Genomic DNA, 47,072 nt, shown 5'->3' with positions numbered 1-47,072 from the left:
GGTCGAACGGATAGGCGTTGCCCCAGAAGACCGTCAGCACACCGCCATGCCGGGCCCAGTCGGCATGGACCGGGCGGCCGTCCACCTGCCAGCCTGCGCCCCGCGTCACCGCAATCGGCCCCTCGCCCAGATCGACGGAATAGCGGCCCGCCCCCCTAACGGTGACGCGCGCCGAGATCTCTTCGCCCCGATGGCCCAAAGCCACCTGCCAACTCAGAGGCGCCCAGAGCGCGAACCCCTCATGGTCCGGTGCCTCGTCCAGACCCAGCGCCAAGCAGGCCGCCAGCGCCCGCGTCCGGATGCAGGCGACCGGATGGGTCGAGAGAGCTTCGGCCTCGCGGTCGATCAGCCCGGTATCCACCTCCCCGCGGCCGAACCCGTCGTGACGTGTCAGGCGCCGCAGGAAGGCGAGGTTGGTGACGGTCCCGGCGACCTGCGTGCCCGCCAGCGCCCGCTCCAGCGCGCCCAGCGCCGCACCGCGCGTCGGCCCGTGGGTGACGATCTTCGCGATCATGGGATCGTAATGCGGGCTGATCGCGTCACCCTCGCGCACCCCGGTCTCGATCCGGGCGCGGTCGGGAAAGCGCAGCCGCGCCAGCCGTCCCGTCGCGGGCAGGAACCCCGCCGCCGGATCCTCGGCATAGAGCCGTGCCTCGAAGCTGTGGCCCGTGATCGACAGATCCGCCTGATCCACCCACAGCGCCTCTCCCGAGGCGACCCGCAGCATCCACTCCACCAGATCCACGCCCGTGATCTCTTCGGTGACGGGGTGCTCGACCTGCAGCCGGGTGTTCATCTCCATGAAGTAGAACCGGTCCGGGCGCAGCCCGTCCGAGGCATCCACGATGAACTCGACCGTGCCCGCCCCGCGGTAGCCGATGGCCTCGGCGGCGCGCACGGCGGCCTGCCCCATCGCCTCGCGCATCTCGGGCGTCATGCCGGGGGCGGGCGCTTCCTCGATGACCTTCTGGTGGCGCCGTTGCAGAGAGCAGTCACGCTCGAACAGATGCACGGCGCGCGTCCCGTCGCCGAAGACCTGCACTTCGATATGGCGTGGGGTGGCGACGAACTTCTCGATCAGCACCCGGTCGTCGCCGAAGGCGGCCTTGGCCTCCGCTCGGGCCGAGGCCAGCGCCTCGGCAAAATCGGCCTCCGCATCGACGCGGCGCATCCCCTTGCCGCCGCCACCCGCGACGGCCTTGATCAGGACCGGCCAGCCGATCTTGGCCGCCTCCTGCGCCAGCCGGACATCGGCCTGATCGACGCCGTGATAGCCCGGCACAACGGGGACGCCCGCCTCTTCCATCAGCTTCTTGGCGGCGTCCTTCAGGCCCATCGCCCGGATCGCCTCGGCCGAGGGCCCAACGAAGATCAGCCCCGCCGCCTCGACGGCCTCCACGAAATCGGGGTTCTCGGACAGGAAGCCATAGCCCGGATGCACCGCATCCGCCTTGGTCGCGCGCATCGCTTCGATGATGGCGTCGCCGCGCAGATAGCTCTCGGCCGGGGAGGCGCCGCCCAGCGAGACCGCCTCGTCCGCCATGGCGACATGACGCGCCTCGCGGTCGATCTCGGAATGGACGGCCACCGTGCGGACGCCCAGCCTGCGGCAGGTGTCGATGACCCGGCAGGCGATCTCCCCCCGGTTCGCGATCAGAAGCTTGCGGATCATGACCCCTCCATGTCGGTGCCGATCGTGACGTCGGCACCGAACGCGTCTTTCGTCAGCGGCGGCAGATCGGTCAGGACCGTACCTTCCGGCGCGATGGGGCGGCCGGTGAGGCAGGCCCTCACTCGAATGCCATTTTCATCGAGCGCCAGCACGCGGCCGCCCTGTCCGGCGACACGGATAGGGTCGCCCGGCGCAGGCGCATCCGGAAGGGCTGCCCAATCGACATGGTGTGAGCCCGTGCGGCTGATCTCACGGCCGGCAAGCCTAAAGCGGATGACCGTCCCGCGTCCGTCGACCGGATACGCATCCAGAACCTGACCCTTCACCCGACCACCTCCACCACGCGGAACCGCTCGCAGAGCAGCCACATGCCTGGATCGAAGCCGCCGTTGCGCCCGAAATAGGTCTCGTGCCCCCGGCGCCACTCCTCGAACGTTCCCTCGCCCTCGGCCAGGGCAAAGTCCTCGGGCACATCGCGAAAGCGCCGTTCGGTCACCTTGACCGTCTCGGTCACGCAGGCGGGCGTCCAGTCCCAAAGGCAGGCGATATCCCGGCGTCCGACGACGGGCCGGTCGGGATCGCCTTCGGGATAGTCCGACAGGCGGCCGCAAGTCGCGGTCTTCGCACCCGAGACGACCAGCGCGGTCAACTCGGCGCACAGGTCCGGGCCGTCACCGAAGCGATAGGCCTGCGCGCCCGGATAGGTCGCCTTGAGGGCCTCCAGCGACGTCATCGACGCGCCCCCGGCAGGCATCGGTCGCCACCCGCTCGAAGCGCATGTTCCCCCGGATGACCGTCTCTGACGGCTTGCATGTGCGGGGACCCGGTTCGGCCTGGCGGCGTGCGATGACGGCGGCGTTCATCGTGACGACGAATTCGTGTGCTAGTCCCGACAGGCCCGCCGTCACCTCCATGCGCGACGTGCCCGACAGGGCCAGGGCGAGCGTCACCACCGCCACGATGACGATCCGGCGCACCAGCCTGCGCAACAGGCGGCGCACCAGCGCGCGAAGCCATGGTGGGCGCGCATCCGCGCGACGTTCCCGGATCATGCCGACGCGCTAGGTCGCCAACAGGGCGAAAGAATGGCGCGACGGATCGGAGGCCGATGGTGCACCGCGCGTCTGCACAGGGGGTGCACAGGGGGTGCACAGGGGGTGCATCAGCATTTTTGCACATATTACATCCGAAACACGCCGAAGCGTGTCTCCTCGATAGGGGCGTTCAGCGCCGCGCGCAGCGACAGAGCCAGCACCTCACGCGACTTCCGGGGGTCGATGATGCCGTCGTCCCAAAGCCGCGCGGAGGCGTAGAGGGGATGCGATTGGCGGGCGAACATCTCTTCGGTCGGGCGCTTGAACTCGGCCTCCTCCTCGGCGGACCATTCGCCGCCAGCGCGTTGAATCTGCTCACGTTTCACGGTGGCCAGCACGCCTGCCGCCTGCGCGCCGCCCATCACCGAGATGCGCGAATTGGGCCAGGTCCACAGGAACCGCGGCTGGTAGGCCCGGCCCGCCATGCCGTAATTCCCGGCCCCGAAACTGCCGCCGACCAGCATGGTGATCTTCGGCACTGAGGTGCTCGCCACGGCGGTCACCATCTTGGCGCCATGCCGCGCAATGCCCTCGTTCTCGTATTTGCGACCAACCATGAACCCTGTGATATTCTGAAGGAAGATCAGAGGGATGCGTCGCTGGCTGCACAGTTCGACGAAGTGCGCGCCCTTCTGCGCGGACTCGCTGAAGAGCACCCCGTTATTGGCGACGATGCCGACCTGCATCCCTTCGATCTCGGCGAACCCGGTCACCAGCGTCTCACCGAAGCGGGCCTTGAACTCGTCGAACCGAGAGCCATCGACAAGACGGGCGATGACCTCCCGGATGTCATAGGGGGTCGACAGGCTTGCGGGCACAACGTCCAGCAACTCGGACGGATCGTAGGCGGGCGGCTCGAAATCGGACACCCCGCCCATAACCCTCGGGCCGACTTCAACATTTCGGACGGCGTCCCGCGCGAGAGCGAGCGCGTGGGCATCGTCCTCGGCGAGGTAATCCGCGACCCCCGACAGGCGGGTATGCACGTCGCCGCCGCCCAGATCCTCGGCCGTCACCTCCTCTCCGGTGGCGGCCTTCACGAGGGGCGGGCCGGCCAGGAAGATCGTCCCCTGTTCGCGCACGATGATCGAGACGTCGGACATGGCGGGCACGTAGGCACCGCCGGCGGTACAGGAACCCATCACAACGGCGATCTGGGCAATACCCTTCGCCGACATCCGGGCTTGGTTGTAGAAGATCCGTCCGAAGTGATCGCGGTCGGGAAAGACCTCGTCCTGATTGGGCAGGTTCGCGCCCCCGCTGTCGACGAGGTAAATGCAGGGAAGGCGGTTCTCCTCTGCGATCTCCTGGGCCCGAAGGTGTTTCTTGACGGTCATCGGGTAGTAGGTGCCACCCTTCACGGTGGCATCGTTGCAGACGACCATGACCTGGCGCCCATGGACCAGCCCGATCCCCGCGATGGCGCCTGCCGCCGGGGCCGCACCGTCATACATGCCATGCGCCGCGAAGAGCCCGACCTCCAGAAGCGGCGAGCCTGGATCAAGCAATCCCGCCACGCGGTCGCGAGGCAGCATCTTTCCGCGTGACAGATGACGCTCCTTCGCCCGCTCGCCGCCGCCCGCTTGGGCAAGGGCCGCGGCCTCGGCCACCTCGGCCAACGCGGCCTCGTGCGCCGCACGGTTGGCACGCGCCTCCTCGGAATTGGGGACGAGGGCGGAAGTGAGTTTCATCTGTGCATCCCGGTGCGGCAATCGCGCACATCTAATCAGCACCGCGCCGGGGAAGCGAGGGGTAAGGCGCCATCCCGGCAATGCGACAGGCCAGCACCTGCCCCGACGGCTGAAACGGATCCGCGCGCCCGTAGAAAGCCGACGAAGGTGCCCCGCGGCGGCCCTAGTCGAGCGAGGCCTCGGCTTTCTCCACCATGCGCAGATACATGCGCGCGCTGCTCCACCGCGCCATGGCGTCGAACGCCTTGCAACTCGTCCCCGGCGCAAGCGAAAGCGCATCGTCGAATATTGCAAAAGTCGGAGGGCACGTCGACGTCTCTGGCGCTCGAATCATCCCGACGTTCCTGCCGACCGAACGGCCCCGGAAGCCGCCCGCCTGCTCGGCGGCCGCGGCGATGCGCTCATCCGTCAAGTCGGCGGCGATTGCCGCACGCTCCGCTTCGAGCATCGTGGACAGCGCACCGAGACAGGCGGCAGGATCATCGGAGACGGCGCAATCGTCGAACTGACGGGCCGCGCATTGGGTCTCGACCCCCGAGGCCCAGCCGGTCCAGTCGTCGAGAAATCCCTCTGGGCACTCACCCGCGATCACGCAGGGCGCCGCGTAAGCGATCAGTTTCGAGCGGGCTTCGAGTTCCGGGCCGATGCAGGCTTCGAAGCGCGAGAGATCCTGCGCGACTGCGGGACTGGACAGCGTCGCGGCGGCAAGCGCGCAGGCAACACCGAAAGCGCGATCAAAAAGCACGTCAGAGGTCCCCGTCCAAGCCTTCGCGCATCCCGCGCAATTCTAAGGTGCGGCGGGCGGTATGGGTCAGATGGCAGATCGTGCCGATGGTCGTGCGGATCGTCCCGTCCTGATACTGTGCGTATTTCGCCATGCAATCCGCATCGCGGAAGGCGATCCAGGCGCGCTGTGCATCTCGGATCGCATCGGACCGGTCTATGCCGCCGCCGAACCGCGCATCCGCCTCCTCCAGTTCCGCCCGCAAAGCCTGATATTCGGCGTTCAGAAGCCGGTCCCACTCGTCGGTTTCCGCGTTGGTGCATTTCGCCATGCCGACGGTCGAATAGCCCCCGTCGGTCTGTTCCATGCAAGTTTCGGCGGCGGCGCCGACGCAATCGGGCGTTCGGTCGTCGTTGCGATGGACGGAGAGACAGATCTCGACCGGGCTGGGGTCGAAGACAATCTCCTGCGCGGCGGACGGAGCGGCCATCAACGCAAGAGGGATGATAAGCGCCCTCATCCCTTGCCCTTCAGCACGCGGACGACGCGGCGCCGCACCCGGCGCGCGCGGTCGATATGGGGCGGCTCGGCAGCGGATTTGTCCCAGGCCACACCGGTCCGGTGGGCATTGTCGCTGAAATGGCCGTATTCGAGATCGGCCCCCAGAGGCAGGTCGGGCGCCTTGCGCCAGTTCCCGCGCCGCACCTCGGGCAGCGCCTCCTCAGGGGTCTGCATCAGCACGGCCTTGTCCTTGCGGCGGCTCGCGCGGCGTTCCTGCGCCTTTCGCAACGGCACGAGTTTGCGGGCGGCCTTGTCGTTCTGACCGTAGGCGGGCCGATGGTCGCGCGCGTAGGACAGCGCCTTCTTCTGCTGCGGCGTCAGACCCTTGCGCTTGGGGGGCCGGCTCATTGACGCAGCTCCTTCTTCACCTCGGACAGTTCCCGGTCCAGGAAATACGACACGAGGCTGCGAATGACCACGAGCAACCCGAGGAAGACCAGATCCGCCATGGCGAGGCTGAGGGCCGTGTGGATGATATCCGAGACGATCAGCAATTCGAGCCCGGCGAGGATGTAGCGGCCCAGTTCGACCCGCTCGGTGTTCACGCCGCGGACGCGGGTCTGGGTGTCGCGGCTGAGTTCGGCGCGGGCGAAGCCCCAGACGAACCGGGCGGCGCCGATCATCAGGATCGCGCAGGCCAGCACGTCGGTGATCGCGGCGATCCACTCGAAGGCGAGGGTGACGTAGTGCAGCTCCTCATGCAGAAGCGGCGTTTCGCGAACGTAGTCTAGGAAAGCGGTTGGCGGGTCTTCGTTCATGTTTCCCCGTTCGGCGAAAAGCCGAGACAGGCAGGTCCAGCATCGGCCGCCGTGATCACCGCCGCGCGGATCACCCCATCGCCCCCATCAGCTCCCGCCCGACCAGCATGCGCCGGATCTCGGACGTCCCCGCGCCGATCTCCATCAGCTTGGCGTCTCGGAAGAGGCGGCTGACGGGGGTGTCGTTCATGAAACCGGCGCCGCCCATGGCCTGCACGGCCTGATGGGCCTGCACCATCGCCTGTTCGGACGCATAGAGGCAGCAGGCGGCGGCGTCCTGGCGCGTGACCTCCCCTCGGTCGCAGGCCTTCGCAGCCTCGTAGACATAAGCCCGGGCAGAGTTCATCGCCGTGTACATGTCTGCGATCTTGCCCTGCATGAGCTGGAACGAACCGATGGGCTTGCCGAACTGCCTGCGCTCGGCCAGGTAGGGCATGATCTCGTCGAGACAGGCGGCCATGATGCCCAGCCCGATGCCCGCCAGAACGACGCGTTCGTAGTCGAGGCCCGACATCAGAACCTGAACGCCACGCCCTTCTTCGCCGAGGACATTCTCGAACGGGACCTCCACATCCTCGAAGATCAGTTCTGCCGTATTCGAGCCGCGCATGCCCAGCTTGTCGAAATGGGGCGACGTGCTGAAGCCCTTCATCGCCTTCTCGACCAGGAAGGCGGTGATGCCCCTGGATCCGGCCTCGGGGTCGGTCTTGGCGTAGACCACCAGAGTGGAGGCGTCGGGGCCATTGGTGATCCAGTACTTCGTGCCGTTCAGGACATAGCGGTCGTTGCGCTTGTCGGCGCGCAGCTTCATCCCCACGACGTCGGACCCGGCGCCCGCCTCGGACATGGCGAGCGCGCCGACGGCGGCGCCCGAGATCAGGTCGGGCAGATAGCGTGCCTTCTGGTCGGCGTCGCCGTTCAGGGCGATCTGGTTGACGCAGAGGTTGGAATGGGCGCCGTAGCTGAGGCTGACCGAGGCGCTGGCGCGGGCGATCTCCTCGATGGCGACGGTATGGGCGAGGTATCCCATCCCGGCGCCTCCATCCTCCTCGGGGACGGTTATGCCCAGAAGGCCCAGCTCGCCCATCTCCGACCAGAGGTCGTTGGGGAACGCGTTCGAGCCGTCGATCTCGGACGCCATCGGCTTGACGCGGTCCTGCGCCCAGCGATGAACCATCTCGCGCAGGGCCTCGACATCCTCGCCCAGATCGAAGCGCATCGTATGCGTGAACATCGTCCCCTCCCTCGATTTTCGGTCAACGGGTTAGCCGTCCGGCCCCGCGCCGTCCAGCGGCGGGTCGGGAAAACCGGACTTGCCCGGCGCCTGTCCCCCCGCACAAAGTGACGCAGGGTCCAGCGTACGAGGATCGGGGAAATGGACGGAACCATGCAGGCCGGCGCTTCGGAGCGGGGCGAGCCGGAGCTGACCACGGGTCAGGGCCGCTACGTGATGGCCTTCTACAAGGGCGAGGGTGAGCGGGCCGACAAGATCACCCGCCTGCTGGAGCGGCTGTCGCTGTCGAAGAAGCCGCTCTCGACAGAGCCGACCTATACACATTGCGAACTCGTCGCCGCCTCGGCGCCGGTCGAGGATGGGGGCCGAGCCTGGGCGATCTCCGCTTCGGACCGAGACGGGGCGGTGCGCAAGAAGGTCATCACCTTCAAGGCGGGTCATTGGGATTTCGTTCCCCTGCCCCACGCCCCTGCCGATGCCTGGCAGCGGGCGGAGGCACATCTGGGCAAGGCACCCGACCGGCACGCCATGTGGAAGAGCCTGTTCAAGCCGCTGCGCCGCAAGGCGAAGGACAGCTGGTTCAGCGCCGAGTTGTGCGCCCATGCGCTGGACCTGCAACTGGCCAAGGCCCCGTCGCCGACGGAGCTGTACGGCCTGCTGGTCAACATGGCGCGCGCGCCCCGCTTCCTGCGGGGATCCTACTACATGGCGTTTTACAAGGGCCGCGGCGAGTGGAAGGACACCGTGACCCGCCTGATGACGGTCGCGCAATTCGCCGTCATCCGGAAGGCGTCGCGCTCTCACTATACCCACTGCGAACTCGTCGCCGCCGCGGGCATCCCGGACGATGGCGAGGTGGCCTGGTCGGTCTCGTCCTCCGGGCGGGACAAGGGCGTGCGCGTCAAACCCATCGCCTTCAAGAAGGAGAACTGGGATTTCGTGCCCCTGCCCTTCGCCGATTACGATGCCTGGGACCTCGCGGTGGAACATGCGGGCAAGCCATACGACTACAAGGCGATGTGGCTGAGCCACCTCTTCGCTTTCAACCGGGAGGACCCGGAGAAGTGGTTCTGCTCGGAGATCTGTGCCCACGCCCTGCGGATCGAGATGCCGAATGCGCTGTCTCCGGGTGGTCTGTTCCGACGGATCGAGCGGATGCGCGAGGACGACGACGACGACACGGACCGTCGGGGGTGGTAGTCGAAAAAACGGGATGGCGAAACGCCATCCCGTAGTGCGGGTCAGGAAGGATCCGGAGAAGACAGGCAGACCGGATCCAGGGACACCCAAGACGTTGGCATCGGATCGGCCCGGTTCCAGTCGCGGAGTGTCCGCATTTTCGTGAGGTCCGCTTTCAGGCCAGATGGCGCGCCGCTTCGTCGGCGACGATCCGGCCGATGCGGGCGCAATCCTCCGCATCGAAAGTCAGGGGAACGCGCATGTCCAGAAGCCGCGACAGGATCGCATCGGTGCGCGGCAGGGTCTGCGCCTCGACATAGCCCCAATGGGCATGGGCCGAGGTGAAGCCCTGCGGCCTGTCGGCACCGAACCATTTCCACTCGACCCCGCGCGCGGCGCAACCGTCGACGAAGCCGGGCAGGGTCTCGGCATGGGCGGCAAGCACCTGGATCGAAGAGCCGACGAAGGCCTCCTGCTGGGGCCGCTCGATCATCTTGAGGCCGGGCGTGGCACGGAAAGCCTCTTCGAGGATGCGATAGCGATCGTTCCACCGCTTGGCCTGCAACGGAAGGTCCGCGATCTGGGGGCGCAGGATGGCGGCGCGGAGCTCGTCCATGCGGCCGGAGACATTGGGCATCTGCGCCGTGTGGCGTGCGAACACCTCCTCGGATGGGGCGGCGCCGTGACGGCCATAGAGCATGTAGCTGCCCGACATTAGGACCATCCGCGCCGCAAGGTCGGGATCGTCGGTGACGATCAGCCCCCCTTCGCCGGAATTGACGTGCTTGTAGGTCTGAGTGCTGAAGCAGCCGACGGCACCCCAGCGGCCCGAGGGATGGCCGTTCCAGCTTGCCCCCATCGTGTGGGCGCAATCCTCGATCACCGTCACTCCATGGGTGTCGCAGACCGCCATCAACCTTTCCATGTCGGCGAGATGGCCGCGCATGTGGCTGAGCATCAGCAGTCGGGCCTGCGGCGCCTTTGCGGCCAGATCCTCCAGGTCGATGGTCAGATCCTCGCCCACTTCGACCAGCAGGGGGCGCGCACCCGTGGCGGCGATAGCACCGGGCACGGGGGCCAGCGTCCAGGCGTTGGTCAGGACCGGCTCGCCCGGCTGCACATCCAGCGCCCGGAGCGCGCAGCCCATCGCGTAGCCACCGGAGGCCACGGCGATGGCATGGGCGGCCCCGATCTGCGCGGCGAATTCCGCCTCCAGCGCGGCGACATGGCTCGGGTCGGCCCCGTAGCGGTGCAGGATACCCGAGCGCATGACCTCGGTCGCGGCGGCGATGCCCGCCTCGGGGATGGGTTCCTGCCGGGTGAACGACTTCTCGAAGCGTTCCATGCGCTCAGCTAGGCGCGCGCGCGTCCGGATTTGCAAGCGCGCAAGCGACCCATCGTGTCAGTGAACCGGCCCCACGACCGGGTCGATGAGAGTGCGCCCGCCGTCGATGGTCAGGATCTGGCCGGTCATGAAGCTGGACGCATCCGAGGCGAGATACTGGACCGTTTCCGCCAGTTCGGCCGGAGCCGCGATGCGACCCATGGGCGTGGCATCGACGATTTCGCCCCGCAACTGGTCGTCTTCCTTGAGACGGGTCTTCAGCGCGTTGGACATGACCGATCCGACCGAGACGCCATTGACCCGGATGCCCCGAGGGGCGAGATGGACGGCCAGGCTGCGCGTCGCCTGATCCAACGCCGCCGCGCTGATCGAGAAGCCCAAAAGGTCCGGCTGCGTCCGCCTTGCGGCGATGGACCCGATATTGACGATGGCGCCCGCCGGGCCGTCATCGTCGGAATCCTCGGCCTGCTGCAGCATCCTGTTGGCAATCGCCTGGGACAGGCGCAGCGGCGTCATCAGGTTCTGCTCCAGCAGCGTCTGGACGCTTTCATCGCCGGGATCGAGGGGATCGGTCGGGATCACCTGACGCGACGCGTTGATCAGGATGTCCACACGATCGAAGGCGTCGATGGTGGCCGACAAGAGGTTCGCCACGGTCAGACGTTCCCGCAAATCGCCCGCGAAGTAGCGCAGGGACGGATTGTCCTCGTCCTCTGCCTCACCCAGTTCGGCCTCCAGCTTAGCCTCGTCCCGGTCGGCGAACATGACGTTCGCGCCCTGGTCGATGAAATGCCGTCCGATGGCCAGCCCGACGCCGTTGGCGGCCCCCGTGACGATGGCCGTCTTGCCCGCGATCGAGAGGGTCATGCGCGTCTCCTGGGTCGTGCCGCCTCGATCACCTTGTATCCCCGGGCGTCGGCGCGGACCATCGTTTCCGCGAAGGCATCCGAAAGCGCCGCCTCGTAGGGCAGGTGCCGATTTGCCACGAGGAACAGGCGCCCCTTCGGCGCGAGCACCCGCGCCGCCGTCGCGATGAAGGCCCGGCCCAGACCCGGATCAGCACGTCGCCCCTCGTGAAAAGGCGGATTGGTGATCACCGCATCATATGGCCCGCCCTTCCAGGTCGTGGCATCCGCCCAGTGCGGCCGCCCGCGCGGGTCGGACACGTTGACTTCAGCACAATCCAGCGCGTCGCGATCCGCTTCGACCATGTCCAGCGCGGTCACGCCCGGAGACGCGGCCAGCACCTTGGCCGACAGGTACCCCCAACCCGCGCCCAGGTCGCACACGCGTCCCGAAAGCGGCGGCAGCGTCTCGGCCAGAAGCGCGGAGCCCGGATCGACGCCGTCAGCCGAGAAGATGCCGGGCCGGGTCTGCCAGCCATCGGCGTCGAGCGACGGCGTGTGCCAATCGTCAAGGACACCGGGCGAAGCGAAGGAAAAGACCTTGCCGTGGGCCTTGGAGAACACCTCTCCGACCTCGGCGACCTTTCGACAGTCGCGCAGCAGCGTCTCGATCCCATCCGTCTTGTCGCCGTCCACGATCACGGGGGCACCCTTCGGGATCGCCGCACAGGCCCGCGCCACCAGATCCCACGCCAGAACGCGAGCGCGAGGCGCGAAGACGATGGCGGCCGCACATGCCATGTCCGGCATGTCCGCCCCGGCCTCGTAACCCGACTCCTTAAAGGCATCGTGGACGGGACGGATCGGCTGATAGGCGTAACAAGCGGACGGGTCCGGAAGTGAAACGTCATGGGGTGGGCGCATCAGCAGGATACGCCCTTCCGGCAGGGCGACGGCACCGACATCGAGCGCCGCGAGAAGGCGGCGGGTCAGAGGATCACTCCTCCTTCTCCATCGTGCATTGCAACGGATGCTGGTTGCGGCGCGCGAAATCCATCACCTGCGCGACCTTGGTCTCGGCGATCTCGTGACTGTAGACGCCGACCACGGCCACACCCTTCTTGTGAACGGTCAGCATGATCTCGACCGCCTGGGAGTGACTGACCCCGAAGAACCGTTCCAGCACGTGGACGACGAATTCCATCGGCGTGTAGTCGTCGTTCAGCAAAAGTACCTTGTAGAGCGGCGGTTTTGCCGTCTTGGGCTTGGTCTTGGTCACGACGGTCGTGTCGCCGTCACCTTCGTCGGGCGTGTCTGCCATAGATGTCAGGTCGCGCGCGAGCAGGGCCATGGATACCATCCGAACGGGTCAGTCTGGGCAATTGGTCAGGCCCCTTGATATAGGCAGGGGCACCCGTCTGAAAAGAGCCTCAAATGTCCCGACTCGATGCAATCGGTTTCGATGCCGACGACACGCTCTGGCACAACGAGACCTTCTTCCAGATGACGCAGGCGCATTTCGCCGAGCTTCTGGCCGACCATGCGGAGCGGGATCACCTGATGGATCGCCTGCTGGAAGCCGAGCGGCGCAACCTCGGGATCTACGGCTTCGGGATCAAGGGATTCGTCCTGTCGATGATCGAGACCGCCGTCGAGGTGACCGAGGGGCGGGTGCCCGCCTCGGTGATCGGCGAGATCCTCGCCGCCGGACGCGAAATGCTGGCCCATCCCGTCGACCTGCTGCCCCATGCCCGCGAGACGGTCGAGGCGCTGGCACGCGATCACCGGCTGGTGCTGATCACCAAAGGCGACCTGCTCGACCAGGAGCGGAAGCTGGCTCAATCGGGTCTGGGCGATCTGTTCGACGCGGTCGAGATCGTCAGCGAAAAGACTTCGGCCACCTATGCCCGTGCCTTCGCGCCCGAGGGGTCGGAGGCGGCGCTGATGGTCGGCAATTCCATGCGGTCGGACGTCCGCCCGGCAATCGAGGCAGGCGCCTGGGGCGTGTTCTGCCCATCGGAGCTGGAATGGGAACTGGAACGCGCCGAGGCGCCCGACCATCCGCGCTACCGCCGCATCGCCCATCTCGGCGAATTGCCGGACCTGATCGCCGCGCTCTAGGCCCGGCCGCGCGCAACCGGCGGGCAATCCGCCGGTGGTTCTGGCGTCAGATCTACGACCTCGCGGGAACGTCGACCGCGACACCCTTCTCGTCGAAGGCGTGCAGGGCGGAGCGGTCGAATTCCAGCGCGACCGCCTCTCCGGGGGCGAGGCCCGCCTCGCCCGGCACGCGCGCCGTGATGCGCCCCGCCGGGCCGCAATCCACGATGACAAACGTGTCCGCCCCCAGATATTCGAGAACGTCCACACTGCCCGAAAGCCCACCGTCCCCCTGCGGCGCGATCCGCAGGTCCTCCGGTCGCACGCCAAGGGTCGCGGCTCCCGGCGGCGCGTCCAGATCGGGGACCGCATCGGCCGTGAAGACGTTCATCTTGGGTGACCCGATGAATTGCGCCACGAACAGCGATCGCGGCCGCAGATACAGCTCGCGCGGCGTGCCCACCTGCGCGATGCGCCCCGCCTCCAGCACCACAATGCGGTCGGCGAGCGTCATCGCCTCGATCTGGTCGTGGGTCACGTAGATCATCGCGGTGCCGAGTTGCTGATGCAGCTTGGCGATCTCGTAGCGCATCTCGACGCGCAGCGCGGCATCGAGGTTCGACAGCGGCTCGTCGAAGAGGAACGCCACCGGCTCGCGCACGATCGAGCGTCCGATGGCCACGCGCTGACGCTGACCCCCTGACAGATCTTTCGGACGGCGGTCGAGATAATCGGTCAGCCTCAGCGCACGGGCGGCCTCGTCCACGCGGGCGGAGATCTCGTCCTTGGACATCCCCGCGGCCTTCAGCGGAAAGCCCACATTCTCCCGGACGGACAGGTGGGGGTAGAGAGCGTAGGACTGGAACACCATCGCGAGGCCGCGCTTCGATGGAGGCTCGGCGGTGGCATCGCGCCCCTCGACGAGGATCTGGCCGCGCGAGGTCTCCTCCAGCCCCGCAATCATCCGCAGCAGGGTGGACTTGCCGCAGCCAGAAGGTCCGACGAAGACCACGAATTCCCCGGCGGCAACGGCGAGGTCTACGCCCTTGATGACCTGCGCGTCGCCGAACCACTTCTCGACCCCGACCAGTTCCACCTGCGCGCTCATCGCTCTCTCCCCGCCCAGGTCAGCCAGACGGCTGCCGTCCATGTGAAATCGCTCCCCCCGCAGGGCGTGCCCTCGACGGGATCGAAATACTCGTTGAAGCCGCCGTTCCGGATCAGCGCGGCCGTATCGGCGCGCAGCCGCTCGGCCTCCGCATCCTTGCCTGCATCGCGCAATCCCATCGCGACGAGCGCGTTGTAGAAGGGCCAGGCCGGGCCGCGCCAATAGCGGCGCGCGTCGAACCCGGGATGCGCGGGATCCATGGTGGGCAGACCATGGCGCACGGCGCCCCAGGCCGTTGCGAGGTGGGCCTCCATCTCGGGCCGTCCTGCTCCGGCCAGCCAGCAGAGCCACGCGCCGGACGAGAGCACGTTCGCGAATGTGTCCGTCCGCAAGTCGCGCGCATCCCAATGGCCGCGGGCATCGTTCCAGAGCGTGTCGAGACCGGCGCGCAGACCCTCGGCCATCTCGGCCGCATCACCCGGATCGGCGCCGACCTCGGCGGCCAGCACGGCAAGGTCCTCGCACGCGCGGATCAGGATGAAGGCGACGCCGGGATCGGCCATCAGGAAGGGCCCCTCGTCGGCCAGGCGGACCTGGTCCCAGCCGATGCCGCGGCCGAACTGCACGAGCGCGAGATAGCGGTCATATTCGGCCTTGGTCGGTCGCATCGACGGATCCACATGGCCGGTGTCGCGCCGCTGATACGGCCCCACATCGGAGCCGTCGACATTCGCCATGCCTACATCCCAGTCAAAGGCGTTATCGCGGCCCGACTCCCAAGGATGGACGATGCAGGCCACACCGTCGCGGACGCGGGCGCGGATCCACCATCGGTGCCAGTCGAGCAGTTTCGGCACGAGCGCCGCCGCCCGCTCTCTGTGGGACGGATCGGCCGCCAGGACGAGCCGCGCCATGGTCGCCGCGACGGGGGGTTGGGATATGCCGGATGTGGCGGGCGTCCGCCCTGTGCTCCAAACCGTCGGCCCAGGGAAGTATCCCTCGTCGTCCCTATGGAAGACGATATGCGGCACCATGCCATCCGGCCATTGATGGGCGAACAGCGTTTCCAGCTCGGTCCAGGCCCGGTCGGGATCGAAGGTCGAGAATCCCCAGGCGGCGAAGGCCGAGTCCCAGTTCCACTGAAACGGATAGAGGCCCGCCGTCGGCACCGTATATCCGCCACGGTCATTGCCGAGCAGGATCGCGCGCGCCCGCTCGTCGAGGCTTTCGGACATCCGTGTCATCCTTTTACCGATCCCGCCGCGAGGCCCTTGGTCATGAACCGCTCCAACCCCAGAAACAGGGCCATGATCGGGACTGTGGCGATGACGGAGCCCGCCATCAGGTGCTGGCGCGGAATCTCGGAGGAGTTCAGCGCCGCGATGCCGCGGGTCAGCGTGAACTTCGACGGATCGTCGAGCAGCATGAAGGCCAGCAGGAATTCGTTCCACGCGATCATGAAGACGTACAGGCTGACGCTGGCCAGCGCCGGCAGGCTGAGCGGGAGGGTGATCTTCCAGATCACCTGCAACCGGGAGAGCCCATCCATCAGGCCCGCCTCCTCGACCTCCGCCGGAAGACCCCGGAAGTATCCCTGCAGCATGTAGAGCGCCACGGGCACCGTCGTGACCGGATAGATCAGCAGGATGCCGAAGATGCTGTTGCGCAGCCCCGTCATGCTGAACGCGATATAGATCGGCAGGGCCAGCACGATCATCGGTACCATATAGATGAGCAGGATGCCGCGGCTGAACGCCCTCTGCCCCCTGAACCGCAGGCGCGCCACCGCGTAAGCGCCGGGGATGGCGAAGGCCAGCGTGACGAGGACGGTGACAACCGAGATGAATGCGCTGTTGAGCAGGTAGAGCCCGAAATCGAACTGGGTGAACAACTCGTAATAGCTGTCGAACAGCGCCCACCCCTTCGACAGGTCGATCCCGAAATCAAGCGGGTTGGCGACCTGCTCGGCCCGGCTTTTGAACGAGGTCATCAGCATCACCCAGAACGGGATCGCGACGATCGCCGTGAAGAAGATGGCGCCGAAGCCGGTCAGGAACCGGATCACCGCCGTCTCGAAGACATGGCGGTCGTTCGGACCGGGCTCGAGATCCTGGACCGTCGCCCCGAGCGCCACGGCGAAGCCCCCTGCGAGACCGACAGTGACGAGAAGCCGCGCCCAGAGCCCGGTCTCGGGTCCCAGGCGGATCGGCCCGACCCCGAAGAGTACGGTGGCCGCCACCGCGACCGCCACGAGGATCCGCATCGTCCCCGGCCCGATCCGGGGGGCGGAGGTGCCGACGCCGATCACCGCGCCAAAGAGGAGTGCGGCGCCCAAATGCGGCCGCACCGCATCGCCGATCACGAAGGCCACCGCCACAGCGACCGTGATGGCGAGCGTGATCATCCACGCGGCACCCAGCAAGCCGCCGGCGATATCGCCCCGGCGCAGCACGCTCACAGCCCTTCCTCCCGGCTCATGACGCGGAAGAAGAGCGCACTGAAGGCCAGAAGACAGGCGAAGATCACCACCGCGACGGCGGCGCCTGCTCCGATATTTGAGATCGCGAAGGCCTGTTCGTAAACGCTGACGGTCAGGGTGCGGGTGCCCGCATTGCCCCCGGTCAGAAGAAAGATGTCGTCGAATTTGTTGAACGTCCAGATGAAGCGCAGCAGGAACAGCACGCCCAGGATGCCCGCGAGTTGCGGCAGCATCAGCCACCGGAATTGCTGGAACGGCGAAGCGCCGTCCATTTCCGCGGCCTCGAACATGTCCGAGGGGACGGACTGCATGCGCGCAAGGATGAAGAGGAAGGACAACGGGAAGTAGCGCCAGATCTCGAAGAGCGTGACCATGATCAGCGCGAGCGGCCGCTCTCCGAAGAAGTTGATCGCCTCGTCCGTCACGCCCATCCGGATCAGCAGCGCGTTGGCACTGCCGGAGAACGGGTCGAACAGGATGATCCAGGCGAAGGCGACCGCGATGACAGGCGCCACGTACGGGAAGAGATAGAGACCGCGCAGGATCCCGCGCCCCTTGAAGGAGGCATCCAGCAGGAGCGCGGCGAAAAGGCCCATGACGATCGCACCGACCGTGCCCACGACCGTGTAGAAGATGGTCGCCCAGAGGACGTCGACGAACTCGGCGGACGAGAAGATGCGCGCGAAATTGTCCAGCGTGAAGGTCCCGTCCGTCAGGACCGAGGATGCAGCGAAGCTCAGAACCGGCGCGCTGTCCTGCACGCGCAGATCCGCCTCGAAGGTCGCAGAGGCCGTCGCCGGGATCACCAGCGTCTCGCGCCAGCCGCCGGGCACGTCGCCAAAGGTACAGGTCAATTGACCGGCCTCGGCGGCACAGGCTTCCGGCAGCGTCCCAAGGTCGAGACCGGGCGGCAAGAGGTCGGTGAACGAGACATCCCGCAAGGCGCGATCCGGCGAAGAGTTGCGCAGGCGGAACCGCCATGTCCCCTCCTCGCCCGGCGCGTCGATCCTTCGCAGGTCTTCGCGCAACACCAGTTCGGGTGCCCGCAGATCGGACAATTGTACCGGCTTCACGCTGATCCAGAAGATCGCGAGCAGCGGCAGCAGGACCACGGCAGCGACGATGGCCAGCGTCGGGAACAGCATGCCCCAGGCCAGCCGCGCCTCACCACGGGCCAGCGGCCCCCGGCCGGTGGGGGCTACGGGCGGGGGCACGTCCGCCGGGGTCGCGGAAGCGGGAACGTCCTTCGTCCTGGGTGTCGTATCGGTCATGGGCGCGCCGTGTGTGCGGGGGTGCGCCTTCCCCGGCCCTCGCCCGGGGAAGGCGCGTTCGGATCACTCGACGGAGGCGATGGCCTCGTTCAGGGCCTCGACGGCAGCGGCGCCTTCGATTTCCCCATCGATATACTGCCGCACGACCCGGTTGATCACCTGGGAGTTGATGATCTTCGACGCGGTGGCCAGCTGGTTCTCTTCGACGCCCCAGCGTTGCGCTACATCCAGACCGCCCACGATGTCCTCGATCACCGCGGCCTCGTAGAGATCGCCGAGCGGCGCCTGCCGATCCACCCCGACGGGCAGGGTCGCCCACAGATCGGTGTATTCCGTCGGATTGTCCGCCGTCCCGCGGCGCACCGGGAACTTGCCTTCCGGCGCGATGGACAAGGTCTGCCCGTAGCCCTCCGACATAGAATACTCGACGAACTCCATCGCCGCGTCGGTGGCCGCGTCGCTGGTGATCCCGAAGTAGCGGATGTCGCCCCAGGCCGCGCCATCCGGGTTCGACGGTCCGGCGAAGTTGGTCACGATCCCGGTCCGCGAGGCCAGCTCGGACGAGGTCGGATCATCGGTGATCGTGGGCGGCGCGCTGTCGCGCAGACCCGCAAGCTCGTCCAGGATGAAGGGCGACCAGATGATCATCGCCGCATTGCCCGAGAAGTAGAGCGTGCGCGACTGGTCCCAGTAGAGCTCCCCCTCGGGGCTCGCATCGGCGATGGCCTTGTAGAAGTCGAGCACCTCCAGCGTCGGCCCTTCCTCGAGGGTGGCGACGCCGTCCTCGTCCACGATCGACACGCCATTGGCCAGGAACACATGCTCCAGCACCTGGGACATGAAGTTCTCGTCCACCTTGGTGGCGGCGACGAAGCCGTACATCTCGGGCGGGTTGTGCAACGCTTCGATGGCGGCGAGGACATCGGCATAGCTGTCCGGCGCCTCCAAGCCCGCCTCCTCGAACAGGTCCTTCCGGTAGACGATCATCTGCGTCCAGCCATCAACCGGCACGGACGCATAGCCCCCGTCCACCGCAGCCAGAGACAGGGCCCCGGCGCTGAATGTCCCTGCGCCGAGGTTCTCGATCACGTCCGTCGCGGCATCCGTGTCCAGGATGCCGGCCTCCGCCCAGGGCAGGGCATATTGCAACGTGTGATAGATGACGTCCGGCAGGTCACCCGCGGCGAAGGCGGCGGTGGCCCGCGTGCCTAGATCGGATTCCGTGACCGGGATCACCTCGACGGTGTGGCCTGTCGCCTCTGCGAAAGCGGCAGCCATCTCTTCCTGCTTGGCGAGCCGCTCGGGCTGTTCCTCCGTGGTCCAGAAGCGCAGATCCTCCGCCTGCGCCATCGCGGCGGTCAGCGCCAGCAGAGAGCCGGCCAGCATCAGGGTCTTCATAAGTCTCTCCTCCCAGTGGACTTGGTTTATCTCGCCACGGCGGACCCGCGATCGAGGAATCTTGCATATGCGATCTCGCGCAGCGTCTCGGGCGCTTCGCCGCGCGCGCGCCGGATCAGCAGCGCGGCAAGCCGCCGGCCCGCCGCTTCGTAATCGACGGCCCAGGTCGCCAGCGGCGGTTCCGCATGAGCTCCGTCCGGAGCGCCATCGTAGCCCACGATGGCAACGTCCCGCCCCACGACGAGGCCCCGCGCCTGTGCTGCACGCCAGAGGCCCAATGCGGCGGCGTCGATCGCGCAGACAAAGGCCGTGGGCGCCTCCGGCAGATCCAGCAGGGCGCCGAACGCCTCCGCCCCGCTGGCCCGGTCGAGCGCACCGTGGCGCACGAACGCGTCGGGCAGCGCCAGCCCGGCCTCGTCCATTCCCGCACGAAACCCTTCCTCGCGCAGATGTTCGTAGGTGTGCTGCGGACCGCCGCCGACGAAGGCGATCCGCCGATGGCCCCGCCTTGCCAGCAGGCGCACGCTCTCGCGCATCGCGCCCACCATGTCGATATCGTACCAGGCGCAGCCGTCCGGATCGCCATGGCGCCCGAACAGCACGAACGGGATATCGGCATCGCGCAGCATCGTGACGCGCGGATCGTCGAGCTTCGTCCTCGGTACTATGAATCCGTCGGCCTTGCGGTCCGAAATGAGACGTCTGTAGGTCTCCAACGTGTCCCGCCCCGGCGCGCTGGCCACGGTAAGGGTCCAGCCCTCCTCGGCGGCGCTGTCGGAGAGGCCTGCGAGGAATTCCGCCAGGAACGGCTGATGTGCGTCGTGCTCCGCCGTCTCGATCACCAGCCCCAGCGAACGGCACCGACCCGTGCGGATCGCCTGCGCCGATCCCAGCGGCCGATAGCCCAGCCGATCGGCCACCTTTCGCGCGCGCCGCTTCGTCGCCTCCGCGATGTCGGGATGGCCGTTGAGCGCGCGGCTCACCGTTCCCTTCGCGACGCCCATGGCTTCCGCGACATCCAAGATCGTGACGCGGCGAGCCTGCGTTGAAAGCCTGGACGGACCACTCATGCAGTCAGGTTGAGAACAGAAACCGGTTTCGGCAAGAGAAAAGTTGAGATCCATTGCTCTCGAGCACGTAGCCTGCGCGCTCTCGGATCCCGGGGAAGGTGCGCCCCACGGCGCGCCGAACAGGTCGGAACCGGTCTCACCCGCAACGGCCGATCCACGGAAAAAGGGCCCCGCGTTGATGCGGGGCCCGTTTCTTCTCTGTCGGTTCCGGCCGGACGGCCCGGGTCGCTCAGAGGTTCGGCTGGCTGGGGTTCAGGCCGATATGCCCCCCCATGGCGACCATGTCCTCGAGCAGCTTCACCGCCGCGTCGACGCCGTCATCCGCCGCCTCTTCACGGGCCTTGCGGGCATCCGCGACCCAATCGTCAAAGACCTCCTGCGTGACGTCGCCGGTCGGCAGAGCCCGCTCGGCCAGGACGGTCGTGCCCTCGGCGCCGATCTCGGCAAAACCGCCGGTCACGGCGTAGCTCTCTTCGCCCGAGCCGGTCTCGACAGTCAGGATGCCCGGCCGCAACGAGGTGATGACCGGGCTGTGCCCTTCCATCGCCGTCAGATCGCCGTCGGCGCCCGGGATGCGGACGGCCTGCGCCTCGGTCGAGGCGAGGCGCCGCTCGGGGCTGACCAGTTCGAACTGCATCGCCATCTCAGGCGGCCTCGGCGGCCAGCTTCTCGGCCTTCGCCTTCACCTCGTCGATGCCGCCGACCATGTAGAAGGCCGCTTCGGGCAGGTGATCGTACTCGCCCGCGACCACCGCCTTGAAGGACTCGATGGTGTCCTCCAGCGGAACCTGCTTGCCATCCGCACCGGTGAAGACCTTGGCGACGTCGAAGGGCTGGCTGAGGAAGCGCTGGATCTTCCGGGCCCGGGCCACGGTCAGCTTGTCCTCTTCCGACAGCTCGTCCATGCCGAGGATCGCGATGATGTCCTGCAGCGACTTGTAGCGCTGAAGGATCCCCTGCACGTCACGGGCGACGCGGTAATGCTCCTCGCCGACGATCGACGGATCGAGGATCCGCGACGTCGAGTCGAGCGGGTCCACGGCCGGGTAGATGCCAAGCTCCGAGATGGCGCGCGACAGCACGGTCGTGGCATCGAGGTGGGCGAAGGTCGTGGCGGGCGCGGGGTCGGTCAGGTCGTCCGCGGGCACGTAGACGGCCTGGATGGAGGTGATCGAGCCGGTCTTGGTCGAGGTGATCCGCTCCTGCATGGCGCCCATGTCGGTGGCCAGCGTCGGCTGGTAGCCCACCGCCGACGGGATACGGCCCAGAAGTGCCGACACCTCGGAGCCCGCCTGCGTGAAGCGGAAGATGTTGTCGACGAAGAACAGAACGTCCGTCCCCGACTGGTCGCGGAACTGCTCGGCCAGGGTAAGGCCGGTCAGCGCGACGCGGGCGCGGGCACCCGGAGGCTCGTTCATCTGGCCGTAGACCAGGGCGACCTGGCTCTCGGACAGATTGTCGGGCTTGATGACGTTCGACTCGATCATCTCGTGATAGAGATCGTTGCCCTCGCGCGTCCGCTCGCCCACGCCGGCGAACACGGAATAGCCCGAGTGCACCTTTGCGATGTTGTTGATCAGTTCCATGATCAGAACGGTCTTGCCCACGCCGGCACCGCCGAAGAGGCCGATCTTCCCGCCCTTGGAATAGGGCGCCAGCAGGTCGATGACCTTGATGCCGGTGACCAGGATCGAGGTCTCGGTCGCCTGCTCGGCGAATTCGGGCGCCGCCTGGTGGATGGCGCGCTTCTCGTCGGCATTCACCGGCTCGCCTTCGTCCACCGGCTCGCCGATGACGTTCAGGATGCGGCCCAGCGTGGCGTTGCCCACGGGGACCATGATCGGGCCGCCGGTGTCCTTGACCTCCTGGCCGCGGACCAGACCTTCGGTCGCGTCCATGGCGATCGTGCGGACCGTGTTCTCACCGAGGTGCTGGGCCACCTCCAGCACGAGGCGCTTGCCGTTGTTGTCGGTTTCCAGCGCGTTCAGGATCTCGGGCAGGTCGCCGTCGAACTGCACGTCGACGACGGCGCCGATGACCTGGGTTACCTTGCCGTTTGCCATTGGTTTCTCCGTTCGTCAGAGCGCCTCGGCGCCCGAGATGATTTCGATCAGTTCGTTGGTGATGACCGCCTGACGTGAGCGGTTGTACTCGATGGTCAGCTTGTCGATCATCTCGCCCGCATTGCGCGTGGCGTTGTCCATGGCGCTCATGCGGGCGCCCTGCTCGCTGGCCCCGTTTTCCAGCAGCGCCGAGAAGATCGCCGTGGCGACCCCGCGCGGCAGCAGGTCGGCCAGGATGGCCTCCTCGCTGGGCTCGTAGTCGTAGAGCGCGTCCGCGTCGGCATCCTCGGGGACGTCGAACGGGATGACCTGCTGGGCAGTCGGGATCTGGCTGACCACGTTCTCGAAGCGCGAGAAGAAGATCGTCGCGACGTCGAACTCTCCCGCATCGAAGCGGCTCAGCACGTCGGCGGCCACCTTGCTGGCGTCGCCGTAGCCGATCCGCTTGACGTCGGAGAAATCGATATGGCCGATGAACAGGTCGGACAGGTCGCGCCGCAGCGCGTCCCGGCCTTTCTTGCCGACGGTCAGGATCTTCACCGTCTTGCCCTGCCCGCGCAACTTCTGGGCGTGCGAGCGGGCCAGCTTGGCGATGTTGGCATTGAAGCCGCCGCAAAGACCCCGCTCGGCCGTCATAACGACCAGCAGATGCACGTCATCCGATCCGGTGCCGCGCAACAGCTTGGGCGCCGTATCGCTGTCGCCCACGCCCGCGGCGAGGCTGCCGAGTACGGCGTTCATCCGCTCCGCGTAGGGGCGCGAGGCTTCGGCGGCATCTTGGGCACGGCGGAGCTTGGCCGCCGCGACCATCTGCATGGCCTTGGTGATCTTGCGGGTCGACTTGACCGACTCGATCCGGTTCTTGAGGTCCTTCAGGGAAGGCATGTTTCTCTCCCGTCAGGCGATCAGCCGGCGTAGGTCTTGGCGTATTCGTCGATGGCCGCCTTCAGCTTCTCTTCGGCGTCGCCCTTCACCTTCGGATCCTCGTTGGTGATCCAGTCGAGGACGTCCTTCTTCTGGCCGCGCATAAATTTCAGCAGGCCGTCTTCCCACTTGCCGACCTCGCCGACCGGCAGATCGTCCAGATAGCCGTTCGTGCCCGCATAGATGACGCAGACGATCTCCGCGTTGGTCAGCGGCGAATATTGCGGCTGCTTCATCAGCTCGGTCAGGCGCGCGCCGCGGTTCAGCAGGCGCTGGGTCGACGCGTCCAGATCCGATCCGAACTGCGCAAAGGCCGCCATTTCCCGGTACTGGGCCAGCGACAGCTTGACCGGACCGGCGACCGACTTCATCGCGTCCGTCTGGGCCGACGATCCCACCCGCGACACCGACAGACCGGTGTTCACGGCCGGACGGATGCCCTGATAGAACAGTTCCGTCTCGAGGAAGATCTGGCCGTCGGTGATCGAGATCACGTTGGTCGGAATGAACGCCGACACGTCGCCACCCTGGGTCTCGATGATCGGCAGCGCCGTGAGCGAGCCCGCGCCGTTCTCTTCGTTCAGCTTGGCCGAACGCTCCAGCAGGCGCGAATGGAGGTAGAAGACGTCACCCGGATAGGCTTCGCGGCCCGGCGGACGTCGCAGCAGCAGCGACATCTGGCGATAGGCGACGGCCTGCTTCGACAGGTCATCGTAAACGATCAGCGCGTGCTTGCCATTGTCGCGGAAATACTCGGCCATCGCCGTCGCGGCGTAGGGAGCGAGGAACTGCATCGGCGCCGGGTCGGACGCGGTGGCGGCCACGACGATCGAGTAGTCGATGGCGCCGGTCTCTTCGAGACGCTTCACGAGCTGGGCGACGGTCGAGCGCTTCTGGCCCACGGCGACGTAGACGCAGTAGAGCTTCTTGCTCTCGTCGTCGCCGGCGGCGTCGTTGTAGCTCTTCTGGTTCAGGATCGTGTCGAGCGCCACGGCGGTCTTGCCGGTCTGGCGGTCGCCGATGATCAGCTCGCGCTGGCCCCGGCCGATCGGGATCATGGCGTCGACGGCCTTGAGGCCCGTCGCCATCGGCTCGTGCACGGATTTCCGCGGGATGATGCCCGGCGCCTTGACGTCGGCGACGCGACGCTCCTTGGCCTCGATGGGGCCCTTTCCGTCCAGCGGCTGGCCCAGGCCGTCGACCACACGGCCCAGCAGTTCGGGTCCGGCGGGCACGTCCACGATCGAATTCGTGCGCTTGACGGTGTCGCCTTCCGAGATGTCGCGGTCGGATCCGAAGATCACGACGCCCACATTGTCGGTCTCGAGGTTCAGGGCCATGCCCTGGATGCCACCGGGGAATTCGACCATCTCGCCGGCCTGGACGTTGTCCAGACCGTAGACGCGGGCGATGCCGTCACCGACGCTCAGCACGCGGCCGACCTCTGCGACTTCGGCTTCCTGACCGAAGTTCTTGATCTGATCCTTCAGGATCGCGGAAATCTCGGCTGCCTGGATGGCCATCTCAGCGGACCTCTTTCATCGTGTTCTGGAGCGCGTTGAGCTTCGCGCGAATGGATGTGTCGATCATTTGCGACCCAAGACGGACGACCAGCCCGCCGATCAGCCCTTCGTCCACCGTCACGTCCAGGCGGACGTCCTTGCCGGTGGATTGCTTGAGCGCGGCGGCCAGCGCGTCGGTCTGGGCATTGGTCAGGGCCTTGGCGGCGCGAACCTGCGCGGTGACCTCGCCCCTTTCGTCGGCCAGCATGTCCTTGAGCTGCGCGATCATCGCGGGGACGACGAAGAGGCGGCGCTTGGCCGCCATCAGGCGCAGGGTGTTCGCCAGCGTGTCGCCCAGACCCAGCTTCTCGGCCACGGCACCCATGGCACGGGCCTGGTCGTCTCGGGTCAGAACGGGCGAAGAGAGGACATCCCGCAGATCGGAGGAGGCACGCACCGCCTCGTCCAGCGCGGTGACGTCCGCTTCCAGCTTCTTGAGATCGCCGCCGTCGCGGCTCAGGTCGAAGACCGCCTGAGCGTAGCGTTCGGCGATCCCGGTCGAGATCGAGGCATTTTCGGACAAGCGGCACCCTTTCAGCGTGTCGTTCGCCCGCACGATCCCCTGCGTCCGGGCGTCTTGCGCAGCCCGGAGACACGCCCCGGATCACGAAATCGCGCACCCTCTAGCAGAGGGATTTCAGCCCTGCAACCAACCGTGGGTCGTGCTTTGGTTGCGGCATTTCGCGCCTTGCTCCACCGGTTCCGGGCCGCGCGGCAGCCGCATCGGGTGGTGGGACGGCATTGTCTCCCGACGCCGGGGCGGACACCACGACGAATGCCGGGCATGCGGCGATTCCCGATCCGGGGCCAGCAAGACCGAAAAAAGCGCGCCTCTCAGCCCGAAAGTGTGGATTCCCGCACTTTTTGGAAACCGCGCCTCCGGCTAGGTGACGCTCAGTAACCTGCGGGGCCGTTGTCCCGCACCCCGCCCGGAGTGTGTGTTCATGATTGCCTATTTCGATCTTTCACCGCCGATCCTGCAGATGCTCGGCATCGCCGGGGCCGGTCTCTACATGACGAACTTCGCGCTGCTGACGTCGCGCGTCCTGTCGTCGGAGATGGTCACCTACTACGTGCTCAACATCGGGGCGGCCTTTCTCGTCCTCCTGAGCCTCGCCGGCGAGTTCAATCTCGCAGCGCTTGCGATCCAGCTGTTCTGGATCGTGGTCAGTTTCTGGGGCGTCATCACGCGGCTGTTCCGTCCGCGCCCGATCCTGCCGTCCGAGCGGCTCAGCCCGCTCCCCTGACGATTCCGGACGGGCACTCGCCCGGCGCCCGTCACGCGGGCGTCGGTTCCGCGACACCTTCCAGCACCTGCAGGGGCCGCCGCACCCGTTCGGCCAATCCGTTGCGCGGCCGTGCCGGCACCTGCTTGGACACTTCCAGCAGGATCACGCCCCCGCCCCCGGAATGACTGATCCGCTGGCCCACCCGCTCCATCACCCCGTGGGAGCGGAGCCAGAAGTTCCGCGCGCTCGGCGGCCCGAACAGCGCGGCGTAGTGACGCTCGGGAATGAACCCTGCCGCCTTCGTCTGCGCTTCGAGCTGGCCCAGCGAATAGGGCCGGCCGAAGCCGAAGGGCGTCTTCTCGCTCCGCGCCCAGAGGCCCGACCGGTTCGGCACCACCATCACCGCCCGTCCTCCGGGACCCAGCACCCGGGCGCATTCGTCCAGAAGATGGGACGGGTTCTCCGAGGTCTCCAGCCCATGAAGCAGGACAAGCCGGTCCACCGCGCCCGTCTCCAGTGGCCAGGCCGTCTCTTCGCAGAGCGCCGAGACATTCGCCATTCCGGCCGGCCAGTGCATCACGCCCTGCTGGCCCGGCATGAGACCGATGACCCGGCGCGCATCCTTCAGGAAGGGTCTCAGCAGGGGCACTGCAAAGCCGAACCCCGCCACCGTCTGCCCCTTGGTGTCCGACCACATCGCCGTCAGCCGATCGCGGATCGCCTTCTGCGCCGCCCGACCCAGCCGGGTGCGGTAGTAGAAGTGCCGCAGGTCGAGAACGTCGAGATGCATGGCATCGGCTTAGCGCGCTCCCCGCATCCGCACGAGTCCGGGCCGCCGGTCCCGGCCGGATTTCCCGCTATCCGTGCGTATCCCGTCACGCCCCGCGACGGGAAATCGCTTGCCACCGCCGCGCGGCCCGCCATCCTCTGCAAGGACAGGAGGAGCCAATGACCATGCCGCCCCAGATCGAATTCGACGTGACCGGCACCGCGCTGGACGCGCTGGTGGTGATCCCGATGCTCAAGGACCGCTTCCCCGACCTGCTGGACAATTACGGCTTCCTCGCCCGCTCCGGCGACCGGGTCGCGGCCATCGACTGCGCCCGCGACGCCCCTTACCGCGAAGCGGCCGAGGCGATGGGCTGGACGATCACCGACATCCTGCTGACCCACCACCACCCGGATCATGTCGACGGCGTGGACGCCTTGCGCGCGGCGACCGGCGCGAAAGCCTGGGGTGCGCGCGCCGATGCCCATCGCCTGCCCGCCTTGGACCATGTGCTCGACCCGGGCGACGAGGTGGCCCTCGGCGGGGCGCGCTTCGCGGTCTGGGACGTGTCCGGGCACACGAACGGTCACATCGCCTATATCGGCAAGGGCGTCGCCTTCACCGGCGACAGCCTGATGGCCGGCGGGTGCGGGCGGCTTTTCGAGGGCACGCCCGAGCAGATGCATGCCAGCCTCTCGCAATTCGCCGACCTTCCGGGCGAGACGCTGATCGCGTCGGGCCACGAATACACCCGCTCCAACCTCGCCTTCGCGCGGACGCTTGAACCGGACAGCGCCGAGCTTATCTCTCGCCAGGAGGCGATGGAGGCACTGCTGGCCGCCGGACAGCCCACGGTCCCTTCCCGCCTGGATCTTGAGCGCAACACCAACCCCTTTTTGCGCTGCCACCTGCCCGATCTGAAATCGGCGACCGGCACGGAAGGGCAATCCGACAGCGAGACGTTCGCCGCCATTCGCGCGGCCAAGGACGCCTTTTGAGCGCCGCATTCATGGGCATCGGCCACACCGCCTGCGACCATTGCGGCAATGTGATGCGAAAAAGGTTGAAGCCTCCGCGGTGACAACCAAAACTTAAACTAATGCGACTACGGACTTTCCCGTCGTCGCGCTCCAGTCGCAGGAGGACTGTCATGCCCTCGTTCTCGAATACCCTCGAGCAGGCCATCCATGCCGCACTGGCCCAAGCCAATACGCGGCGCCACGAACTCGCTACCCTCGAACATCTCCTGCTGGTGCTGATCGACGAACCCGACGCTGCCCGCGTGATGCAGGCCTGCGGCGTTGATCTCGACGAGCTTCGGCAGACTGTCGAGGAATTCATCGAGGACGACCTGTCGACCCTCGTCACCGACGTCGAAGGGTCCGAAGCCGTTCCCACGGCCGCCTTCCAGCGCGTGATCCAACGCGCCGCGATCCATGTTCAATCCTCTGGCCGGACGGAAGTGACGGGCGCCAATGTGCTCGTCGCCATCTTCGCCGAACGAGAGTCGAATGCCGCCTATTTCCTGCAAGAGCAGGACATGACGCGCTACGACGCGGTCAACTTCATCGCCCACGGCGTCGCCAAGGATCCGTCCTTCGGCGAAGCGCGTCCGGTCCAGGGCGCCGACGAGGAAGAGGGCGACATGCCGGTCGAGGGCGATAACGGCCCGAACCCGTCCGAAAACCGCGAGAGCGCGCTGGCGAAGTATTGCGTCGACCTCAACAAGAAGTCTGCCAAGGGTGACGTCGACCCTCTGATCGGGCGCGAGCACGAGGTGGAGCGTTGCATCCAGGTCCTCTGCCGCCGTCGCAAGAACAACCCGCTTCTGGTGGGCGATCCCGGCGTGGGCAAGACCGCCATCGCCGAAGGTCTGGCCTACAAGATCGTGCAGGGACAGGTGCCCGAGGTGCTGTCCGGCGCCACGATCTACTCGCTCGACATGGGCGCATTGCTGGCGGGCACCCGCTATCGCGGTGACTTCGAAGAGCGGCTCAAGGCCGTCGTCACGGAGCTTGAGGATCACCCCGATGCGGTGCTCTTCATTGACGAGATCCACACCGTGATCGGTGCCGGCGCGACGTCCGGCGGCGCGATGGACGCGTCGAACCTGCTGAAGCCCGCGCTTCAGGGCGGCAAGCTGCGCACCATGGGCTCCACCACCTACAAGGAGTTCCGGCAGCATTTCGAGAAGGACCGCGCCCTGTCGCGTCGCTTCCAGAAGATCGACGTGAACGAGCCGACGGTCGAGGACACGATCAAGATCCTCAAAGGCCTCAAGGACCGGTTCGAGGATCACCATTCGATCAAGTATACGGCCGACGCCATCAAGTCGGCGGTGGAGTTGTCGGCGCGCTACGTCAACGACCGCAAGCTGCCGGACAAGGCCATCGACGTCATAGACGAGGCCGGCGCCGCGCAGGCCCTCGTGACCGAATCCAAGCGCCGCAAGACCATCGGCGTGAAGGAGATCGAGGCCGTGGTCGCCAAGATCGCGCGCATTCCGCCCAAGAACGTCTCCAAGGACGACCAGGAGGTGCTGCGGGATCTCGAAGGGTCGCTCAAGCGGGTGGTGTTCGGTCAGGATCCGGCGATCGAGGCGCTTGCCTCGGCGATCAAGCTGTCGCGCGCCGGTCTCCGCGAGCCCGAAAAGCCCATCGGCAACTACCTCTTCGCCGGCCCCACGGGCGTCGGCAAGACCGAGGTGGCCAAGCAGCTCGCCGACACGCTCGGCATCGAGATGCTGCGCTTCGACATGTCCGAATACATGGAGAAGCACGCCGTCTCGCGCCTGATCGGGGCGCCGCCGGGCTATGTCGGTTTCGACCAGGGCGGCCTGCTCACCGATGGCGTGGATCAGCACCCGCATTGCGTCCTTCTGCTCGACGAGATCGAGAAGGCGCATCCGGACGTCTACAACATCCTGTTGCAGGTGATGGATCACGGCAAGCTGACGGACCATAACGGCCGGACCGTCGATTTCCGGAACGTGATCCTGATCATGACGTCGAATGCGGGCGCCTCGGACGCGGCGCGCGCGCCGCTCGGCTTCGGTCGCGACCGGCGCGAGGGTGAGGACACCGCCGCCATCGAGCGGACGTTCACGCCGGAGTTCCGCAACCGTCTGGACGCGATCATCAGCTTCGCGCCGCTGCCGAAGGACACCATCCTTCAGGTAGTCGAGAAGTTCGTCCTCCAGCTCGAGGCGCAGCTCATGGATCGGGGCGTCTCGATCGAGCTGACCCGTGCGGCGGCCGAATGGATCGCCGACAAGGGCTACGACGACAAGATGGGGGCGCGGCCGCTGTCCCGCGTGATCCAGGAACACGTCAAGAAGCCGCTGGCCGAGGAACTGCTCTTCGGCAAGCTCGCCAAGGGCGGCGTGGTCAAGGTCGGCGTCAAGGCCGGCGAGCTGGAGCTCCGCATCGAAGAGCCCGGCGCCCGCAAGCTGACCAACAAACGTCCGCCCCTGCTGACGGCGGATTGAGGCGGACCACACGAAACGCATGAAGGGGCCCTGCGGGGCCCCTTTCTTGTCAGAGCCGACCTGCGGACACGAAAGACAGTCGATCGCCGGGCATCACTACCACGCGTCCGTGTGCCGTCCTCCCTCCCGCCGCCATCCCCTCCCGTTTTGATGGACCGGCCCATTGCCACAGGCTGCGGTTAAGCTTCTCATGGCAACACCGCCTTCTGGAGGGATGCCCGACATGCCGGGCCGCACGCTCTATCTCGGTCCGCTTAACGACAGCAGGCGATGGGACCAGGTCGAGATCCGCCCGGATGACGTCATCGTCGTGACCCCGCCGAAATGCGGGACGACCCAAATACAGACCATCGTCGCGCTGCCGTTCTCCGCAGACCCGGAGATCGAGACCCGACTCACGATCAAGATGCCATGGATCGACGTCCGCCTGCGCGAAATGCCCGAGGTCGCCGCGCGGCGCTCCGCGATGCGCTCTCGTCGCTGTCTGAAAAGCCCCACGCCGCTCGACAGGCTGCCGCTGGACGCGCACGCACGATATCTCTGCGTCTTCCGCTACCCGCTCGATGCGCATGTCTCCTGCCGCGCGCACATGCGCGACATACCCCTGCGGATCTTCGATCACTGATATCCCTAAGACGATGGCGCAGGCGTCACCTTCCGCCGCTTTCTCGACTTCGACCCCACATCGTTCGCCCACATCGTTCGCCACCACGAGGTGGCAGCCCGGACCGACCGGCCCAGACTGGCCCTGTTCCACAGTGCCGACATGGCCCGCGACCTGACGGGGCCGTTTGCCCGCGTCGCCGACCTGCTGGAACCTCGCCCCCTCCAAGAGCCAACCCGCCCGGCCATGCGCGACGACGTCGTCCCGCGCCCTATCTTCCGCACATGCGCCTTGCCCTGCCCTTCCTCCTGCTCGCCGCGCCCGCCTGCGCCGAGATGCTGCGCCCGCCGCTCGACTGCGATTTGGGCCGCACCTGCTTCGTCCAGCAATACCCGGATGCCGATCCCGGCCCCGGCGTCGCGGATTTCACCGGCGGTCCGCTTTCCTATGACGGCCATGACGGCACCGATTTCCGCGTTGCCGACCTGGAGGCGCTGGACGACGCGCCTCCGGTCATCGCCCCCGCAGACGGGACCGTCCTGCGCGCGCGGGACGACGTGCCCGGTGGGGCGTTTCCCGAGGGTCAGGATTGCGGCAACGGCCTGGTGATCGACCACGGAGAGGGCGTGACGACGCAGCTTTGCCACCTCGCTCCGGGCCTGATGGTCGCGCCGGGCGATGTCGTCGTCGCCGGCCAACCGTTGGGGCGGATCGGCATGACGGGCGCGACAGAGTTTCCCCATGTCGAAATCGTCGTCCGCCGCGACGGAGAGGTCGTCGATCCCTACATCGCGGGTCTCTGGACCGAGCCGCCCGCCTACCAGCCCGGCGGACTGCTCTCGGTCGGGTTCGCGCCGGAGGTGCCCGATTATGCCGACGTTCAGGCGGGCACCGCAGATGCGGACCGCTTGGCCCCCACGGATGCGCTGGTGATCTGGGCATTGCTGTTCGGTGGCCGCGAGGGCGACGTCATGGAGTTCGCCATCGACGGCCCCGACGGACGTATGTTCGACCATTCCGAGACGCTGACCCGCACGCAGGCGCAGGTCTACCGCGCGGCCGGACGGCGCGCGCCCCCCGAAGGTTGGCCTGCCGGTGGCTACGCAGGCACGATCCACCTGATCCGCGACGGAACCCGGATCGACGCTCGTGAGGTCACGATCCAGGTACGCTGAGCGGCGGAAGCGCCAGGATCGGCACCGGCCCCAGCGAGACGACACCCCCGGTAACCGCCAGCGGCACGCGTGCAGCACCGGGGCGGTCGGGGACGGTGTAGGCCGACAGGAAGCTCCGGATCAGGTCGATCCGCTCGGCCGGGATGCTGGGTCCGGCCAACAGGTCCAGCGCCGCCACGTCCGCGATTTCCAATGTCAGATCGCCCTCGGCCAGCCCGCCCGGTCCCGCGCGAAGATCGCCCGTCAGCGCCAGATCCAGCGGCCCCCAGCGCAAGGTCAGGTCCCGCAGCGCCATCGCGCGCAGACCCGGCGCGGACCGGAGGTGACGGTCGATGGGCCGGTCCAGATCTACCGAGGCGTCGAAGGTCAGCGCGCCGATCGCTTCTGGCAGAGCATCCCCCGCCAGCGCCGCGCGCATCGAGGCGGGCAGGACCAGCCCCTCGACCCCCGCGGCGACATCGTAGCCACCCGCTTCCGCCTCGCGGATCGCCCCGCGCAGCGCCCGCGCCTCGACCCAGCGGCCGGCGACCAGATCGGCCCCCTGCACCTGCGCGCGCTGCAATGGCAGGTCGGGCGACGGCGCGACCACCACGGATCCACGCAGATCGGACGTGGTGACCGCGATCTCGCGCCCGCCCAGCGTCAGGCTCTGGCTGTCGGGCGCCACGGCGATCACGTGGTTGGGGCGGTAGCTCAGCGCGAAGACCTGCAGGAACGGCGCCGACCACGCCAAACCGCCGCCCGGCGCGGTCACCTCCGGCTCGGTCACCGTGGTGTCGAACCGGTTCGGAAAGCCCGAGACGCTGAGGTCGGCATAGTCGATCTGCCAACCATCCGCCCGCGCCGCCTCGATCCCGGCCCGCAGCCCCCGGTCCAGCCCGGCGGAGCCCACGACCCACCATCCGCCCCAGAGCGCGGAGAGGACCAGCGTCAGGATCAACAGCCATCGCACCATGGGACACCTTTCCTTCCCGCCTTGCCCCCTCTATCCCCCCGCGCCGGGGGGCGAAAGGACAGCGCATGACGGAACTCTGGGTCTTCGGCTACGGCTCGCTCATCTGGAACGCGGGCTTCGATGTGGCCGAGACGCGGCCCGCACGCCTGACGGGCTATCGCCGCCGCTTCTGCATGTGGTCGATCCATCATCGCGGCACCGAAGCGGAACCGGGGCTAGTCCTCGCGCTGGAACCGGCGGCCGACGTCGTCTGCGAGGGGCTGGCTCTGCGCGCCGCCGATCCGGAACCGGCGCTCGCCGGTCTGCGCGAGCGGGAACTGGTCTCGTCCGCCTATCACGAGCGCCAGCTTCGCCTGGCCACACCGGACGGAGACGTGCAGGCGGTGGCCTATGTCGTCGACACGACCCACCGCCAATACGCCGCCGACCTCTCGCTGGAGGAACAGGCCCGGATCATCGCCCGCGCCCACGGGGGCCGCGGTCCGAACACCGAATACCTGCACAACACCGCCGACGCCCTGGCGTCGCACGACATCCACGACCCCGATATCGACCGTCTGACCCGGCTGGTCCGCGACGCACGGTAGACCCGCCTGCAACAGACGCGGCGGCGCAGCGCGTGCCCGCTGGACGGCCCCCCTCCCGGCCCGCTACCGTCGCCGCCAGGACCTGGGAGCAACCCGGGCACGAGGGTACATATGGCACAGGCCGCCGTTAAGTCAGAGACTCAGTTCTCGCAGCCGATCCGTCAGATCGTCCAGATGCTGGCGGTCCTCGGTCTCGTGGGCGGAGGGGTCTACCTCGCCTACCCTTCGGTCGCGCCCATCTTCACGGCGAACCCGTGGCTGAACGGAACGATCGTCCTGGTCTTCGTGCTCGGCGTGCTGGCCTGCTTCGCGCAGGTGCTGCAACTGACCTCTTCGGTATCCTGGATCGAGGGCTTCGCCGAGAAGGAGGACTCGGCAAGCCTCAGCCGCCCGCCCGGCCTGCTTGCACCGCTCGCGGTGATGCTGCGCACCCGGACCCAGCGCAGCCAGATCAGCGCGACATCCTCCCGATCGATCCTCGACTCGGTCGCACAGCGGCTGGACGAGGCGCGCGACATCACGCGCTACATCGTCAACACGCTGATCTTTCTGGGCCTTTTGGGCACGTTCTGGGGCCTCGCGACCACCGTGCCGGCCGTCGTCGACACGATCCGCAGCCTGAACCCGCAGGGCGACGAATCCTCCATCGCCGTCTTCTCGCGCCTCATCGGCGGGCTCGAGGAACAGCTCGCCGGGATGGGCACCGCCTTCGCATCCTCGCTTCTGGGCCTCGCCGGTTCGCTGGTCGTCGGCCTGCTGGAGCTTTTCGCCGGCCACGGCCAGAACCGCTTCTACCGCGAGCTGGAGGATTGGCTGGGCTCGATCACCCGCATCGGCCTGGTGGGCGACGGCGAGACCATCGACCAGTATTCGCTCGCCGCCGTGCTCGACCACATGAACTACCAGATGGAGCAGCTTCAGGACATGTTCCACAAGGCCGAGGAGGGGCGACTTCTGGCCGACAGCCGCCTGTCGTCGCTGGCCGATGCCGTGGGCACGCTGGCGGAACGCGACGGCGACGCCGTATCCGAGGCGCTCCAGCGGGTGGCCGACGGGCAGGAAGCGCTGATCGAGGCGATGGCGGGCAACGGTCAGACCATGGCCGCCGGCGATGGCGGGCTGGATGCCGAAAGCCGGATGCGCCTGCGCTCCATCGACGTGCAGCTTCTGAAGGTCTTCGAAGAGGTCCAGCAGGGCCGTCAGGCCGCGCTGGACGATCTGCGCGGCGATATCGGTGCCCTGACCCGCGCCATGCGCAAGCTGGCGCGTATCGCCGACGGCACGCCCGAGCCGGGGGAATAACCCATGGCCCTGCGCCGCCGCAGCGGACAGCGCTTCGAGGCCAATGCCTGGCCGGGCTTCGTGGACGCGATGACGGCGCTGCTGCTGGTGCTGATGTTCGTCCTGTCGATCTTCATGATCGTGCAGTTCATCCTCTCGGACGTGATCACCGGCCAGGACAGCGAGTTGACCGAACTGGGCGAGCAGGTGGCCGACCTGTCAGAGGCGCTGGGCCTCGAACGCGCCCGCGCCGCCAATCTGGGTCAGCAGGTGCGCGAGTTGGGCAATCAGCGCGACGCGCAGGCGACGCTGATCGCGACTCTGAACCGGCGGACCGAGCAACTGGATGCAAGGGTCGCCTCGTTCGAGGAACAGGTCGCGGGCCTCCTGTCGCGCAACGCCGATCTCGAAGGCGCACTGTCCGGGGCGCAGGATACGATCGCGGCGATCACCGACGAACGTTCCGCGCTGGAAACCGCGCTTGCCACGGCCCGGACCGAAATCGACGAGGCGGCCGAGCAGGCGCGCCTCGCCGCCGCCCGGCGCGAAGCCCTGCAGGGCCTGCTCGACGAGATGCGGACAGAGGCGGCAACTCGCGAGACTTCGCTCGCCCGGACCCTTGCGGCCCTCGAAACCAGCGAGGGACAGACCGCCGACCTGACCGCTCGCGTAGACGAGTTGGAGGGCGCGCTCTCCGAGGAAGAGGCCGCGCGCCTCGCCGAAGCCGCCGCCGCACAGGCCCTTCAGAACCGGCTGGCCGAGGCCGAGACGCGGCTCTCGGACGAGGAAGCCGCCCGCCTGACCGAGGCCGCCGCAGCCGAGGCCCTGCGCGCCCGCCTCCAGGACGCCGACGCCGAACTGACCGCCATGACCCTGGCGCTGGAGGAACAGCGCCGCGCTGCCGAAGAGACGCTGACCCTTCTGGCCGCCGCCGAAAGCGCGAGCGACGATCTGGATGCCCGCCTCGCCCTTGCGCTCGCCGAACGGGACGAAGCATTGGCGGGCCGCGACAGCGCACAGGACGAGACGGAGTCGCTGAATGCGCGATTGGCCGAAGCTCTGTCGCGGCTCGAACGTGTCGAGAGCGATGCTTCGTCCCGCACGGAAGCGGAGGCGCGCATCGCCCAGCTTGAAGCCGAGCTCGCCGCGTTGCGCCGCGACGCGGGATCCAGCGAAGAGGTGCAGGCCCGTCTTGCCTCCGCGCTTGCCGATCGCCTCGCACTGGAGGCCGCCAATGACGATCTGCGCGACGAGCTGGCCAACGCCCTCGCCAACCAGGCCCGCAGTCAGGAACAGGCCGCCAGCGCCCTGACGGCCCAGCAGCGCGCCGATGCCCTGCTTTCCACGGCCCGCGAAGAACTTGCCCGGACCGAAGGCGCGCGCGAGGAGGCCCGGCGCGAGGCGGCCCTCCTCAATCGGCAAGTCGCCGAGTTGCGCGCCCAATTGGGCGAATTGAACGGCCTTCTCGAAGCCTCCGAAGCCCGCGATGCGGAGAACCGCGTCGAGATCACCGCGCTGGGCTCACGGCTGAACACCGCCCTCGCCCAGGCCGCCGCCGAGGAACGCCGCGCCCGCGAACTGGAGGAGGCGGAGCGCCGCCGTCTGGAGCAAGAGGCCGAGCGCCTCGAACGCTACGCTTCGGAATTCTTCGGACAGCTGCGCGAGGTTCTGGGCGACCGCGAAGGAGTCGAGATCGTGGGCGACCGCTTCGTTTTCTCTTCCGAGGTGCTGTTCGATCCCGGTGCGGCCCAACTCCGTCCCGAAGGGCGCGCTCAGGTTGCGCAGGTGGCGGACGTCATCCTCGACGTCGCCGACGAGATTCCGCCGGGCATCGACTGGGTCCTCCGCGTGGACGGCCATACCGACGACATCCCCCTGAACCCCGGCGCCCGCTATGCCGACAACTGGGAACTGAGCCAAGCCCGTGCCCTGTCTGTCGTCCGCTTCATGACAGACGAGTTAGGCGTCCCGCCCTCGCGCTTGGCTCCGACCGGCTTCGCCGAATTTCGCCCCGTCGCCTTCGGCGATACGGCCGAGGCCCGCGCCCGCAACCGACGGATCGAGCTCAAGCTGACTGAGCGATAGAGACGGGCACAGAAAGTTAACGCCGCCATCCGTGCATCTGTGTCTGCACGGGGGGTGCACGGGGGGGGGCACACGGGTTAACGCTGGTTCGGGCCGAAAGGTTAAAGGCTACCAGCGGTCGAGCGCCGCCTCGTCCTCATCTTTTGCGGCGACCCATTCCGCGCCGTCGGCGGTCACTTCCTTCTTCCAGAAAGGGGCCCGTGACTTGAGCCAATCCATCAGGAACTCCGCCGCCTCGAAGGCCGCCACCCGATGCGCCGAGGCCGTACCGACCATCATGATCCGCGCCCCCGGCGCCAGCTTTCCGTAGCGATGGATGATCGTCACACCCGAGAGAGGCCATCGCTCACAGGCGGACTCCGCGTGCGATTCCAAAGCCTTGAGCGTCATGCCCGGATAGTGCTCCAACTCCATGTGCCGCAGGCCGCCTTCGATGTCGCGCACGATCCCGGTAAAGGTCACGACCGCCCCGGCCCCTGTGGATTCAAGCCGCGACGCCTCGGCCGCCAAGTCGAAATCCTCCTCCTGGACCAGAACCCGGCGCATCAGCCCCCCGTCATCGGCGGGAAGAACGCCACCTCCCGCACCCCCGTCAGCGGCGCATCAAGCGGCGCCATCTCTTGGTCCAGCGCGACGCGAACGGAGGAAAGGTCTGAAAAAGCAAAGGCATAGCGCTCCTCGCGCGCCTTCAACTCTTCGACCAGATCAGCAACCGTGTCCGCCTCGGTTGCCACCTCCTCGCGCCCCTTTCCGATCCGCTCGCGCAGCCAGGCGAAGTAGAGCACTCTGATCGTCATGCCTGCCCCCCACTCGGCTTGTCGCGCAGATGCGGCAACGCTTTCGTGAAATAATCCCAACCAGTCCAAGCGGTTAACCCCGCCGCCACCCAGAGAAGCACGGTGCCCGTCCACCAAGTCACGATCTCCAGCCGATAATAGAGCAGGACGCCGGACGTATCCTCCTGCGCACCGGACAGGACGCTGCCGACCATGGCCCCGTCCATCCCCTGCGTCCGGTCGAGAAACTCGTGTTGGAACACCCCCGTGGCGAACAGGACGGCGATCGCGACCATCTGCGCCGTCGTCTTCCACTTCGCCAGCGGGGTCACCTTCAGAACGCCAGCGACATCACCCAGGAACTCTCTGAGACCGCTGACGAAAACCTCTCTGAAGAGGATCACGGTCGCGGGCAGGAGGAACCATGGATTCATCCCCGAAAAGCCGGTGATCACGCAAAGCGCGATCACGACCATCGCCTTGTCCGCGATCGGATCCAGCATCGCCCCCAGCTTGGTCGCCTGGTTCCACTCCCGAGCGATGTAGCCATCGAACCAGTCGGTCACGGCCGCCGACACGAACAGCAAGAGCGCGAACCAATCCGCCCAGGGTCGCGCGAAGAACAGGAACATCACGGCCACACCCGGCGCCGCCAGCAGGCGGATCAGCGTGAGGATGTTCGGCACGGTCCAAGTCATTTGCCTGACTTAGCGGGGTTCCGTTGGGCGTTCCATCCCCGATGCCGTGCCCCCGCCGCGCTGTTGCGGCGTCGCGACCCACCCGGGACGGGCATGCCATCGTGATCCCGGCGGATCGTCGCGAAGGTGCCTGCAATATCCCTCAAATCCGCCGAATTCTCCTTCATATTGGAGACGATAAGTATAACGAGGTTCGATATGGGCCCTATCGGTCGAATGGCACTCCTTGGATTTCTCGCGCTGGGCCAGCCCGTCCAGGCACAGGAGGGGGATTGTCTCACGGGTCTGGTGGAGTTCCGGACCGGCGTGATCCGCTCGACGCTGATGATGGACATCCATGAACGCCGGATCGAGTCCGGCCAGGGTCTCACGAACACGCGCAACCTGCCACCGATGGGCGGTGTCCTGTCGGTGTACTCGTTTCCGCGGAAAAACACGACCATCGAAAACTCCGACAGCATCGTCGCCGACATGATGACCTTCTCGGAAGACGGTCGTGCCATCGCATTGCTGAAGGACAAGTCCGGTCCCCAGCTCGACCGGATGTATGGCGGGGACGGCGTGCTCTATGCCGCGTATCTCGCCGGCGGCACGATCGAGGCCGCCGCGTTAGATGAGACCACCGAGCTTGTCGGCTGGGATTGCATGCAGTGGCGGTAACGGCCGGCAGCGACCGCACGGCATAGGGCCCGACAGCCCACAACACCTCCGGGAACAAAGATACCGCGCGAGCCGAACTGGCATCGCGTGCGCGTCCAATAGGCTCTGAAGCGGCCCGATTTGCGCCAATTCCCCGTCACGACCCGGCGGCAGGTTGCGGCCGTCGGGCCACGGGTCCGGCAGGTTTTGTCCACATTTGGATGCGCGGAGACTGCTCTCTCCGCGCCGCATTCTTTGGAAAGGAGTCGCAATGTCCCCTCTGGATCAGATGTCACCGCAAGAGACCGTCAGCGCCTCAACGGGCTCTTTCAAGGACGGGACCCAGGTCATCGCGACGCCGGATGGCGGATACTTCATCGTCTGGGAGAACAGCCCTCTCGACGGACGGACGGACACGCTGCTTGGCCGGAAATACGACGCGAACGGCAACGCGGTCGGCGGCGAGATCGTCGTCTCGGACGTCAACAAGCAGATGCAGCCCGACATGACGCTTCTGGCGAACGGGAACATCGCGCTGGTCTGGAAGGACGGCAACGACGTCCTCGGCCGGCCCGGCGACTTCAAGCTTCAGATCCTCGACCAGGACGGAGGAAAGGTCGGCGGCCTCGTGACCGTGAACGACGACGCTTTCGCCAGCTTCGGCTACATGCCGTCGGTCGACAGCCTGCCCGACGGCGGCTTCGTCGTGACCTGGCAAGGCGACGTCACCGGCCGGGCGCAACAGGGTCTCGCCACCGAGCGGGACATCTTCCTCCAGCGCTTCGACGAAAGCGGAAGCAAGGTCGGCGGCGAAGTGCAGGTCAATGACGACGCGAAGAAGCTGACCCATGTCCAGGACGTCTTCGGGTTCGCGGATGGCGGCTATGTCGTGACCTTCGGAGATACCAGCAAGAGCGGCAAGGACATCCCCCTGCTTGGCCAGTTCTTCAACGCGGATGGCACCAAGGACGGCGCGGCGAAGGTCCTGATCGAAACGGCGAGCTTTGGCTGGGAACATTCCAACTCCGAAATCGCCGCCTACGGTGACGGATTCATCGTGGCCTACATGATCGATCCCGACGGCAAATCGACGCCGCGCAACAACGACATCCGGGTCCAGGTCTTCGACCGGGACGGAAACGCGAGCGGGGACCCGATCAAGGTCACGGACTCGGATTCGGGCTATCAGGGCGATCCCCAGATACTGGTCCTCGACGGCGGCGGATTCGCGGTCGCCTGGAAGGATCGACCCGAGGACGCCAATCTGAGCGATATCTACATTCGTTTCTTCGACGAGGACGGCCGGCCCGAAAGCGAGGAGATCCGCATTCACGAAGGGACCGATGGCGATCAGGCCGATCCGACGCTGGCGCAGCTCGAAGACGGCTCGATCGTCGTCACTTTCAACTCCTGGCTCGCTGATGACAGCCGCGACGGCGCGGTCGAGGAGGTCACTTTCTCGGTCTCGTCCGAAGGCGTCGTGACCGAAGAGCCGGCAGAGCCGGTCAACCTTAAGGGCACCTCCGCGGACGATGTTCTGAGCGGCACGGATGGCGACGATGCGATCCGGGGTCGCGGCGGAGACGACGCGCTGTCCGGCGGGGCAGGCGACGACCGGCTCAAGGGAAATGGCGGCCATGACGAAATGTCCGGCGGCGAAGGTGACGACAGGCTGAAAGGCGGCAAGGGCGACGACACCATCGAAGGTGGCGACGGCAACGACAGAGCCTTTGGCGGAAAAGGTCACGACGTGATCGACGGCGGTGCCGGCAACGACAGGATCAAGGGCGGCAGCGGAGACGACACGATCACGGGCGGCGCCGGTGACGACACGCTGAAGGGCGGGAAGGGCGAAGACACCTTCGTCTTCCGCTCGACCGAGGACGAGGGGGCCGACATCATCAAGGGCTTCGATGCCGACGACGACTCGATCCGCATCGATACCGGTTCCGATAATGCCGACCCCGGCATCACCGTGACCGATACGGATCGGGGTGCCCTGATCGAATACGATGGAGGCAGCATCCTCGTTCGGAACACGTCCGCCGAAACAATCGAGGCAGAACTGTTCCTCTGAGCGTCTCGATCGCCAGAACCGGACCGGCGGCCGCAACGGCCGCCGGTCGCGTTTCGGCCCTCTAGGCGGGACCTAGCCGCGTTCGTGGAAGTGGCGGTGGATCGCCTCGGCCAAAGCGTCACTGATCCCATCGACTGATTTCAGATCGGCCAGAGCGGCGCGCGAGACGGCCTTGGCGCTTCCGAAATGCTGCAGGAGCGCCCGCTTCCGTCCGGGACCGACGCCGGCAACCTCGTCCAGCGGATTGGCGACGAGCGCCTTCGCGCGTTTCGCCCGGTGCGTGCCGATGGCGAAGCGATGCGCCTCGTCCCGCATCCGCTGCACGAAATAGAGCACCGGATCGTTACGGCGCAGGGCGAACGGACGCGCACCCGGGCGGTGGAACTCTTCCTTGCCGTGGTCGCGGTCGACGCCCTTGGCAACGCCGACGATCGGGATGTCGGCCACGCCCAGCTCCTTCATGATGGACACCACCGCGCCGACCTGCCCCGCACCGCCATCTATCAGCAGGAGATCCGGCCAGGTCTCACCGCTGCGGTCCGGATCTTCCTTGAGGAGGCGCTTGAAGCGTCGGGTCAGGACCTCCTTCATCATGCCGAAGTCGTCGCCCGGCGTGAGTTCGTCACCGCGGATGTTGAACTTGCGATACTGGGACTTCTCGAAGCCTTCCGGACCGGTAACGATCATCGCGCCAACGGCGTGGCTGCCCTGTATGTGGGAGTTGTCGTAGGTCTCGATCCGCCGGGGCGCGGCGTCCAGCCCGAACGCCTCCCGGATCCCGTCCAGGAGTTTGGCTTGGGTCGCACTCTCTGACATCTTGCGGCCGAGACTTTCGCGCGCATTCCGGACGGCGCTCTGGACGAGGTCGAACTTCTCGCCCCTCTGCGGCACAAGGATCTGCACCTTCCGGCCGGCCTTTTCGGACAAGGCGTCGATCATCAGATCGCCATCCTCGATGCCGTGGCTCAGCAGGAGCATGCGCGGAGGCTCCTTGTCGTCATAGAACTGACCGACGAACCCTTCCATGACCTCGGTCGGGGACATGTCTTCCGCCACTTTCGGGTAGAAATCGCGATTGCCCCAATTCTGGTTCGCACGGATGAAGAAGACCTGGATGCAGGCCTGCCCGCCTTCCATGTGCAGGCCGATGATATCCGCCTCGGCCACGCCCTGCGGGTTCACACCCTGGGTCGATTGCACATTCGTCATCGCCTTGATGCGGTCCCGAAGCGCGGCGGCCCGCTCGAACTCCATCTCGGCGGCGGCCTGCTCCATGTCGTGGGCAAGACGCTCCTGAATATCGGTGGTCTCGCCACGCAGGAACCGCTCGGCATCCCTGACCGACTCGCGATAGTCTTCGGGGCTGATGAACCCGACGCAGGGCGCGCTGCACCGCTTGATCTGGTAGTTGAGGCAGGGCCGGGTCCGCCCTTCGAAATCGCTGTCCGAGCAGTTGCGAAGCAGGAAGACGCGCTGGAGTTGGTTCAGAACGCGGTTCACGGCCCCCGCGCTGGCGAAGGGGCCGAAATAGGTGTTCCGATCGCCCTTGCGGCCCCGGTGCTTGCGGATCTGCGGGAACGCATGCGCGCGCGTGATCTCGATGTTCGGGAACGACTTGTCGTCGCGCAGCAGCACGTTGTACCGCGGCCTGAGTTGCTTGATGAGGTTCTGTTCGAGCAGCAGCGCTTCGAGCTCGCTGTTCGTCGTCAGGACCATCATCGACGCGGTGTCCTGGATCATCCGGCGGATGCGTGGCGAATGCCCCTGAAGCCGAGTGTAATTCGCCACCCGCGCTTTCAGGTTGCGGGCCTTGCCGACATAAAGGACGCGGCTCTCGGCATCGAGCATGCGATAGACACCCGGCGACGCATCCAGCTTGCGCCAGAACCGCTTGATGACATCCGGCCCCGTCGGGACCGCCGCCCTGCTCTCCGAACTATCCGACGTCATCTCCGATTCCCTGTCCGGGGCTGCCTCACCCGTGTTTGCGTTGCAAGGGGCCGCCCGCCCCCAGATAAGTGGAAAGCCCTGTGGATAAAGCTGGGGGTGGATTCGCCTCGACCTTGCCCATCAAGGCCCTTGTCATGAATTCGCCACATTGTAAGGCGCCGGAAAAAAAATTAAGTCCATGATTTCCTTGATCTGTTTCAAATGCAGTGCTCATCTGCCTCAAATCCCTAAGAAATTATGAACGAGCCGCTCCGATCCAACGCGGGAGTGGAGAAATCCAGCGGTACTCTGCCCTTGGGGAAGGTCCGATCGCCTATTCGACGCCCAGAACGTCCGGGGTCTGCCATGCGAGATGCTGGCCGCCATCGACGCAGATCAGCTGTCCAGTCACGGAGCGCGCGCCGACGAGATAGCGCAGTGCATCGCGGATCCCTTGCGGATCCGCACCGCGGCCAAGGATCGTGGCCGCCCTCTGGGCAGCGAAATGCGCCGGTGACTGACGCGCCCCTTGCATGGTCGGTCCCGGGCCGATCGCGTTCACACGAATGCCGCGAGGCGCCAAGGCCTGCGCGGAGGTCTGCGTAAACGTCCACAGGCCCGCCTTGGCCAACGTGTAGGTCATGAACTCGGGCGTCAGCTTTCGAACCCGCTGATCGACCATGTTCACAACCATTGCCGTGGCAAGGGGCTCTCCATTCTCATCCTCGACCGGGCCGGGCACCTGACGTGCAAAATGCTGCGTCAGGATGAACGGCGCTTGAAGGTTCGACCGTATGTGCCGATCCCAGCTTTCGGTGGTCGCGCTGTCGATGTCGTCATGCTCGAAGATCGAAGCGTTGTTCACTAAGAGCGTCAGCGGACCGCCCAGCAGATCCGCGGCCTGCGGAACGAGGTCGCCTGCCGCGTCGAGGTCCAGGAGATCGCATTGTATCGTTTCGGCAGATCGCCCAGTCCTCCGGATGCGATCCCGCGTCGTTTTCGCGCCGCCCTCAGACCGCGAGAAATGCACCGCGACGTCGAAGCCGAGAGCCGCCAACTCTTCGGCCATCGCGGCGCCGAGGCGCGCCCCGCCCCCGGTGACGAGCGCCCTCATACGAGCACCAGGACCAGGTAAGCGACGTAGATCGCAAAGAGACCTATGCCCCAGAGGCGTGTGATATCCTGCCTGAGGAAGACGAACGGGATCAGCAGCGCGGTCGCGCCGAGCATGATCCACAGGTCGAGCCGCAAGAAGGACTCCTCGACCGGGATCGGACCGACCAGAACGGTGATCCCGACGATCGCCGTCAGGTTGAACAGGTTAGAGCCGATGACATTTCCCAGCGCCACGTCCGCGTGTCTCCGGATCGCGGCCATGACGGTGGTCGCCAGTTCCGGTAACGAGGTTCCGATTGCGACCAGCGTCAGACCGATCACCGTTTCGGTCACCCCGAACGCTCGCGCGATTTCGCTCGCCCCGTCGACCAGCAAGCTGGCCCCAAGGGGCAAACCGATGAGACCGAGAACGAGGAAGGTGGTCAGCTTCCAACCTGGAAGGCTGTCATCCGCCCCCTCGACCTCATCCTCTGCCCCGCGCGAGGAAAGAAAGGTGGCCAGAAGGATCGCCACCAACACGGACAGGAGGATCAGGCCGTTCCACCAGACGAGCGACCCGGAGAAGCAGAGCGCGATGAAGATCAGGCTCGCGACGACCATGTAGGCGTAGTCCTTGCGCGTTTCGCAGTTGGAGGTGTGCAACGTCGCGATCAGTGCAGGCACCCCGAGCACCAAAAGGACATTCGCCGTGTTCGACCCGACCACGTTGCCCAGCGCGAGCCCCGGAACACCGTCGATCACGGCCTGCACACTGACCAGGAGTTCTGGGGCCGACGTTCCGAACGCCACGACCGTCAGACTGACCACGAGGGCAGGCAACCCGAGCCGCAGCGCAAGATTGACGGCGCCCTTGACGAGTGCGTCTCCTGCAAAAATCAGGATCAGCAGGCCGACAGCCACGCTGGCAAATTCGATGATCATGACGGGCTCAGCCCTTTCCGCAGGGGCAAGGACCGCGACCGACGCGCGGGGCACCGCAGGATTTGCATTTGCGCGGCAGGCCCGCCTTTGGTGTGCCAGGAAGGCGAAGCCGTCCGAACATCGCAAGCACGGCCATGCCGATCAGAAACAGGGTGACGATCTTGACGATCACGATGCCGTCCTTCCCTCAGAGACCGAGGCGGGCGCGCAGACTGCGCTCGTCCATCGCGGCCAGCGCGGACGTGACCAGCCCCTCGCCGGCATTCGGCATCAGCCGCGCCAGGAGCGGGCGCCGGCGGCTCAGGATCCGAAAGCGCGTTTTCTCCCCATAGAGTTCCTTCATCTTCGGCACCAGATGTCCGATCCCGTCCGCGAGTCCCGCGTCCACGGCATCCTGTCCGACGAAAATCTCACCCGTGAAGAGATCGCGACTCTGATCGAGGCGATCGCCACGGCGGTCGCTTACGTGCTGGATAAAGGTCTTGTGAATCCGCTCCTGGATCGCCTTGAGCCGGTCCACGTCCTCGGCTCGCTCGGGTCTGAACGGGTCCAGCAGTGACTTGTCTTCGCCGGCGGTGTGAACCCGCCGTTCCACGCCGATCTTGTCGATCGCATCCGCGAACCCGAACCCCGCCGAAATCACGCCGATCGACCCCGTGATCGAGCTTTCGTCCAGCCAGATGTCGTCGGCTGCCGCGGCGAGCCAATACCCCCCGGACGCGGCGACATCCTCGACGAAAGCGTGGACTGGAAGCTGCATCTCATCCGCGAGGCGCCGGATGGCCGCGCCAATGAGAGAGGATTGCACTGGCGATCCGCCGGGCGAATTGAGCCTGAGCGCCACGGCAACCGTCCCACGTTTCCTGAACCCGCGCGCCAGCAACGGGCCGACATTCTCGAGGTTCAATCCCCGTGGACCCGCCGCGATGAGGCCGGATAGCGAGATGACAGAAACGGACTTGTAACGGTCCATTCGTCGTTCGATGGGGGCAGGCAAACGCATGGGCGCGATCTATGGCTGCCGGCGGCAGGCGACAAGGCGGCGCCTTCGCCAAAGCGCGGAATGGTGATCGGATTGCCCGACGCGCCGGACCTCGGCGAGCTGTCGTCAGGCTGACGTGCTAGCGAGTAGATGCAGCCTCTCGGGCCTCAAATTCACAGGACTTCGTCAGGCACCAATTCATGGGCCGAGAACCCTGCATTGACGAACTGCGCAGGGACCGAGGTGGGTCGGATTGCGCCCGCTATCGTGATTACCGTTGACTTACGACTGGCGACTTGCCCAGCGAATATCCTGTTATGGATCAGGTCTGGTCAAGCCCGACCCAGTGACCGGGCGAGCCTCATCCACTCTGTCATAGTGAAGGGCTCTAATACGCTGAGCTGGAGCTGGATTAATCACTTGAATCCAGTGTGTTAGATGTTCTGCATAAGCAGATCCATCCCGCCGAGTTACAAGACCGAGAATTGGCCGGCCTACAACAAGGCGGTGAAGCAGCGCGGTTCCCTGAAGATCTGGTTCGATCCAGAGATCGTCTGGGTGCCGCCAGCAACTGGCAAGCGAAACCGGCAGCCGCAATATAGCGACGCTGCGATCCAGACCTTGGAGTTTGAGGTGCTCCCCGGAAATTGGACACTGACGGAAGCTACGGTCTGAGGTCATCCT

At 66.6% G+C, this 47,072-nt stretch carries 46 protein-coding genes and 1 pseudogene; 13 read left to right on the top strand and 34 right to left on the bottom strand.

Going from position 1 to position 47,072, the window contains the following annotated elements; translation table 11 throughout:
- From jaqu_RS04250 to jaqu_RS04205, 10 genes are all read right to left on the bottom strand, one after another.
- Positions 1 to 1,672 (bottom strand): acetyl-CoA carboxylase biotin carboxylase subunit (locus jaqu_RS04250; protein WP_043917704.1); only part of this gene is annotated, 1,672 nt, incomplete at its 3' end.
- Positions 1,669 to 1,998, bottom strand: a complete 330-nt coding sequence (locus jaqu_RS04245) for a hypothetical protein (protein ID WP_043917703.1) — start codon at positions 1,996 to 1,998, stop codon at positions 1,669 to 1,671. The genes jaqu_RS04245 and jaqu_RS04250, both read right to left, overlap by 4 nt.
- Positions 1,995 to 2,405 carry an ASCH domain-containing protein gene (locus jaqu_RS04240; RefSeq protein WP_043917702.1) on the bottom strand — a complete coding sequence of 137 codons (411 nt, stop codon included), beginning with the start codon at positions 2,403 to 2,405 and terminating at the stop codon, positions 1,995 to 1,997. Before jaqu_RS04240 ends, jaqu_RS04245 begins: the two co-directional genes overlap by 4 nt.
- Complete coding sequence (locus tag jaqu_RS04235) at positions 2,344 to 2,724, bottom strand: hypothetical protein (protein WP_043917701.1); 381 nt, start codon at positions 2,722 to 2,724, stop codon at positions 2,344 to 2,346. Before jaqu_RS04235 ends, jaqu_RS04240 begins: the two co-directional genes overlap by 62 nt.
- A 128-nt stretch (positions 2,725 to 2,852) precedes the next feature.
- On the bottom strand, positions 2,853 to 4,457 hold the full coding sequence (locus tag jaqu_RS04230) for a carboxyl transferase domain-containing protein (protein WP_043917700.1): 1,605 nt from the start codon (positions 4,455 to 4,457) through the stop codon (positions 2,853 to 2,855).
- A 163-nt stretch (positions 4,458 to 4,620) separates the two neighbouring features.
- Positions 4,621 to 5,202 (bottom strand): hypothetical protein, encoded by a 582-nt coding sequence (locus tag jaqu_RS04225; protein WP_043917699.1) that lies wholly within the window; start codon positions 5,200 to 5,202, stop codon positions 4,621 to 4,623.
- A 1-nt stretch (position 5,203) separates the two neighbouring features.
- Complete coding sequence (locus jaqu_RS04220; RefSeq protein ID WP_043917698.1) at positions 5,204 to 5,701, bottom strand: lysozyme inhibitor LprI family protein; 498 nt, start codon at positions 5,699 to 5,701, stop codon at positions 5,204 to 5,206.
- Positions 5,698 to 6,090 carry a hypothetical protein gene (locus jaqu_RS04215; RefSeq protein ID WP_043917697.1) on the bottom strand — a complete coding sequence of 131 codons (393 nt, stop codon included), beginning with the start codon at positions 6,088 to 6,090 and terminating at the stop codon, positions 5,698 to 5,700. Before jaqu_RS04215 ends, jaqu_RS04220 begins: the two co-directional genes overlap by 4 nt.
- Positions 6,087 to 6,500 carry a DUF1622 domain-containing protein gene (locus jaqu_RS04210; RefSeq protein WP_043917696.1) on the bottom strand — a complete coding sequence of 138 codons (414 nt, stop codon included), beginning with the start codon at positions 6,498 to 6,500 and terminating at the stop codon, positions 6,087 to 6,089. Before jaqu_RS04210 ends, jaqu_RS04215 begins: the two co-directional genes overlap by 4 nt.
- Positions 6,501 to 6,570: 70 nt before the next feature.
- Positions 6,571 to 7,734 (bottom strand): acyl-CoA dehydrogenase family protein, encoded by a 1,164-nt coding sequence (locus tag jaqu_RS04205; protein ID WP_043917695.1) that lies wholly within the window; start codon positions 7,732 to 7,734, stop codon positions 6,571 to 6,573.
- 141 nt (positions 7,735 to 7,875) lie between these two features.
- On the opposite strand from jaqu_RS04205, the gene jaqu_RS04200 reads away from it, so the two are divergent.
- Positions 7,876 to 8,934 (top strand): hypothetical protein, encoded by a 1,059-nt coding sequence (locus tag jaqu_RS04200; RefSeq protein ID WP_043917694.1) that lies wholly within the window; start codon positions 7,876 to 7,878, stop codon positions 8,932 to 8,934.
- 154 nt (positions 8,935 to 9,088) lie between these two features.
- Here jaqu_RS04200 and jaqu_RS04195 read toward each other — a convergent pair whose 3' ends face one another.
- From jaqu_RS04195 to clpS, 4 genes are all read right to left on the bottom strand, one after another.
- Positions 9,089 to 10,258, bottom strand: a complete 1,170-nt coding sequence (locus tag jaqu_RS04195; RefSeq protein WP_043917693.1) for a DegT/DnrJ/EryC1/StrS family aminotransferase — start codon at positions 10,256 to 10,258, stop codon at positions 9,089 to 9,091.
- 57 nt (positions 10,259 to 10,315) lie between these two features.
- Positions 10,316 to 11,125: an SDR family NAD(P)-dependent oxidoreductase gene (locus tag jaqu_RS04190; protein WP_043917692.1), complete on the bottom strand. Its 810-nt coding sequence runs from the start codon at positions 11,123 to 11,125 to the stop codon at positions 10,316 to 10,318.
- Complete coding sequence (locus jaqu_RS04185) at positions 11,122 to 12,027, bottom strand: class I SAM-dependent methyltransferase (RefSeq protein ID WP_236687789.1); 906 nt, start codon at positions 12,025 to 12,027, stop codon at positions 11,122 to 11,124. Before jaqu_RS04185 ends, jaqu_RS04190 begins: the two co-directional genes overlap by 4 nt.
- 73 nt (positions 12,028 to 12,100) lie before the next feature.
- A complete protein-coding gene (gene clpS, locus jaqu_RS04180) occupies positions 12,101 to 12,424 on the bottom strand; it encodes an ATP-dependent Clp protease adapter ClpS (RefSeq protein ID WP_089268413.1) in 324 nt (107 codons plus the stop codon).
- Between the two features lie 113 nt (positions 12,425 to 12,537).
- Here clpS and jaqu_RS04175 point away from each other — a divergent pair, with 113 nt between their 5' ends.
- Complete coding sequence (locus jaqu_RS04175; protein WP_043917689.1) at positions 12,538 to 13,224, top strand: HAD family hydrolase; 687 nt, start codon at positions 12,538 to 12,540, stop codon at positions 13,222 to 13,224.
- Positions 13,225 to 13,276: 52 nt separating this feature from the next.
- On the opposite strand, the gene jaqu_RS04170 is transcribed toward jaqu_RS04175, so the two are convergent.
- From jaqu_RS04170 to jaqu_RS04120, 11 genes are all read right to left on the bottom strand, one after another.
- On the bottom strand, positions 13,277 to 14,311 hold the full coding sequence (locus jaqu_RS04170) for an ABC transporter ATP-binding protein (protein ID WP_043917711.1): 1,035 nt from the start codon (positions 14,309 to 14,311) through the stop codon (positions 13,277 to 13,279).
- Positions 14,308 to 15,546: an MGH1-like glycoside hydrolase domain-containing protein gene (locus jaqu_RS04165; protein ID WP_316243055.1), complete on the bottom strand. Its 1,239-nt coding sequence runs from the start codon at positions 15,544 to 15,546 to the stop codon at positions 14,308 to 14,310. Before jaqu_RS04165 ends, jaqu_RS04170 begins: the two co-directional genes overlap by 4 nt.
- 5 nt (positions 15,547 to 15,551) lie before the next feature.
- A complete protein-coding gene (locus jaqu_RS04160; RefSeq protein ID WP_043917687.1) occupies positions 15,552 to 16,769 on the bottom strand; it encodes a carbohydrate ABC transporter permease in 1,218 nt (405 codons plus the stop codon).
- Positions 16,766 to 18,061 carry a sugar ABC transporter permease gene (locus jaqu_RS04155; RefSeq protein ID WP_084629362.1) on the bottom strand — a complete coding sequence of 432 codons (1,296 nt, stop codon included), beginning with the start codon at positions 18,059 to 18,061 and terminating at the stop codon, positions 16,766 to 16,768. Before jaqu_RS04155 ends, jaqu_RS04160 begins: the two co-directional genes overlap by 4 nt.
- Before the next feature lie 63 nt (positions 18,062 to 18,124).
- A complete protein-coding gene (locus jaqu_RS04150) occupies positions 18,125 to 19,459 on the bottom strand; it encodes an ABC transporter substrate-binding protein (protein ID WP_043917686.1) in 1,335 nt (444 codons plus the stop codon).
- Between the two features lie 26 nt (positions 19,460 to 19,485).
- Complete coding sequence (locus tag jaqu_RS04145) at positions 19,486 to 20,529, bottom strand: LacI family DNA-binding transcriptional regulator (protein ID WP_043917685.1); 1,044 nt, start codon at positions 20,527 to 20,529, stop codon at positions 19,486 to 19,488.
- 229 nt (positions 20,530 to 20,758) lie between these two features.
- The gene (locus jaqu_RS04140) at positions 20,759 to 21,172 is read right to left on the bottom strand and encodes a F0F1 ATP synthase subunit epsilon (RefSeq protein WP_043917684.1); all 414 of its coding nucleotides are present in this window, start codon (positions 21,170 to 21,172) and stop codon (positions 20,759 to 20,761) included.
- Position 21,173: 1 nt separating this feature from the next.
- Positions 21,174 to 22,592 (bottom strand): F0F1 ATP synthase subunit beta, encoded by a 1,419-nt coding sequence (atpD, locus tag jaqu_RS04135; protein ID WP_043917683.1) that lies wholly within the window; start codon positions 22,590 to 22,592, stop codon positions 21,174 to 21,176.
- Between the two features lie 15 nt (positions 22,593 to 22,607).
- Positions 22,608 to 23,477 carry a F0F1 ATP synthase subunit gamma gene (locus tag jaqu_RS04130; RefSeq protein WP_043917682.1) on the bottom strand — a complete coding sequence of 290 codons (870 nt, stop codon included), beginning with the start codon at positions 23,475 to 23,477 and terminating at the stop codon, positions 22,608 to 22,610.
- A gap of 20 nt (positions 23,478 to 23,497) precedes the next feature.
- Positions 23,498 to 25,039, bottom strand: a complete 1,542-nt coding sequence (gene atpA, locus jaqu_RS04125; RefSeq protein ID WP_043917681.1) for a F0F1 ATP synthase subunit alpha — start codon at positions 25,037 to 25,039, stop codon at positions 23,498 to 23,500.
- 1 nt (position 25,040) lies between these two features.
- Positions 25,041 to 25,634: a F0F1 ATP synthase subunit delta gene (locus jaqu_RS04120; RefSeq protein ID WP_236687784.1), complete on the bottom strand. Its 594-nt coding sequence runs from the start codon at positions 25,632 to 25,634 to the stop codon at positions 25,041 to 25,043.
- Between the two features lie 388 nt (positions 25,635 to 26,022).
- On the opposite strand from jaqu_RS04120, the gene jaqu_RS04115 reads away from it, so the two are divergent.
- Complete coding sequence (locus jaqu_RS04115) at positions 26,023 to 26,325, top strand: CBU_0592 family membrane protein (RefSeq protein ID WP_043917680.1); 303 nt, start codon at positions 26,023 to 26,025, stop codon at positions 26,323 to 26,325.
- Positions 26,326 to 26,356: 31 nt separating this feature from the next.
- On the opposite strand, the gene jaqu_RS04110 is transcribed toward jaqu_RS04115, so the two are convergent.
- Positions 26,357 to 27,097 (bottom strand): class I SAM-dependent methyltransferase, encoded by a 741-nt coding sequence (locus jaqu_RS04110; protein ID WP_043917679.1) that lies wholly within the window; start codon positions 27,095 to 27,097, stop codon positions 26,357 to 26,359.
- 158 nt (positions 27,098 to 27,255) lie between these two features.
- On the opposite strand from jaqu_RS04110, the gene gloB reads away from it, so the two are divergent.
- The 4 genes from gloB (at position 27,256) to jaqu_RS04090 (ending at position 32,342) form a co-directional block, all read left to right on the top strand.
- Positions 27,256 to 28,074, top strand: coding sequence for a hydroxyacylglutathione hydrolase (gene gloB, locus jaqu_RS04105; protein WP_236687782.1), 819 nt, complete (start codon positions 27,256 to 27,258; stop codon positions 28,072 to 28,074).
- A 152-nt stretch (positions 28,075 to 28,226) separates the two neighbouring features.
- The gene (gene clpA, locus jaqu_RS04100; protein WP_043917678.1) at positions 28,227 to 30,563 is read left to right on the top strand and encodes an ATP-dependent Clp protease ATP-binding subunit ClpA; all 2,337 of its coding nucleotides are present in this window, start codon (positions 28,227 to 28,229) and stop codon (positions 30,561 to 30,563) included.
- A gap of 214 nt (positions 30,564 to 30,777) precedes the next feature.
- Positions 30,778 to 31,188 carry a sulfotransferase domain-containing protein gene (locus tag jaqu_RS04095; RefSeq protein WP_161793820.1) on the top strand — a complete coding sequence of 137 codons (411 nt, stop codon included), beginning with the start codon at positions 30,778 to 30,780 and terminating at the stop codon, positions 31,186 to 31,188.
- Positions 31,189 to 31,451: 263 nt separating this feature from the next.
- Positions 31,452 to 32,342 (top strand): M23 family metallopeptidase, encoded by an 891-nt coding sequence (locus tag jaqu_RS04090; protein ID WP_043917676.1) that lies wholly within the window; start codon positions 31,452 to 31,454, stop codon positions 32,340 to 32,342.
- On the opposite strand, the gene jaqu_RS04085 is transcribed toward jaqu_RS04090, so the two are convergent.
- On the bottom strand, positions 32,323 to 33,297 hold the full coding sequence (locus tag jaqu_RS04085) for a DUF2125 domain-containing protein (protein ID WP_043917675.1): 975 nt from the start codon (positions 33,295 to 33,297) through the stop codon (positions 32,323 to 32,325). The two genes, jaqu_RS04090 and jaqu_RS04085, sit on opposite strands and share 20 nt — an antisense overlap.
- A gap of 65 nt (positions 33,298 to 33,362) precedes the next feature.
- On the opposite strand from jaqu_RS04085, the gene jaqu_RS04080 reads away from it, so the two are divergent.
- The 3 genes from jaqu_RS04080 to jaqu_RS04070 all read left to right on the top strand — a co-directional run bounded on the left by jaqu_RS04080 (position 33,363) and on the right by jaqu_RS04070 (position 37,250).
- Positions 33,363 to 33,884 carry a gamma-glutamylcyclotransferase gene (locus jaqu_RS04080; protein ID WP_043917674.1) on the top strand — a complete coding sequence of 174 codons (522 nt, stop codon included), beginning with the start codon at positions 33,363 to 33,365 and terminating at the stop codon, positions 33,882 to 33,884.
- 111 nt (positions 33,885 to 33,995) lie between these two features.
- Entirely contained in the window at positions 33,996 to 35,186 is a 1,191-nt protein-coding gene (locus jaqu_RS04075; protein WP_043917673.1) for a biopolymer transporter ExbB, read from the top strand.
- Positions 35,187 to 35,189: 3 nt separating this feature from the next.
- Positions 35,190 to 37,250 (top strand): peptidoglycan -binding protein, encoded by a 2,061-nt coding sequence (locus jaqu_RS04070; RefSeq protein WP_043917672.1) that lies wholly within the window; start codon positions 35,190 to 35,192, stop codon positions 37,248 to 37,250.
- 108 nt (positions 37,251 to 37,358) lie between these two features.
- On the opposite strand, the gene jaqu_RS04065 is transcribed toward jaqu_RS04070, so the two are convergent.
- The 3 genes from jaqu_RS04065 to pgsA are packed head-to-tail and all read right to left on the bottom strand — an operon-like array spanning position 37,359 to position 38,724.
- Positions 37,359 to 37,796 carry a molybdenum cofactor biosynthesis protein MoaE gene (locus jaqu_RS04065; protein ID WP_043917671.1) on the bottom strand — a complete coding sequence of 146 codons (438 nt, stop codon included), beginning with the start codon at positions 37,794 to 37,796 and terminating at the stop codon, positions 37,359 to 37,361.
- On the bottom strand, positions 37,796 to 38,047 hold the full coding sequence (gene moaD, locus jaqu_RS04060) for a molybdopterin converting factor subunit 1 (protein WP_084629356.1): 252 nt from the start codon (positions 38,045 to 38,047) through the stop codon (positions 37,796 to 37,798). The genes jaqu_RS04065 and moaD overlap by 1 nt, the downstream gene beginning before the upstream one ends.
- On the bottom strand, positions 38,044 to 38,724 hold the full coding sequence (gene pgsA / locus jaqu_RS04055; RefSeq protein WP_043917670.1) for a CDP-diacylglycerol--glycerol-3-phosphate 3-phosphatidyltransferase: 681 nt from the start codon (positions 38,722 to 38,724) through the stop codon (positions 38,044 to 38,046). The genes moaD and pgsA overlap by 4 nt, the downstream gene beginning before the upstream one ends.
- Positions 38,725 to 38,940: 216 nt before the next feature.
- Here pgsA and jaqu_RS04050 point away from each other — a divergent pair, with 216 nt between their 5' ends.
- A complete protein-coding gene (locus jaqu_RS04050; protein ID WP_043917669.1) occupies positions 38,941 to 39,384 on the top strand; it encodes a hypothetical protein in 444 nt (147 codons plus the stop codon).
- Positions 39,385 to 39,634: 250 nt separating this feature from the next.
- Entirely contained in the window at positions 39,635 to 41,440 is a 1,806-nt protein-coding gene (locus tag jaqu_RS20465) for a calcium-binding protein (protein ID WP_052500766.1), read from the top strand.
- A gap of 72 nt (positions 41,441 to 41,512) precedes the next feature.
- Here the strand turns inward: jaqu_RS20465 and uvrC are convergent, their stop codons facing one another.
- The 4 genes from uvrC to jaqu_RS04020 all read right to left on the bottom strand — a co-directional run bounded on the left by uvrC (position 41,513) and on the right by jaqu_RS04020 (position 46,379).
- Positions 41,513 to 43,390 (bottom strand): excinuclease ABC subunit UvrC, encoded by a 1,878-nt coding sequence (uvrC, locus tag jaqu_RS04040; RefSeq protein ID WP_043917668.1) that lies wholly within the window; start codon positions 43,388 to 43,390, stop codon positions 41,513 to 41,515.
- Between the two features lie 313 nt (positions 43,391 to 43,703).
- Positions 43,704 to 44,483, bottom strand: coding sequence for an SDR family oxidoreductase (locus jaqu_RS04035; protein ID WP_043917667.1), 780 nt, complete (start codon positions 44,481 to 44,483; stop codon positions 43,704 to 43,706).
- On the bottom strand, positions 44,480 to 45,406 hold the full coding sequence (locus jaqu_RS04030) for a calcium/sodium antiporter (RefSeq protein WP_043917666.1): 927 nt from the start codon (positions 45,404 to 45,406) through the stop codon (positions 44,480 to 44,482). The genes jaqu_RS04035 and jaqu_RS04030 overlap by 4 nt, the downstream gene beginning before the upstream one ends.
- A 187-nt stretch (positions 45,407 to 45,593) precedes the next feature.
- Entirely contained in the window at positions 45,594 to 46,379 is a 786-nt protein-coding gene (locus jaqu_RS04020; RefSeq protein ID WP_236687780.1) for a S49 family peptidase, read from the bottom strand.
- A gap of 456 nt (positions 46,380 to 46,835) precedes the next feature.
- Between jaqu_RS04020 and jaqu_RS04015 the strand changes: the two are divergent.
- A pseudogene (locus jaqu_RS04015) lies at positions 46,836 to 47,033 on the top strand (IS5/IS1182 family transposase); the annotation flags it as partial.
- Positions 47,034 to 47,072 lie beyond the last annotated feature (39 nt).

This window comes from Jannaschia aquimarina, from assembly GCF_000877395.1.
In the GTDB taxonomy this organism is placed as follows: Bacteria; Pseudomonadota; Alphaproteobacteria; order Rhodobacterales; family Rhodobacteraceae; genus Jannaschia; species Jannaschia aquimarina.
Note: the sequence above shows the minus strand (reverse complement) of the source record. Positions and strands in the feature narration are given on the sequence as shown.

What these genes read in the sequence shown, in the direction of transcription:
- jaqu_RS04240 (WP_043917702.1), bottom strand. Translation starts at nt 2,405, where the DNA reads ATGACGTCGCTGGAGGCCCTCAAGGCGACCTATCCGGGCGCGCAGGCC.
- jaqu_RS04235 (WP_043917701.1), bottom strand. Translation starts at nt 2,724, where the DNA reads ATGATCCGGGAACGTCGCGCGGATGCGCGCCCACCATGGCTTCGCGCG.
- jaqu_RS04230 (WP_043917700.1), bottom strand. Translation starts at nt 4,457, where the DNA reads ATGAAACTCACTTCCGCCCTCGTCCCCAATTCCGAGGAGGCGCGTGCC.
- jaqu_RS04220 (WP_043917698.1), bottom strand. Translation starts at nt 5,701, where the DNA reads ATGAGGGCGCTTATCATCCCTCTTGCGTTGATGGCCGCTCCGTCCGCC.
- jaqu_RS04215 (WP_043917697.1), bottom strand. Translation starts at nt 6,090, where the DNA reads ATGAGCCGGCCCCCCAAGCGCAAGGGTCTGACGCCGCAGCAGAAGAAG.
- jaqu_RS04210 (WP_043917696.1), bottom strand. Translation starts at nt 6,500, where the DNA reads ATGAACGAAGACCCGCCAACCGCTTTCCTAGACTACGTTCGCGAAACG.
- jaqu_RS04205 (WP_043917695.1), bottom strand. Translation starts at nt 7,734, where the DNA reads ATGTTCACGCATACGATGCGCTTCGATCTGGGCGAGGATGTCGAGGCC.
- jaqu_RS04200 (WP_043917694.1), top strand. Translation starts at nt 7,876, where the DNA reads ATGGACGGAACCATGCAGGCCGGCGCTTCGGAGCGGGGCGAGCCGGAG.
- jaqu_RS04195 (WP_043917693.1), bottom strand. Translation starts at nt 10,258, where the DNA reads ATGGAACGCTTCGAGAAGTCGTTCACCCGGCAGGAACCCATCCCCGAG.
- jaqu_RS04190 (WP_043917692.1), bottom strand. Translation starts at nt 11,125, where the DNA reads ATGACCCTCTCGATCGCGGGCAAGACGGCCATCGTCACGGGGGCCGCC.
- jaqu_RS04185 (WP_236687789.1), bottom strand. Translation starts at nt 12,027, where the DNA reads ATGCGCCCACCCCATGACGTTTCACTTCCGGACCCGTCCGCTTGTTAC.
- clpS (WP_089268413.1), bottom strand. Translation starts at nt 12,424, where the DNA reads ATGGCAGACACGCCCGACGAAGGTGACGGCGACACGACCGTCGTGACC.
- jaqu_RS04175 (WP_043917689.1), top strand. Translation starts at nt 12,538, where the DNA reads ATGTCCCGACTCGATGCAATCGGTTTCGATGCCGACGACACGCTCTGG.
- jaqu_RS04170 (WP_043917711.1), bottom strand. Translation starts at nt 14,311, where the DNA reads ATGAGCGCGCAGGTGGAACTGGTCGGGGTCGAGAAGTGGTTCGGCGAC.
- jaqu_RS04165 (WP_316243055.1), bottom strand. Translation starts at nt 15,546, where the DNA reads ATGTCCGAAAGCCTCGACGAGCGGGCGCGCGCGATCCTGCTCGGCAAT.
- jaqu_RS04155 (WP_084629362.1), bottom strand. Translation starts at nt 18,061, where the DNA reads ATGACCGATACGACACCCAGGACGAAGGACGTTCCCGCTTCCGCGACC.
- jaqu_RS04150 (WP_043917686.1), bottom strand. Translation starts at nt 19,459, where the DNA reads ATGAAGACCCTGATGCTGGCCGGCTCTCTGCTGGCGCTGACCGCCGCG.
- jaqu_RS04145 (WP_043917685.1), bottom strand. Translation starts at nt 20,529, where the DNA reads ATGAGTGGTCCGTCCAGGCTTTCAACGCAGGCTCGCCGCGTCACGATC.
- jaqu_RS04140 (WP_043917684.1), bottom strand. Translation starts at nt 21,172, where the DNA reads ATGGCGATGCAGTTCGAACTGGTCAGCCCCGAGCGGCGCCTCGCCTCG.
- atpD (WP_043917683.1), bottom strand. Translation starts at nt 22,592, where the DNA reads ATGGCAAACGGCAAGGTAACCCAGGTCATCGGCGCCGTCGTCGACGTG.
- jaqu_RS04130 (WP_043917682.1), bottom strand. Translation starts at nt 23,477, where the DNA reads ATGCCTTCCCTGAAGGACCTCAAGAACCGGATCGAGTCGGTCAAGTCG.
- atpA (WP_043917681.1), bottom strand. Translation starts at nt 25,039, where the DNA reads ATGGCCATCCAGGCAGCCGAGATTTCCGCGATCCTGAAGGATCAGATC.
- jaqu_RS04115 (WP_043917680.1), top strand. Translation starts at nt 26,023, where the DNA reads ATGATTGCCTATTTCGATCTTTCACCGCCGATCCTGCAGATGCTCGGC.
- jaqu_RS04110 (WP_043917679.1), bottom strand. Translation starts at nt 27,097, where the DNA reads ATGCATCTCGACGTTCTCGACCTGCGGCACTTCTACTACCGCACCCGG.
- gloB (WP_236687782.1), top strand. Translation starts at nt 27,256, where the DNA reads ATGACCATGCCGCCCCAGATCGAATTCGACGTGACCGGCACCGCGCTG.
- clpA (WP_043917678.1), top strand. Translation starts at nt 28,227, where the DNA reads ATGCCCTCGTTCTCGAATACCCTCGAGCAGGCCATCCATGCCGCACTG.
- jaqu_RS04095 (WP_161793820.1), top strand. Translation starts at nt 30,778, where the DNA reads ATGCCCGACATGCCGGGCCGCACGCTCTATCTCGGTCCGCTTAACGAC.
- jaqu_RS04090 (WP_043917676.1), top strand. Translation starts at nt 31,452, where the DNA reads ATGCGCCTTGCCCTGCCCTTCCTCCTGCTCGCCGCGCCCGCCTGCGCC.
- jaqu_RS04085 (WP_043917675.1), bottom strand. Translation starts at nt 33,297, where the DNA reads ATGGTGCGATGGCTGTTGATCCTGACGCTGGTCCTCTCCGCGCTCTGG.
- jaqu_RS04080 (WP_043917674.1), top strand. Translation starts at nt 33,363, where the DNA reads ATGACGGAACTCTGGGTCTTCGGCTACGGCTCGCTCATCTGGAACGCG.
- jaqu_RS04075 (WP_043917673.1), top strand. Translation starts at nt 33,996, where the DNA reads ATGGCACAGGCCGCCGTTAAGTCAGAGACTCAGTTCTCGCAGCCGATC.
- jaqu_RS04070 (WP_043917672.1), top strand. Translation starts at nt 35,190, where the DNA reads ATGGCCCTGCGCCGCCGCAGCGGACAGCGCTTCGAGGCCAATGCCTGG.
- jaqu_RS04065 (WP_043917671.1), bottom strand. Translation starts at nt 37,796, where the DNA reads ATGCGCCGGGTTCTGGTCCAGGAGGAGGATTTCGACTTGGCGGCCGAG.
- moaD (WP_084629356.1), bottom strand. Translation starts at nt 38,047, where the DNA reads ATGACGATCAGAGTGCTCTACTTCGCCTGGCTGCGCGAGCGGATCGGA.
- pgsA (WP_043917670.1), bottom strand. Translation starts at nt 38,724, where the DNA reads ATGACTTGGACCGTGCCGAACATCCTCACGCTGATCCGCCTGCTGGCG.
- jaqu_RS04050 (WP_043917669.1), top strand. Translation starts at nt 38,941, where the DNA reads ATGGCACTCCTTGGATTTCTCGCGCTGGGCCAGCCCGTCCAGGCACAG.
- jaqu_RS20465 (WP_052500766.1), top strand. Translation starts at nt 39,635, where the DNA reads ATGTCCCCTCTGGATCAGATGTCACCGCAAGAGACCGTCAGCGCCTCA.
- uvrC (WP_043917668.1), bottom strand. Translation starts at nt 43,390, where the DNA reads ATGACGTCGGATAGTTCGGAGAGCAGGGCGGCGGTCCCGACGGGGCCG.
- jaqu_RS04035 (WP_043917667.1), bottom strand. Translation starts at nt 44,483, where the DNA reads ATGAGGGCGCTCGTCACCGGGGGCGGGGCGCGCCTCGGCGCCGCGATG.
- jaqu_RS04030 (WP_043917666.1), bottom strand. Translation starts at nt 45,406, where the DNA reads ATGATCATCGAATTTGCCAGCGTGGCTGTCGGCCTGCTGATCCTGATT.
- jaqu_RS04020 (WP_236687780.1), bottom strand. Translation starts at nt 46,379, where the DNA reads ATGGACCGTTACAAGTCCGTTTCTGTCATCTCGCTATCCGGCCTCATC.